At 49.3% G+C, this 57,671-nt stretch carries 46 protein-coding genes (2 of these 46 only partly in view); 20 read left to right on the plus strand and 26 right to left on the minus strand.

Translation table 11 applies throughout. The features are described from left to right. The 6 genes from ACFQ1T_RS13315 to ACFQ1T_RS13340 all read right to left on the minus strand — a co-directional run. Window positions 1-458: the start of an alpha-amylase family protein gene (locus tag ACFQ1T_RS13315; protein ID WP_194747115.1), read on the minus strand. Its footprint begins 1,492 nt before the window's first position; only the first 458 of its 1,950 coding nucleotides appear in the window; it begins with the start codon at window positions 456-458; its stop codon lies off the left edge, out of view. A gap of 29 nt (window positions 459-487) precedes the next feature. Beyond that, window positions 488-2,650 (minus strand): HAD-IIB family hydrolase, encoded by a 2,163-nt coding sequence (locus ACFQ1T_RS13320; protein ID WP_379077589.1) that lies wholly within the window; start codon window positions 2,648-2,650, stop codon window positions 488-490. A gap of 301 nt (window positions 2,651-2,951) precedes the next feature. Continuing rightward, entirely contained in the window at window positions 2,952-3,500 is a 549-nt protein-coding gene (locus tag ACFQ1T_RS13325; protein ID WP_379077592.1) for a flavin reductase family protein, read from the minus strand. Between the two features lies 1 nt (window position 3,501). After that, window positions 3,502-4,110, minus strand: a complete 609-nt coding sequence (locus ACFQ1T_RS13330) for an alpha-ketoglutarate-dependent dioxygenase AlkB family protein (protein WP_379077595.1) — start codon at window positions 4,108-4,110, stop codon at window positions 3,502-3,504. A gap of 5 nt (window positions 4,111-4,115) precedes the next feature. Then, the gene (locus ACFQ1T_RS13335; protein WP_379077598.1) at window positions 4,116-5,009 is read right to left on the minus strand and encodes a hypothetical protein; all 894 of its coding nucleotides are present in this window, start codon (window positions 5,007-5,009) and stop codon (window positions 4,116-4,118) included. 50 nt (window positions 5,010-5,059) lie between these two features. Continuing rightward, complete coding sequence (locus ACFQ1T_RS13340; RefSeq protein WP_379077601.1) at window positions 5,060-6,841, minus strand: glutamine--tRNA ligase/YqeY domain fusion protein; 1,782 nt, start codon at window positions 6,839-6,841, stop codon at window positions 5,060-5,062. A 167-nt stretch (window positions 6,842-7,008) separates the two neighbouring features. Between ACFQ1T_RS13340 and ACFQ1T_RS13345 the strand changes: the two genes are divergently transcribed. From ACFQ1T_RS13345 to ACFQ1T_RS13355, 3 genes are read left to right on the plus strand one after another with little or no spacing between them, the layout of a single operon-like run. Next, window positions 7,009-7,998: a biotin--[acetyl-CoA-carboxylase] ligase gene (locus ACFQ1T_RS13345; protein ID WP_338657166.1), complete on the plus strand. Its 990-nt coding sequence runs from the start codon at window positions 7,009-7,011 to the stop codon at window positions 7,996-7,998. Continuing rightward, window positions 7,995-8,795, plus strand: a complete 801-nt coding sequence (locus ACFQ1T_RS13350; RefSeq protein ID WP_379077605.1) for a type III pantothenate kinase — start codon at window positions 7,995-7,997, stop codon at window positions 8,793-8,795. The genes ACFQ1T_RS13345 and ACFQ1T_RS13350 overlap by 4 nt, the downstream gene beginning before the upstream one ends. Before the next feature lie 13 nt (window positions 8,796-8,808). Continuing rightward, entirely contained in the window at window positions 8,809-9,690 is an 882-nt protein-coding gene (locus ACFQ1T_RS13355; protein WP_379077607.1) for an SPOR domain-containing protein, read from the plus strand. A gap of 67 nt (window positions 9,691-9,757) precedes the next feature. Here ACFQ1T_RS13355 and ACFQ1T_RS13360 read toward each other — a convergent pair whose 3' ends face one another. The 3 genes from ACFQ1T_RS13360 to ACFQ1T_RS13370 form a co-directional block, all read right to left on the minus strand. After that, complete coding sequence (locus ACFQ1T_RS13360; RefSeq protein WP_194747106.1) at window positions 9,758-10,306, minus strand: hypothetical protein; 549 nt, start codon at window positions 10,304-10,306, stop codon at window positions 9,758-9,760. Window positions 10,307-10,408: 102 nt separating this feature from the next. After that, window positions 10,409-12,196, minus strand: a complete 1,788-nt coding sequence (lpdA, locus tag ACFQ1T_RS13365) for a dihydrolipoyl dehydrogenase (RefSeq protein WP_379077611.1) — start codon at window positions 12,194-12,196, stop codon at window positions 10,409-10,411. A 110-nt stretch (window positions 12,197-12,306) separates the two neighbouring features. After that, window positions 12,307-12,780: a hypothetical protein gene (locus ACFQ1T_RS13370; protein ID WP_379077614.1), complete on the minus strand. Its 474-nt coding sequence runs from the start codon at window positions 12,778-12,780 to the stop codon at window positions 12,307-12,309. A gap of 207 nt (window positions 12,781-12,987) precedes the next feature. Between ACFQ1T_RS13370 and ACFQ1T_RS13375 the strand changes: the two genes are divergently transcribed. The 6 genes from ACFQ1T_RS13375 to ACFQ1T_RS13400 all read left to right on the plus strand — a co-directional run bounded on the left by ACFQ1T_RS13375 (window position 12,988) and on the right by ACFQ1T_RS13400 (window position 21,831). After that, window positions 12,988-14,601, plus strand: coding sequence for a glycoside hydrolase family 17 protein (locus ACFQ1T_RS13375; protein ID WP_379077617.1), 1,614 nt, complete (start codon window positions 12,988-12,990; stop codon window positions 14,599-14,601). Between the two features lie 34 nt (window positions 14,602-14,635). Then, window positions 14,636-17,197 (plus strand): glycosyltransferase, encoded by a 2,562-nt coding sequence (locus ACFQ1T_RS13380; RefSeq protein WP_313983962.1) that lies wholly within the window; start codon window positions 14,636-14,638, stop codon window positions 17,195-17,197. Beyond that, window positions 17,176-18,330, plus strand: coding sequence for a PA0069 family radical SAM protein (locus tag ACFQ1T_RS13385; RefSeq protein ID WP_379077700.1), 1,155 nt, complete (start codon window positions 17,176-17,178; stop codon window positions 18,328-18,330). Before ACFQ1T_RS13380 ends, ACFQ1T_RS13385 begins: the two co-directional genes overlap by 22 nt. A 142-nt stretch (window positions 18,331-18,472) precedes the next feature. After that, window positions 18,473-19,132 carry a PepSY-associated TM helix domain-containing protein gene (locus ACFQ1T_RS13390; RefSeq protein WP_379077620.1) on the plus strand — a complete coding sequence of 220 codons (660 nt, stop codon included), beginning with the start codon at window positions 18,473-18,475 and terminating at the stop codon, window positions 19,130-19,132. 103 nt (window positions 19,133-19,235) lie between these two features. Next, window positions 19,236-21,356 (plus strand): TonB-dependent siderophore receptor, encoded by a 2,121-nt coding sequence (locus tag ACFQ1T_RS13395; RefSeq protein WP_379077623.1) that lies wholly within the window; start codon window positions 19,236-19,238, stop codon window positions 21,354-21,356. Window positions 21,357-21,420: 64 nt separating this feature from the next. Further along, entirely contained in the window at window positions 21,421-21,831 is a 411-nt protein-coding gene (locus ACFQ1T_RS13400) for a gamma-glutamylcyclotransferase family protein (protein WP_379077626.1), read from the plus strand. Between the two features lie 49 nt (window positions 21,832-21,880). Here the strand turns inward: ACFQ1T_RS13400 and aceF are convergent, their stop codons facing one another. After that, on the minus strand, window positions 21,881-23,224 hold the full coding sequence (gene aceF / locus ACFQ1T_RS13405) for a dihydrolipoyllysine-residue acetyltransferase (protein ID WP_313983974.1): 1,344 nt from the start codon (window positions 23,222-23,224) through the stop codon (window positions 21,881-21,883). A 27-nt stretch (window positions 23,225-23,251) separates the two neighbouring features. Beyond that, complete coding sequence (gene aceE, locus ACFQ1T_RS13410; RefSeq protein ID WP_379077629.1) at window positions 23,252-25,921, minus strand: pyruvate dehydrogenase (acetyl-transferring), homodimeric type; 2,670 nt, start codon at window positions 25,919-25,921, stop codon at window positions 23,252-23,254. A 285-nt stretch (window positions 25,922-26,206) separates the two neighbouring features. On the opposite strand from aceE, the gene ACFQ1T_RS13415 reads away from it, so the two are divergent. Further along, complete coding sequence (locus ACFQ1T_RS13415; RefSeq protein WP_379077703.1) at window positions 26,207-27,673, plus strand: M17 family metallopeptidase; 1,467 nt, start codon at window positions 26,207-26,209, stop codon at window positions 27,671-27,673. Between the two features lie 14 nt (window positions 27,674-27,687). On the opposite strand, the gene ACFQ1T_RS13420 is transcribed toward ACFQ1T_RS13415, so the two are convergent. Genes ACFQ1T_RS13420 through ACFQ1T_RS13430 form a run of 3 tightly spaced genes read right to left on the minus strand, consistent with a single transcriptional unit; the run spans window position 27,688 to window position 29,730 of the window. After that, window positions 27,688-28,914 (minus strand): NAD(P)/FAD-dependent oxidoreductase, encoded by a 1,227-nt coding sequence (locus ACFQ1T_RS13420; protein ID WP_379077632.1) that lies wholly within the window; start codon window positions 28,912-28,914, stop codon window positions 27,688-27,690. A gap of 28 nt (window positions 28,915-28,942) precedes the next feature. After that, window positions 28,943-29,374 (minus strand): beta-lactamase hydrolase domain-containing protein, encoded by a 432-nt coding sequence (locus ACFQ1T_RS13425; RefSeq protein WP_379077635.1) that lies wholly within the window; start codon window positions 29,372-29,374, stop codon window positions 28,943-28,945. A gap of 38 nt (window positions 29,375-29,412) precedes the next feature. Next, window positions 29,413-29,730, minus strand: coding sequence for an ArsR/SmtB family transcription factor (locus ACFQ1T_RS13430; protein WP_194747095.1), 318 nt, complete (start codon window positions 29,728-29,730; stop codon window positions 29,413-29,415). A 362-nt stretch (window positions 29,731-30,092) separates the two neighbouring features. Here ACFQ1T_RS13430 and ACFQ1T_RS13435 point away from each other — a divergent pair, with 362 nt between their 5' ends. Beyond that, window positions 30,093-30,758 (plus strand): Crp/Fnr family transcriptional regulator, encoded by a 666-nt coding sequence (locus ACFQ1T_RS13435; protein ID WP_194747094.1) that lies wholly within the window; start codon window positions 30,093-30,095, stop codon window positions 30,756-30,758. Window positions 30,759-30,887: 129 nt separating this feature from the next. Further along, on the plus strand, window positions 30,888-31,490 hold the full coding sequence (locus ACFQ1T_RS13440; protein WP_379077639.1) for a glycine zipper 2TM domain-containing protein: 603 nt from the start codon (window positions 30,888-30,890) through the stop codon (window positions 31,488-31,490). Window positions 31,491-31,536: 46 nt separating this feature from the next. On the opposite strand, the gene ACFQ1T_RS13445 is transcribed toward ACFQ1T_RS13440, so the two are convergent. The 3 genes from ACFQ1T_RS13445 to ACFQ1T_RS13455 form a co-directional block, all read right to left on the minus strand. Then, complete coding sequence (locus tag ACFQ1T_RS13445; protein WP_194747092.1) at window positions 31,537-32,082, minus strand: Smr/MutS family protein; 546 nt, start codon at window positions 32,080-32,082, stop codon at window positions 31,537-31,539. A gap of 60 nt (window positions 32,083-32,142) precedes the next feature. After that, window positions 32,143-33,093 (minus strand): thioredoxin-disulfide reductase, encoded by a 951-nt coding sequence (gene trxB, locus ACFQ1T_RS13450; protein ID WP_338657209.1) that lies wholly within the window; start codon window positions 33,091-33,093, stop codon window positions 32,143-32,145. 294 nt (window positions 33,094-33,387) lie between these two features. Further along, window positions 33,388-33,852: a Dps family protein gene (locus ACFQ1T_RS13455; RefSeq protein WP_194747090.1), complete on the minus strand. Its 465-nt coding sequence runs from the start codon at window positions 33,850-33,852 to the stop codon at window positions 33,388-33,390. Window positions 33,853-33,961: 109 nt separating this feature from the next. Here ACFQ1T_RS13455 and ACFQ1T_RS13460 point away from each other — a divergent pair, with 109 nt between their 5' ends. From ACFQ1T_RS13460 to ACFQ1T_RS13485, 6 genes are all read left to right on the plus strand, one after another. Then, window positions 33,962-36,277, plus strand: a complete 2,316-nt coding sequence (locus ACFQ1T_RS13460) for a DNA translocase FtsK (protein ID WP_313983998.1) — start codon at window positions 33,962-33,964, stop codon at window positions 36,275-36,277. Next, window positions 36,270-36,893, plus strand: coding sequence for an outer membrane lipoprotein chaperone LolA (lolA, locus tag ACFQ1T_RS13465; protein WP_275356893.1), 624 nt, complete (start codon window positions 36,270-36,272; stop codon window positions 36,891-36,893). The genes ACFQ1T_RS13460 and lolA overlap by 8 nt, the downstream gene beginning before the upstream one ends. A gap of 24 nt (window positions 36,894-36,917) precedes the next feature. Further along, entirely contained in the window at window positions 36,918-38,228 is a 1,311-nt protein-coding gene (locus tag ACFQ1T_RS13470; protein ID WP_379077644.1) for a replication-associated recombination protein A, read from the plus strand. Between the two features lie 77 nt (window positions 38,229-38,305). Further along, entirely contained in the window at window positions 38,306-40,486 is a 2,181-nt protein-coding gene (locus ACFQ1T_RS13475; protein WP_379077647.1) for a tetratricopeptide repeat protein, read from the plus strand. A 136-nt stretch (window positions 40,487-40,622) separates the two neighbouring features. Beyond that, window positions 40,623-41,894 carry a serine--tRNA ligase gene (gene serS, locus ACFQ1T_RS13480; protein WP_379077650.1) on the plus strand — a complete coding sequence of 424 codons (1,272 nt, stop codon included), beginning with the start codon at window positions 40,623-40,625 and terminating at the stop codon, window positions 41,892-41,894. 251 nt (window positions 41,895-42,145) lie between these two features. Continuing rightward, complete coding sequence (locus ACFQ1T_RS13485; protein ID WP_338657219.1) at window positions 42,146-42,421, plus strand: hypothetical protein; 276 nt, start codon at window positions 42,146-42,148, stop codon at window positions 42,419-42,421. Window positions 42,422-42,434: 13 nt separating this feature from the next. On the opposite strand, the gene mltF is transcribed toward ACFQ1T_RS13485, so the two are convergent. After that, complete coding sequence (gene mltF, locus ACFQ1T_RS13490; RefSeq protein WP_379077653.1) at window positions 42,435-43,895, minus strand: membrane-bound lytic murein transglycosylase MltF; 1,461 nt, start codon at window positions 43,893-43,895, stop codon at window positions 42,435-42,437. Between the two features lie 32 nt (window positions 43,896-43,927). Then, a complete protein-coding gene (gene rpiA / locus ACFQ1T_RS13495) occupies window positions 43,928-44,599 on the minus strand; it encodes a ribose-5-phosphate isomerase RpiA (RefSeq protein ID WP_194747083.1) in 672 nt (223 codons plus the stop codon). Between the two features lie 157 nt (window positions 44,600-44,756). On the opposite strand from rpiA, the gene mfd reads away from it, so the two are divergent. Next, window positions 44,757-48,164 carry a transcription-repair coupling factor gene (mfd, locus tag ACFQ1T_RS13500; protein WP_379077656.1) on the plus strand — a complete coding sequence of 1,136 codons (3,408 nt, stop codon included), beginning with the start codon at window positions 44,757-44,759 and terminating at the stop codon, window positions 48,162-48,164. Further along, the gene (locus ACFQ1T_RS13505) at window positions 48,164-48,781 is read left to right on the plus strand and encodes a DedA family protein (RefSeq protein WP_379077659.1); all 618 of its coding nucleotides are present in this window, start codon (window positions 48,164-48,166) and stop codon (window positions 48,779-48,781) included. Before mfd ends, ACFQ1T_RS13505 begins: the two co-directional genes overlap by 1 nt. 41 nt (window positions 48,782-48,822) lie before the next feature. Here ACFQ1T_RS13505 and ACFQ1T_RS13510 read toward each other — a convergent pair whose 3' ends face one another. The 7 genes from ACFQ1T_RS13510 to ACFQ1T_RS13540 all read right to left on the minus strand — a co-directional run. Further along, on the minus strand, window positions 48,823-51,027 hold the full coding sequence (locus tag ACFQ1T_RS13510) for a TonB-dependent receptor (protein WP_379077662.1): 2,205 nt from the start codon (window positions 51,025-51,027) through the stop codon (window positions 48,823-48,825). Window positions 51,028-51,194: 167 nt separating this feature from the next. Then, on the minus strand, window positions 51,195-52,463 hold the full coding sequence (locus ACFQ1T_RS13515; protein ID WP_379077665.1) for a type II toxin-antitoxin system HipA family toxin: 1,269 nt from the start codon (window positions 52,461-52,463) through the stop codon (window positions 51,195-51,197). Continuing rightward, window positions 52,460-52,834: a helix-turn-helix domain-containing protein gene (locus tag ACFQ1T_RS13520; RefSeq protein WP_379077668.1), complete on the minus strand. Its 375-nt coding sequence runs from the start codon at window positions 52,832-52,834 to the stop codon at window positions 52,460-52,462. Before ACFQ1T_RS13520 ends, ACFQ1T_RS13515 begins: the two co-directional genes overlap by 4 nt. Before the next feature lie 160 nt (window positions 52,835-52,994). Continuing rightward, complete coding sequence (locus ACFQ1T_RS13525; protein WP_379077671.1) at window positions 52,995-54,008, minus strand: hypothetical protein; 1,014 nt, start codon at window positions 54,006-54,008, stop codon at window positions 52,995-52,997. Window positions 54,009-54,024: 16 nt separating this feature from the next. Further along, entirely contained in the window at window positions 54,025-55,827 is a 1,803-nt protein-coding gene (locus tag ACFQ1T_RS13530) for a hypothetical protein (protein ID WP_379077674.1), read from the minus strand. A gap of 120 nt (window positions 55,828-55,947) precedes the next feature. Next, a complete protein-coding gene (locus ACFQ1T_RS13535) occupies window positions 55,948-56,838 on the minus strand; it encodes a VPLPA-CTERM sorting domain-containing protein (protein ID WP_379077677.1) in 891 nt (296 codons plus the stop codon). A gap of 164 nt (window positions 56,839-57,002) precedes the next feature. Further along, window positions 57,003-57,671, minus strand: the 3' portion of a protein-coding gene (locus ACFQ1T_RS13540; protein ID WP_379077680.1) for a helix-turn-helix transcriptional regulator. It continues 525 nt past the right edge of the window; only the last 669 of its 1,194 coding nucleotides appear in the window; its start codon lies beyond the right edge, outside the window — the gene reads right to left on this strand; the stop codon is at window positions 57,003-57,005.

The following is a 57,671-nucleotide window of genomic DNA, read 5'->3' on the forward strand; positions in this document are numbered from 1 at the left end:
GCATCCACTTTCCTGAAGTCGCGTACTGCATAGCCGCCATCATTCTCATGTGGGGGGCAGTCACAAATCGGCATGATATGGACGAGGTTGATGCCGAGATCTTGCATATAGGGCAGCTTGTCACGCATATTGGCCAGGCTGCCCGCAAAGCCCTGGCTGTAGAGCGCCATACCCACCCACTTTTGCTGCATAAACCAGTCATGGTTTTTTTCGCGCTCCAGGTCTTTTGCACGCAAATGTGGCGCGCGCTGTGCATATTGTGTCGCCAGCACTTCCACCAGCCGCCCCAGTTGTGGCTTAAAGTCTTCGCGCTGACCATACAGATGCTGAAACAGCGAATAAATGGCGTAAAAGTTAGCGCCCAGCCGGGTATAAAAATAGTGCCAGTCTTTGCCAGCCGGTTGTTTGAACGAAGACAGAATCTCGTTCAACACCGCGTGGGAAATTTGTTCGTACATGTATCAAGGTCCTTGTTGATCTGATTATTTCAGGCTGTTGCGCTGCCGAATTTATAATGGCGCATGCCCTCCAGAATGCCGTGCGCATGCGTGGCCTCGGCAAAAAAGATCCGTGGCATGCCTTTTAAATGTGCCAGTTCTTCGCTATGGTTACCCACTACGACGGCCATGGTGTCGCCCATCAGCATCTCAATATCATTGCCAGAGTCGCCTGCCACCAAGAAGTTGGCCAGTGGCAAATCCCATTTGTAAGACAAATAGCGAATGGCATGGCCTTTGGAAGCGCGAACCGGCAAGATATCCAGAAACTCACCGTGTGAATAAATGATTTGCGCGTGCAGCCCCTGCTTGCGCAGATGCTGGCGGATTTTTTTCACAGGCGGCATCTTGCTGGCATCCACCACATAAGAAATTTTGAATTCACGCTGGTTTTCAGCAGATTGCAGACGTAGCCCAGGCAACTCCGCTAACGCTTTTAGCAAGTCATCACGTCGCCATAAATGGCGGATATGGTTAGCCCAGCCGATATCTGGCGTGCGGTTGAGCCCATAGTGAATTTCCGAGCCGACGGAGGTAATGAGCACATCCGGGATAGGAATATTGTTTTTACGCAATATCTCAATCGCACTCTCCAGCGGGCGCCCGGTGGCGATGCCAAAAATGTTATAGCCGACATTGGCCACCAGCCATTCCACCAGGTCCAGCTGCCCCTGTTGGTTGCCAAGCAAGGTGTTGTCTATGTCTGTGATAAACGCATATTTTGCCAGCGGGATCGGTGACTTGCCTTGATGCAGCGCGGCCTGCTGCTTGCGCAGGTTTTTGCGTTGTTTTCTTAGCAGTTGGTGTACCTCTCTGACATATTTGTTCACATGGCCCGCCCAGGTGTAATGGCGTTTGACATTTAAAACACCACTCTTGGACCATTTGTGCCAGCGTGCTTTATCCGTGAGAGCTGAGAGCAGGGCGGCAGCAATCGCATCGCTATCGAGCGTGTCTACCAGCAAGCCATGATGACAATTGGCCAGAATATCGCGCGGGCCGCCATCATCTGGCGCAATCACCGGCAGGCCGCAAGCCGCGGCTTCGAGCAAGGTCAACCCAAAAGGCTCAGTAAAGGCGGCGTTGATAAATACGCCACGGCTTTTGGCCGCCATGCGGTACAGCTCTGGGATATCTTCTTGCGCATGACTTTTGGGAATCGCTACTTTGCCCCATAAGTCATAGGCATCAATATCCAGCAGCAATTCATTCAACACCTGTGCCTGCGATTTTTCCAGGTCTCGAATGCGCTCTCGGCTACCGGCGACCAGCACCAGGTTAGCCTTCTTTTGCAGCGCCGGGTGGCTGCCATAAGCTGCTAGCAAGCCCTTGATGTTTTTGCGCACCTCGGGCCGGCAAATACACAAAATCATCGGCTTTTTCGGGTCATGCAAAAAGCGATGGATACTTTGCTCCAGCGTTGCTGGCATTGCCCGGCGGCCTGGCGGCGAAAAGCGCGATGTGTCTGTGCCGGGCGAGATGACGCGGAAGCGCTGATGATCGGCTTGCGCATACATGCCATATTGCAGCTCAACCTCCTGGCGTGTGCTGGTCACGATCATCGAGGCATGCTGAATTAGCGCATCCTCCTCGGCAATGCGGCGCTCAAAATTAAACTGCTTTTCAATCTTGTCTGCCTTGCGGCCACTGGAAAGCAGCCGCGCCTGCTTGGGTTTGCCCAGTGAATGGCCAGTATGAATGAGCGGAATGCCCAGCAGCATAGACAACTGGCGGCCCACATAGCCGGCGTCGGCATAGTGGGAATGGATCACATCTGGCAAGCGTCCTTGTTGACGTAAATAGTGTAGGCAACGGTCCACCATCTGATCCAGATGTGGCCATAACAACTCTTTGCGGATGTAGCGCTTGGGCCCGCATGGAAAGCGGATAATGCGCGCCTTATCGCTAAGTTTCTCTTCAGGCTGCGCATAATCGCTCGCCACCTGCGGGTCGTCGATCAACCGCGTCATCAGGTCGACCTTGCCGACTTGCGGATGCTCCGCCAACGCATTTGCCAAATCCAGTACATAAGTGCATTGCCCGCCGGTATCGGCATCCACGCCCAGCTCAAGTTGCTGGCCACGAATCAAACCATGTACGCTGATTAGCAGCACGTACAAGGATTCTGAGGGTTCTTTTTTATTCACACGCATGGCTACCTCCACTGGCTCACCACAAAGCAAGGCAATTGCACCTCAGGCCTGGCAACTGCAATTGATCATGATGAAAAATGCTGCAGGACTTCACGTCCATTAGATTGAAAGATGCTGCTTGCATCCATGTTTTCCGCAAAGGAAATAAGCGGGATATCAGGCCTGTAATACCCCTATTTCAACTACAGGCTATTAAATTGACATCAATTTAAAATAAAAAGTTTCAACTTTTAACAAGATTGCAGGCAATAAAAAAGCCCTGACCAACAGGGCAGGGCTGATTTTTTGCATGAGTTAGAGGCTAGTAGGCTTGACCGGTAGCAAAGAATACGCCACCCGCAATATGGTGGATGGTGCGTAACTCGTCATGCCCCTCAAAATGCCATTGGCCATCACTAAATACACGCGCATCGGCATGCGCCGCGATCACTTCAGCAATAAACAAGTCGTAAGTGTTCTGGTTATGCGGCTCGGGGATGATTTTGCACTCCAGCCACGCCACGCAATCTTTCACCAGCGGCGCGCTGATTTCCTGTGCAGCCAAGGTCTCAATGCCGTATTCGGCAAACTTGTCGCTGCCTGGCAAATCACGGCCGCTGATACTCCCCACCTTTTTCACCATCTCGATTTGCTGCACGCAAGGCAGGTTAATCGCAAACGTGCCTTCCGCTTCCATCAGTTCACGCGTGTAGGTTTTGCTGTCTATCACGACGGTGACTTTGGGTGGATTAAAGTCTAAAGCGCAGACCCAAGCGGCGGCCATGATATTACTTTTACCATCATGCGCAGAAGTAATAATAACTGTTGGGCCGTGATTGAGGAGGCGAGTTACGTGTTTAATATCTAACAATCTACAATATGTACCTAAAAGTTAAATTCACACGAGCCCCCAGTTTAAGGGGCTCTTTGGGGATTCCGTGGATCCAATTTTTTTGTATATCTCCATCCATCACAATTAGGCTTTCATCGGTAAGATAAATTTTCATTGGAGCAATAGATTTATTTTTTTTATGTTTAAAAATAAAGGTTCTTGTTTCGCCTAAACTTAGAGATGCAATAGAGGGATTTTCACCTAGTTCGGGTTCATCATCACTGTGAAAACCTAAGCTATCTAATCCACTTCTGTAATAATTTAATAAGACGCTATTGAAATTCTTTTTACACACTTCTTCTATTTTTTTCTTGATACTTAATAAAAGAGGCGTCCATGCAAGAGGTTCGAATTTGTTGCCAGAGTATGTATAGTTTTTACCTTTGTCTCCATACCAGGCGATTAATCTAGGTTGTATAAATGTTTTCCCCCATACTGTTATTTTTTCTTCGCGCCATGGGGTTTCTAGAATTAACCTGGATAATAAGTCTTCGTTAGAGCAGTCGAATTTTAAAGACTGCAACGAGTAGAGATCACCATCTGACATAGGTATTTTGATTAGTTCAGATGGTGATTCAAATAAGTCCATAAACGTTATTGTTCTTTAATGAGAAGTCTAAAAGAAATCTGACTTCTTAATTTTGGTTTATTGGGGAATTTTGTTAAATACTCTCCAAAAACACTTAATTGTTCATTTGAACTAGGGGTGACAGTTGCATCGGCGCTTGAGATAACCTTCATACCTTTCTCAGACCACTTATTATCAAAGTAAGTTGTGAAATCTGTATGTGCATTATCAATAAAGATAAAGGCTGAGCCTGTTTTGGATTTTGTGAAAATGGTATCCCAGAAATTTTCTAAATCTTCTTTATCCAATCTGGATACTTCGGAAACGAAATAGCTCAACGTAAAGATGTCAGAATCAAGGAACTTTTTTTGATATTGCCAAGATGTTGAGTCAGTAACGTCCAATGGTTGGAAGTTCGTATTTAAAATGATTTCTTTTAGAGAAGTTTTGTTATCTATTTCAGTCCATGAGTCAGCCCATGCTTGCTCTTTATCACAAAGGTAACATGTTACGCGGCTTACCTTTTGTTTATCTAAGCTGAGAAGGTATTTTAATAAACCAACAATATCACTCCCTGGCCCTCCACCGATGCAAGAAATTTTCAATATATCTTTAAGAAAAATACTTTTTATCGGCTCAAATTTGTCAGGATTTTTTAATTCAAGATTTTCTAGCAATTGGAAAATATAGTCAGCATGAGATGCGACGTATTTATAAACGTAAGCAAACCGTGTTGCAGGCTTTTTGTAATTTATGCCAGGAGAGTTTTTGTCAGTAAGTTTCTTATAATTATCAGCTAAATATTCAATCTGTTCTTTAATTTCCTTGTCAGTCGCTGACTCATCACCAGAATGTTCATTTTTTGTTTCTTTGTATAGATCATCCAAAACTAGTTTTACTAATTCAAAGATTGTTTTCATTTGGATACCCCTTTATTGTTTTTAATTTTTTGATTTCGAATCAATCAAGACTACTTCTGCCAGTTATCCTTCAATGTCACCGTCCTATTAAACACCGGCTTACCAGCCACACTGTCTTTTCTGTCGGCGACAAAATACCCGTGACGCTCAAACTGGTAACTATCACCTGGTTGTGCCTCTTGTGCGCTTTGTTCCAGTTGGGCAGTGATCACTTTGACAGAATTCGGGTTAATGTCTTCTAAAAAGTCTTTATCGCCGCTACCTGGATGTGGGTCTTTAAACAGTCTATCGTACAGGCGGATTTCAGTAGTGTAAGCGTGATTGGCGCTGACCCAGTGGATATTGCCTTTGACCTTGACGCTATCCGCACCTGGCGTGCCTGACTTGGTGTCTGGCAGGTATTCGCAATGCACGGTGGTGACGTTGCCAGCCGCATCTTTTTCGCAGCTGAGGCATTTGACCACGTAGCCATAGCGCAAGCGCACCATATTGCCGGGGAACAGGCGGAAGTAGCCTTTGGAAGGTTCTTCCATAAAGTCTTCGCGCTCAATCCATAACTCTTTGGAGAGTTTGACCACGCGTTTGCCTAAGTCTGGTTTTTGCGGGTGGTTAGGGGCGTAGCAGTCTTCGTCTTGGCCTTCTGGGTAGTTATCAATCACCAGTTTGATCGGGTCGAGCACGCCAATTTTGCGTGGGGCAGATTCGTTGAGAACTTCGCGCATGCAGTCTTCGAGGATGCTGTACTCTATCCATGAGTCGGCTTTAGACACGCCGATGCGGTCAGTGAACAGTTTGAAGCCTTCAGGGGCATAGCCACGGCGACGCGCGCCTGCCAGTGTCGGCAAGCGAGGGTCGTCCCAGCCAGTGACGTGTTTTTCTTCGACCAGTTGAATCAGCTTGCGTTTAGAGAGCACCACATAGGTCAGGTTGAGGCGTGCAAATTCATACTGGTAAGGTACCGGTTTGTTAATCATCCCGGCATCAGCCAGATTGTCCATCAGCCAATCGTAGAAAGGGCGCTGGTCTTCAAATTCTAGCGTACAGATGGAGTGGGTGATGGTTTCCAGTGCATCTTCAATCGGATGCGCGAAGGTGTACATAGGATAGATGCACCATTTGTCACCGGTGTTGTGGTGGTGGGCGCGGCGGATACGGTAAATCGCGGGGTCACGCATATTGATGTTGGGCGAGGCCATGTCAATTTTGGCGCGCAATACCATGCTGCCATCGGCGTGTTTACCATCGCGCATTTCTCTGAAGATGCGCAGATTTTCTTCTATGCTGCGGTCGCGGAATGGCGAGTTTTTACCTGGTTCGGTCAGCGTGCCGCGGTTGATGCGCATTTCATCGGCGCTTTGCGCATCGACATAGGCTTGTCCGCGTTGAATCAAGGCTTCGGCAGCGGCATACATAAAGTCAAAATAATCGCTGGCAAAGTAGAGATTGTCTTCTTTGCTGCCATCCGGGCGCGTATTGTCCCAGTCAAAGCCCAGCCACCGCACCATCTCAGTGATGCTATCTACATATTCCTGGCTTTCTTTTTCTGGGTTGGTGTCATCAAAACGCATATGACAGATGCCGCCATAATCACGCGCTAACCCAAAGTTGAGAAACACCGACTTGGCATGACCGATGTGCAAATAGCCATTCGGCTCGGGCGGAAAACGGGTGCGAATTTTAGCAAAATCGGTTTGTCCGCTGGCGTGATGCATGGCATCGCCTGGCGTACCAGCCCATTTCTTTTCGGCATATTTTTCTTCGGTAAGGTCTCTATCAACAATAGCACGGATAAAATTGGAGGCGGCGGGGATGGGTTCTTTTTCTGTCGACATGGCGGTTCTTGAAGTTGCTAAAGTGTGCTTATTTTACACGGTTAGCGACCTGACCCAAAACGCTTAATACAGGGCGTTTCGGGCTTTTATCGCCCGGCCTGACAGGGCGGGTATGCTACACTGCGGGCTATGAATATACGCATGATTATCGCCACTCACCAGTTGTTATGAACAAGCTGGCATTTCCTATTCTGGCCGTGCTGGCGGATGGCAAATTTCACTCTGGTGAAGACTTGGCCCAGCGTTTTGGCGTCACGCGCGCCACGGTATATAACGCGATTCAATCTGCTGAGCAGCTAGGCATCAAGGTGTTTTCAGTCCGTGGACGCGGATATCGCTTGCCCAAGCCGCTGACCTTGCTCGATGCAGATCAAATTACCCAGGCCTGTGGCGAGTATGCGCCCTGGTTTCATGTGCAAGTGCTGGCGCAGGTTGATTCCACTAACCGCTATTTAATGCAGGAGAGTGCGCGCGGTATTGCCCATGCGACCTGTGTGGCGGCGCATATGCAGACAGCCGGGCGCGGTCGACGCGGCCGTTCCTGGCATTCTCAATTGGGTGGTAGCCTGACTTTTTCATTGCTCTGGCGCTTTCAATGTGGTGCGGCTGGCTTGTCTGGCTTGAGTCTGGTGGTCGGTTTGGCATTAGTGCGGGCCTTGCACACGATGGGCTTAACCAGCGTGCGCTTAAAATGGCCGAATGACTTGCTGGTGTTGCAAGCGGGCAGTTGGCACAAGCTGGGCGGGATTCTGATTGAGCTGCAGGGGGATATGGAAGGCCCAAGTGCAGCGGTGATCGGCATAGGCCTCAATTTGGAATTGGAGGCTGACTTACAACAGCAGATTGACCAGGCGGCGATGGGCCTAAATCAGTTGTCGGGTGCGCCTGTAGACCCTAACCACTTGCTCGGCCACTGCTTGAACCAGTTGGCGCAACACTTAAGCCTGTTTGCCGAGCATGGTTTTGTCTATTTTCAGCCCGAGTGGACGGCGTATCATGCTTTTGAGCAGCAAGCTGTGAATCTGCTGTTAGCCAATGGCCAGTCGGTTCCCGGTCGCGTGGTTGGCGTAGCTGAAGAGGGCAGTTTGCTGGTGGAAACCGCTGCCGGTATTCAGCGCTTTAACGCAGGCGAAATCAGCGTTCGGAGTGCGTCATGAAACTGCTGATTGATGCCGGCAATAGCCGCACCAAATGGGCCTGGTGTCCTGAGCAATCGAGCCAGCCGACAGCGCTGCAGATCAATACCCTGGATAATCAAGACTGGTTTGAGGGCACCGCACAGGCGCAAGCCTTGCACGCCGCAATTGCTAAGGCGAGCCGGATCTATTTAAGCAATGTGGCGGGCGAGCGCTGGCTGCAAGCCTTGCCCGAGCGGGATCAACGTTTGCAAGCTATTGTCGCCACCTCTTTATCCTTGGGCTTGCAAAACAGCTACAGTCAACCCGCGCAACTGGGTAGCGACCGCTGGTGCAGCCTGTTAGCGGTATGGCGTAGCGAGGGAAAATCAGCATTGGTCGTCAGCGCGGGTACCGCAATGACGATGGATGCGCTGCTAGTCAAGCAAGAAGTTAAGCAAGAGCTCAAACAAGCACAGGCGATGTTTGCTGGCGGCAGTATCCAGCCTGGCTTGCGACTAATGTGGCAAAGTTTGCAACAAGGGGCGGCGCAACTCGATTATGCCTATCCCGACCTTGACGCTGGCACGGATGGCTTTGCGCAAAATAGCCAGCATGCCATGTGGGTAGGCTGCGTGCAGGCGCTGGCTGCTTCGGTGGCTGCCCAATATGCGCGCTTGTGCCAGCAACTGGATCATGTGCCATTATTGTTCATGAGTGGCGGCGATGCAGATTTAATCGCCAGATATTTGCCGCATGCATTGTCAGCACAGGCGATTATTGTGGATAATCTGGTATTAAAGGGATTGGCCTGCCTGGCTAAGTGTTCAGACGAATGAAAAGTATAAGTGAATGAAAAAAATATTCTGGATATTGGTATTGCTGAATGTGGTGGTGTTTGCTTATTTTGAGCGCGATGCCCTGTCACCTGCCGTCAGTAGCCTCAAACCAGAGCTCCAGCCACAGCAAATTAAAATCCTCACCGAGCAGTCATTGCTGTCTTACCCCACACGCCATCCAGAGGCGGCGGTAAACGAGCCTTCCGATTCGGTAGTGCAGCCTGCTGATAGCCATGTGCCTGCCAGTGAGCCAGTGTCAAAACCAGATGCCCAGGGTGCTGAAGCTAAACTGCCTGAAACCAAGCCATCTGAGCAAAAATCTCCTGAGCCTAACAAGCCCGTGAGCTCCAACGTGGTGGAAGCGAGACCCGCTGAAGCAAAGCAGGCAGAAAAAGCCCCGTCGGCTAAGCCCGCAGAACAACATGCCGCGACGGCTGGCGCATGCTATGAGTGGAGCAGCTTCAACACCGCGCGCTTGAATGAAGCCTTGAGCCTGGCACAGCAACTCAATATCAAGACTCATACCAATCTGATCGGCAGTCCGCAGGATAATGTGCGCTACTGGATTTATAAACCGCCGCTACCAACTGCCGAGGCTGCGCAAATCAAAGCCGATGAATTACGTAAACTCGGTGTGGAGGATTTCTTTGTTGTGCAAGACGACCCCAAATGGCGCAACGCAATCTCGTTCGGAGTTTTTCGTGATGAAAAACTGGCCGATAAGCTCATGCTAGACCTCAAAAATAAGGGGGTAAAATTGTTGATTAAAGCGACCCGTAATGGCGGTCAGGCGGTCATCAAAATGCAACAGGTCTCGCCACAACAACTTGTTGGTTTGCAAAAGGCGCGTTCGCAGTTTCCAGATGCCGTGCTTAAAGAAATACCTTGTAATTAAAATTCACAAGGCGTTAAAACGATAGACATCAAAAAACCCGCATTCGCGGGTTTTTTGATAATCAATCTTACTGTTGTGCTGCTTTTTGAGCTTCTGCTGCTTTTTTGGCCGCTTCTTCTTCCTTGGCTTTATCTTCTTGAATTTTCTTCAGCAAATCCCCATTGGCTTTCAGGCCTGTCATGATTTGATTATCTACATTGTTTTTACGATCAAACACAAGACTATCGCCTAAAATCACTTTTACCCAGTCTGGATAGCTGTAAGCCGTCCCCTTGTTGTGATCAACAATCGCGCCTATGCCACCGCCAAACAGAATGTTACCCCACATCCCGCCATTGGCTCTGGAGACCAGAACAGCAAAACCAGACTCTGCATTATCCTTTTGACATTTAATTTCGAGGTTTTGACCAGAGCGATGCACAACCAGGCTACCCGGTGTTTTGGTGGACCACTCACCGCGCTCATTTTTTGCCGTACATTTGGCATCTTCAACGAGTTGATCTTGTTTGTTGTATGTTTCAACGCGAATCGGTTGATTTGAATCTTTGGTAATCGACGCACAACCCGAAAACAGAAGGCTGCTTGCCATCACAAAAGCGACGTGATGATATTTCATATACTCCCTTATGTTGTTATTAGTTAACTCCCGTGAGCAGGAGTTAACTAATATTATAGAGGGCAGGTATATTTTTAGTAAGAGATGTTAATAAATTTATGTTTACCGCTTTTTCGGTGGCAGCATATCGGTGATGGTGCCTTCCTTGAGTTCAGCGGCAAAGCATACTGTTTCAGACAAGGTGGGGTGAGCATGAATGGTCAGACCCAGGTCATGCGCATCGGCGCCCATTTCAATCGCCAGCACAGCTTCAGCCAGCAACTCGCCAGCATTGACGCCAACGATTCCGGCACCAATCACACGGTGAGTGTCTTTGTCGAAAATCAGTTTGGTTGCGCCTTCGGTACGCGCGATAGACAAGGCGCGGCCACTGGCAGCCCACGGGAAGCTGGCTTTTTCGATCTCAATGCCTTTGGCTTTGGCTTCGGTTTCGGTGAGGCCCACCCAGGCCACTTCTGGGTCTGTATAGGCGACGGAAGGGATAACACTGGCGACAAATTCGACCTTGTGACCGGCAATCACTTCTGCGGCTACTTTCGCTTCATGCGTGGCTTTATGGGCCAGCATGGGTTGGCCAACAATATCACCAATCGCAAAAATGTGTGGGACATTGGTACGCATTTGTTTGTCGACGCTAATGAAGCCACGGTCATCGACGGCCACGCCAGCATTTTCGGCACCAATATTTTTACCATTCGGGCGGCGACCAATAGAAACGAGCACGCGGTCATATTTTTGCGTCTCTTGCGGCGCATTTGCACCTTCAAAGTCTACATAAATCCCATCCGCCTTGGCTTCGATCTTGGTGACTTTGGTCGACAACATAATGCTTTCAAAACGTTTTTCCATGCGTTTTTGCAGTGGACGCACCAGGTCGCGGTCACAACCGGTAATCAGGCCGTCCATAAATTCCACCACGCTCACTTTAGAGCCCAGCGCGTCGTAGACCGTCCCCATTTCGAGGCCGATAATGCCGCCGCCAATCACCAGCATACGGCCTGGGATATCGGCCAAAGCGAGTGCGCCAGTGGAGTCCATGATGCGTTCATCTTCAGGCGCCCCCGGAAATTTAGTGGCTTGTGAACCTGCGGCAATAATCGCATTCTCAAAACCGACCAGGGTGACTTTGCCATCGGCGCCGGTGACGGCAATCTGGTGTGGGCTAGTAAATTTACCGACGCCATTGACCACAGTGACACCGCGCGCCTTAGCCATCTGGCCCAAGCCACCAGTCAGCTTGCCGACGACATCGTTAGCTTTCCAGTTGCGCAGTTTGTCGAGATCAATGTCCGGTTTGCCAAAGCGCAAGCCATGGTGTTCGGTTTCTTGCGCTTCAGTAATGACTTTAGCCGTGTGTAACAAGGCTTTGGAAGGGATGCAGCCAACATTGAGGCAGACGCCACCAAGTGTTGGATAGCGTTCTACCAGAACCACTTTCAGGCCAAGGTCGGCTGCACGGAAGGCGGCAGTATAGCCGCCAGGCCCGGAGCCCAATACCATGACCTGGCAGGTGACATCATGATTACCTGTCGGTACCGCTGGGGCAGGGGCTGCCGAAACTGGGGCAGCGGGCGCCGCTGTGGCGGTGGTTTGTGTGGCGGGTGTAGCAGCAGGTGCTACGGCAGGTTGTGCTGCTGTCGTGGTTGATTCAGCACTTTCCAGCAGCAAGATCAGGCTGCCTTTGGCGACTTTGTCACCCACCTTGATTTTTAACTCCTTGACCACGCCAGCATGTGAGGAAGGAATGTCCATGGAAGCTTTGTCAGACTCCACAGTAATGAGGGAATCTTCTTTGGCCACGGTATCGCCGACGGCGACCAGCACTTCAATCACATCGACACTGTCAAAATTGCCGATATCCGGCACCACTATTTCAACCATTTGACTCATGAAAACCTTATATATGCGTTAGTTTTGCTATTTTATCACCAAAAGAACAACCGCACTTTTGGCTTGTCACTGCTTGATTGTCCCGATAGATGTTTCAATCGCATCGAGCATCAGTGTTTACCGGGGGCGGTTGTGACTGGCTTAACCGCTGTGGCTGGCTTCATGGTGCAGGTTTCATGGCCGTAATTGCCGCCCGTATCATCTGGTTCGTAATAATCGTTTTTAAAGGTCCAGCCGGCCTTGCCCACTTTGCTGAATTGACCCATGCCGGTGGAGAATTCTGCATATTTGGCATCAGACAGTTTAAAGGTCATTGCCAACTGTTTGCCACGGGTAATGGCCTGGCCAGTGTAGCTTTGCTTGTTTTCCGTGTGTGTTGCCAGCTCGTAGACGGAAACTTGTGCTGTGCTGTTGCGGCGGTTCTTTTTGAGATAAATGGTCACTTCATAATCGCCGACAGCAATATTGTTGCCTTTGCACAAATATTCACCACTGTAATCCGGTGACGCGGCAGGGGCTGAAAACGCAGTGGATGAAAAGATTGCGAACAGACTAAAGGTGATTAAACAGGATTTAACGTTCATATGACTTCTGAAATAAATTTTTGGCGTGAGAAAGTTTAAAAGCCTGAGTTTTTTGCGAGACTTTTGAATACATTTCATCATAATTGCAATTACATAATTTACCAAGTCTCTTTTAGTGTTTTTGTCGCTTGCAGCTTGTAAAAGCAGGGCGCAAGCCTAGGTGATTTATGAGAGAATAGCCGCTATTTTTAGCAACCTCGTGACAAGGTGACCATATTGCAGCGTTTGTTATCAAGAATTTCACCCATCGTCTGGCTGACCTTGTTTTTACTTGGCTCCGTTTACTACGTCTGGCGATTGCAGCAACCACAAGTGTTGCTTGAGGTGGATGCGGATGCGTTGCCCCTGCAATGCATCTCTTATTCGCCTTATTACAAGCCTGGCATGAGTCCGCTGGTCAAGGATATGCATGTCGATCCGCTGCAGATTGAGCAGGATTTACAAGCCTTGTCCAAAGTCACGCGCTGTGTGCGCACTTATTCGGTCGGCCAGGGGATGGATTATGTGCCCAAGGCTGCGCAAAAACTGGGCATGAAAGTCATTCTTGGCGTCTGGATCGGCTGGCTGGAAGATCTCAACCAGGCAGAGCTCAAGCTAGCGGTGCAGCAAGCGAACCAGTATCCGGAGACCGTGCGTGGCATTGTGGTAGGGAACGAGGTCTTGTTGCGCGGCGAGCAGTCCGAGCCCAAGATGCATGGCTACCTGCAATGGGTGAAAGCCAATACCAAGGTGCCAGTCACCTATGCCGATGTGTGGGAGTTTTGGCTCAAGCATCCTACTTTAGAGCAGGACGTGGACTTCGTCACCGTGCATATTCTGCCCTATTGGGAAGATAAGCCGGTTGCCATTGATCAGGCGGTTGCCCATACCGCCTCGGTGATGGGACATTTGGGTACAGTCTTTAAAAAACCTATTTTGATTGGTGAAACCGGCTGGCCATCGCAAGGTCGCCAACGCTTCTGGGCCAAGCCGAGCGCGATCAATCAAGCCAAATATATGCGTGGTTTTTTGCAGGCCGCCAAGCAGAGTCAATGGCAATATAACGTGATTGAAGCCGTGGATCAGCCTTGGAAGCGTGAGCTGGAGGGCACGGTCGGGGGGTATTGGGGCGTGCTTGATACGGACCTAAAACCCAAATTCAGCTTGCAGGGAGCGATGGCTGAGCGTGCAGATGGCTTGAAACCCTATCTGGCCGCGCTCGGGCTGGGGCTGCTACTCGTTGCCTATGGATTTTATCGCCATCGCCCAGCGAATCAATTGGCGGTACTCGCATTAAGCGGCATGCTGCTAGGCTTACATGCCTATCTGCAACTGGAATATGTACACTTGGCGGCCCGTAATTCTCTAGAGCTGAGCATGCTGGCTGGGCTTGCCGTGCTGGGTTGGGGGCTGCTTGGCTTGCAGCTCAGGCACTGGCTGGGGTTGAACGCAAAAGCTTGCCTGGAACAAGCCGCGCTCCGACTGCTGGCGGTCGGATTCTTGCTGACCAGTGGCGCGCTTGCAGTTAATGGGCGCTATCTGGATTTCCCCATCATCTTGGTCTGCCTGCCATTGGTCGCGATCATGATTTCTTTATTAATGCCACGCGCTCAGACTGGTCAAACAGGGGCCGTCAATGCTGGATTCTGGCTCGTGGCTGCACTGCTGGTCATGGCTGCCAATTGCGCCGTGGCCGTGGCGATCATGGAGCCAGGGAATACCATGGCCTGGTGGTGGACTGCTGTCTGCGGTGTTGCCTTGCTGATATTACCTCTCAGAAGCCTACAAGTAGGTATTCCGCTGACAGCCAACGCTGCTGATTCAGCGTATCATTCAGTTTAAAACAATAACTCATCAATAACGGGAAGTGTGAGAAGTGATCGTTTCATGGTTTAAAAAATTGCTGCCAAGTCTGGCGTTTGCGATAGTCTTTTCAGCATTGCATTTTGGCCTCTGGACGCTGGCCAACCGGGCGCTGCCACTGATCAGTGTCAAGCCGGAAGTCAATGGATTTGCCTATACCGGTTACCGGGCCAACCAAAGCCCGCTCGAAGGGCAGCATCCGAACACCGCCGAACTGGCGCAAGATCTCGACCTCATGCATAAACATACGCGCCACATTCGTATGTATTCATCACTGGATTTGAACGAGGTGATCCCGCTGGCCGCCAAGCGCAATATGAATGTGATTGCGGGGGCCTGGATAGATGCAGACAAGCAGAAAAATACGCGGGAAGTGTCTGCCTTGCTCGAAAAGCTGGAAAATTACAGCAATATTGACCGTGTGATTGTTGGCAACGAATCGCTGTTGCGTAACGATTTGCCAGTTCCGTCCTTGATTGAATACCTGGATTTTGTCCGCGAACATAGCAATGTGCCAGTGTCTACCGCCGAGCCTTGGCATGTCTGGCTCAAACACCCGGAGTTGGTGAAGCATGTGGATTATATTGCGGTACACCTGTTGCCTTACCATGAAGGCGTGCCCGTTGAAAAAGCCGTGCAATACACCATTGAACGCTATAACCAGCTCATGGAAGCTTATCCTCGTAAAAAAATCGTGATCACCGAGGTAGGCTGGCCCAGTCGTGGTCCAGCGATTGGCGCTTCTGTCGCCAGCGAAGTCAACCAGGCGCGTTTTATCCGCGAGTTCCTGGCCCGTAACTCCATTGAGGATCTGGATTTTTACCTGATGGAAGCGTTTGACCAGCCCTGGAAAGTTGCGCTGGAGGGCTGGGCGGGTGCCTATTGGGGCATGTATAACGCTGATCGTCACCAGAAATACTCCCTGCAAGACGCGGTACCACCGAATACGCGCTGGATTGCCAAAGCCACTTGGTCTACGGTGCTGGCATTTATCCCGATGATGTTTATTGCCTGGCGCTTTAAGCACTGGGGCATAGGTGGCGTATTGTCGATGGCAGTGTTGTTTCAGGCCTGTATCACGACCTTGACCATTGCCTGGAATCTGCCAGGGGACTACTACTACACCTTGCGCGATTTTGTGGTGCTGATCGGGCTGATATTGGGTATTGCACTGACCTCGATGGTGTTGATGATCTACGCCGCCGAATTTAGTGAGGTCATGTTTAAACCTTACTGGCGACGGTTCTTTAAACGCGCCCAGCCATTACCTGCCGATCAGGAGTTATTTGTCTCTATCCACCTGGCCTGTTACAACGAGCCGCCAGAAATGGTCATTGCCACGATTGATAGCCTGCGTAATCTGAACTACACGCATTATGAGGTGATCGTGGTGGATAACAACACCAAGGATGAGGCGAAATGGAAGCCGCTTGAGGCTTATATGGCGAATATGCCAGATAACTTCCATTTTTATCACTTGCCTTCCTGGCCAGGCTTTAAAGCGGGCGCGCTGAATTTTGCACTGGATAAAACCCACCCGGATGCGCAAGTGGTGGGGGTAGTCGATGCAGACTATGTGGTGACACCAGACTGGTTGTCCGACCTCGTCCCTCATTTTCAGGAATCGCAAGTGGCGGTCGTACAAGCACCACAAGCCCACCGTGAATGGGAAAATCATTTCTTCCACCGCATGTGTAACTGGGAGTTTGAAGGTTTCTTCCGCATTGGCATGCATCACCGCCATGAGCGTAATGCGCTGATCCAGCATGGCACCATGACACTGATCCGCCGTGAGTCGTTGCAAACGCTGGGCGGCTGGTCTGAGTGGTGTATTTGTGAGGATACCGAACTTGGGTTGCGATTGCTCGAGAGAAACATGGAGTTGCGTTATATTGATGAAACCTTTGGGCGTGGCTTAACACCGGCCAACTTCAAAGCCTTGAAATCACAACGTAATCGCTGGGCATTTGGGGCGATGCAAATACTTAAACATCACATGCCAAAGTTGTTGGGTAAATCATCACTCAACTTTAGTCAGCGCTACCATTTTTTGACTGGCTGGTTTGGCTGGTTTGGGGAGGCCTTGCAACTGATCTTCACCATCGGTTCTATCGGCTGGACGATTGCCATGTTGGCATTCCCTAAATACTTCAGTTTGCCAGTGGTGGTCATGATTGTTCCCATACTGTGTTTCCTGGCGATCAAGGCCATTCTGGGACCAGTCTTGTACCGCAAAACCATGCATTGCAGCTGGATGGATATCTTTGGCGCTTCACTGGCCAGCTTGGGTTTATCACATGCCATTGCTCGGGGTATCATCAGTGGCCTGACACACAAGGCAGGCGTCTTTGTCGTGACGAATAAAACCAAAGCCAAACTTAGTAATTGGCAGCTGATCGCGCCAATCAAGGAGGAGTTGACGATTCTGATCTCTCTGTTGCTCAGCGCAGCAGCCATGTTGTATTCGCGCGGTTTTAGCAACCTGGATGCGCAATTGTGGGTTTCCATGCTGGCGCTGCAATCCCTGCCGTACTGGAGTGCGTTGGCATGCCAGTGGATATCGGAACGCAAGTAGACCAATTAGCGCAAGACCATCTTGATGCTTTTCCACCCGAGCGGGTGGAAAAGCCACTTATATACAAAGGACGTGCGGCCAGCAGCAATCAGGTCAGCCGCTTTGATCCACATCGCCGCGAAATCATAGATGACGGCTGGGGCAGTCTGGATGAAGAGGCGCCGGCCCTACGCACAGAAGTCATGCTGGATGCGGCTAAAAGCATCATCAATTACATTCAATCTCCCGATCTGCCGTTTGATCGTACCCTGAATCATTACCGTGGCTGTGAGCATGGCTGTATTTATTGCTATGCCAGACCCACGCATGCCTATCTGGGGCTTTCTCCCGGCCTCGATTTTGAGTCACGCTTGCTTATGAAGGCGGAGGCTGCCGAGCTCCTGAAAAAGGAATTGGCACACCCCAAATACCGCTGTGCGCCGATTGCCATCGGTATGAATACGGACAGCTACCAACCCATAGAGCGTGAATATCAACTGACGCGCCAAGTGATTCAGGTGCTGAGCGACGCCAATCATCCCTTTAGCCTTGTCACCAAGTCCTCACTGGTTGAGCGTGATATTGACCTGATTGCGCCTATGGCTGCCAAGGGGTTGGCCAGTATTTATCTGAGTATTACCACGTTAGATCGTCAGATTGCCAGACGACTGGAACCGCGGGCAGCCGCGCCTGAGCGTCGTTTTGAAACACTGCGTAAACTGAGTACAGCAGGTATTCCAACCGGCGTGATGGTGGCGCCGGTGATTCCGGCCTTAACAGACTGTGATATGGAAAAGATTCTTGAACAGGCGTATCAGGCAGGCGCGCGCAAGGCGGGCTATGTGTTTTTGCGCTTGCCGCATGAATTAAGTGATTTATTCCAGGCGTGGTTGCAACAATATTTTCCACTCAAGGCCGACCATGTCATGAGCTTAATCAAGCAAAGCCGCGGCGGTAAAACCTATCAAAGTGGTTTTGGTCAGCGCATGCGTGGTGAGGGCATATTTGCCGACCTGCTGGCGCATCGTTTTAAACTTAGTTGCCAGAAATTGGGCATGTCAGGCGAGCGGCTTGATTTGCGCACGGATTTGTTCTCTGCTGATCCTAGCTGGGGGCGTGCTATTAAGCCTCAACAACAATTCTCATTGTTCTAAAAAATATTGATCACTATCGTCGGTATGCATTGATTGAGATATAATTGCGTCTTATTCTCAATTAATAGCAACCCGAAATGTTTTATCGAAAGACACGATTGTCGCTGGTTGAGATTTTCACATCATTCTCAGAAAGCGCTTAGTGCAACATCCACGCCAACTCTCAGCCAATGCCCAACGTGCAAAAACCATCCGCTGGTTACGACAGGTGCATGGATGGTTAGGTTTATGGGGAGCATTACTGGGGTTGCTGTTTGGCGTCACCGGGATTCTGCTGGATCACCGCAATACCCTTAAAATCCCTGCAGTTCAAATCGAGCAAAAAGAAATTCAGCTGACAGTCCCCGCTGCTTATACCGCGACAAAGCAGGACTTTGTTCGATACCTGCAACAGACATTTGAGATTGACCATGCGCCTTTTCAAAAGAAGGCCAAGCCTGCATTCAAGACCAAATCTTCCGCACGGTTTATGGGTAAAACCTTAGCGCAGCCAGAAAAATGGGAAGTCGAATTCCGTATGCCGCAACTAAAACTTACCGCAGAGTACGTGGTGGGTAATGAATATGCGCTGGTACGCAAGGAAGAGGTAAATGCCTGGGGATTTTTGACCAACCTGCACAAAGGGACGGGCGCAAGTGTGGGTTGGGTACTTATGGCTGATACGTTGGCGGGTGGGCTGATTGTGTTGTCTATCACGGGTGTATTGCTCTGGACCAAAATGCGTCAGTCAAGATTGATATTGGCGGGATTGATGGGGAGCTCTTTGATAATGGGCGTGTGGTTGACACTGGCGATGTTGTAACCATTGCTTGGAAAGTATTTAAGTAGCGCTTACGCTGTGGTTAGTTGGATTTATGTTAATATATTGAATGATAATGATTATTATTTAATATAGAGAGTGATCCATGAAGTTCCAGACCGCGGCCCTGGTCGCAGCCACCTTGTCTACATCCATGGCAAGTGCAGAAGCGTTGCAGCCCGACCATCAAACCTTGCCAGAAGTGGCCGTCAAAACAAACAAAATCGCAGAGTCAACCACTGCCCCGATTAAAAAATATCGGGCCAGTCAGGCACGTACCGCAACAAAAACTGATCTGCCAATTAACGAAACCAGCCAATCCATCTCGGTGGTCAGCAGTGAGCAAATGCGCGATCAAGCGGTGCAAACGCTGGCGGAATCGCTACGTTTTGTGGCGGGGGTGGATGCCGGGCAACGAGGCCGGCGCGGGCTGGATGACTTTTCGATTCGTGGCTTTGTGCAAAGTGATTATGTGCTCAGAGATGGGATGCGGATGGCGTATGACCTCTCCTGGATACAAGCTGAGCCTTTCGGTCTGGAGCGGGTAGAAGTGCTTAAAGGGCCTTCTTCTGTGCTTTATGGCCAGACCGGTCCGGGCGGCTTTGTCAATTTAGTCAGCAAGCGTCCAACCGATACCCCTATGGCCCGTTTTGGCATGGCTTTTGGCAATTATCAGCAACAGCAATACACCGCAGATATTTCTGATGCGCTGAATCAGGATAAAACCCTGCGTTACCGCTTGGTGGCCTTGACTGCCAGCAGTGATGACCAGGTCGATTTTGTCGATAGAAAGCGCCAGTATGTGGCACCTTCACTGACTTGGGATATCAGTGACAATACCAGTTTGACGGTATTGACCAGCTATCAAAAGAGCAGTTATGTGCCGATACGCGGATTACCTGCCGATGGCACCATCTTGCCTAACATAAATGGCGATATTTCCTTCAAACGTTTTGTCGGTGTGCCCGGCCTGGACCATTACGATACAGAACAAACTTTGCTCGGTTATGAGTTCTCGCATGCTTTTAATGCGCATTTGAGTTTTAGGCAAAACGTACGCTATAACACCCTCAATTTGAACGGCACCTTTACCGAACCACGGACGCTTTCAGCCAATCAGCTCAACTATAATCGCAGTGCGTCTATTCGTGATTTGTCTGCCCAAATGTGGACCTTGGATCATCAATTGTCTGCCAACTTCACGACTGCAGCTTTTAGTCATCAAATGCTTTTTGGGTTAGACCACATCCGTTATTATTTAAACCGCTTTTATGCGACTCGAAGCGTCTCGGCTTTAAATCTGTTCAATCCCAATTACAGTAATGTCAGTTTGGGCAATGTGACTGTGACCGGGAATAGCACAGGTAGTGACGAGTTATTGCAACAAGGGGTTTATTGGCAAGATCTGGTTAAATTTGGAGAGGGCTGGAATCTGCAACTGGGCTTGCGTCATGACCGCTCCGAAATTAATCAGAACCGGATTACAGGCAACAATAGCCAAAGCAATGCACACAAAACCACTGGCAAGCTGGGCCTGCTATATGCGTTTGAAAATGGCTGGTCGCCTTATGTCAGTTACAGTGAATCGTTTGTGCCTTTGGTTGGGAGTACCTTTGCGGGAACACCTTTTGTGCCAGAAACCGGACAGCAAAAAGAAGCCGGTCTTAAGTACGCCTCTCCTGATCAGCGCTTTTCCACAACCTTCTCTGTGTATGAGTTAAAGCGGCAGAATGTGACCACCAATGATCCGGTTAATGGCGCCAGCTTTAGTGTGCAAACAGGCGAACAGCGCCACCGCGGTTTTGAGTGGGAGGCGACGGGACAAGTGACTGATGATCTCAACCTGGTCGCCAGCTATACCTACATTGATGCGGAAGTGACCAAAAGCAACTCGACTAATCTGGGTAAGCGGCCCATTCTGGTCGCAAATCATATGGCGAATGCCTGGCTTAATTACAATCTGAGTGCAATTTTGCCAGGCTTAAGCGCCGGAGCAGGGGTGCGTCATATCGGTAAACAAGCGGGCAATGAGACCAACACATTTGATGTTCCCGACTACACCTTGTTTGATGCGGGCATTTATTACACACGAGACGCATGGCGATTTGCACTCAACGGCAAAAACCTGGCCAATAAACGCTATATGGCTGGCTGCTCCAGCCAATCCGTTTGTTTTACCGGCGACCCGCAAATGTTGTTACTGACTGCAAATTACGCATTTAAATAATTTAGGCAAGACATGATGCAGGCTGACCATGGATCAGCGCATTAAACGCAGTTAATATCGCAGCATGAATGATTTATTGTTTGTCTATGGCACCCTGCGTCAGGGTAATACCCATGCGATGTCGCTGTATCTGGCTCAGCAGGCTGATTTTGTCGCCTATGGCTGGTTTCAGGGGCTAATGTATCAGATCAGCTTCTATCCTGGCGTTGTGGCTTCTAACGACCACTCTCATCGTGTATATGGAGAGGTATATCGCCTCCGCGATGCGCAAAGTGTGTTGGCCATGCTGGATGAGTATGAAGAATGCAGTGTCCGGCATCCACAACCCGCCGAATATCAACGGGTTCAAACACAGATTATCACGATAGATGATCAGCTGCTTGAGCCAGTATGGATTTACCTCTACCAATGGCCTGTAGCAGATAAGGCGAGGATAGTGACCGGGGACTTTATGCACCCGATACAGATGGCTTAAAACACAAAGGGCGCTTTCAGCGCCCTTTGCGTATTTACTCGTCTAAAAATCAGAGTAACAAGCGTCTTACATCACTCAGCATCACACGCAGATGGCTGGTGAAACGTGCGCCGTCCGCGCCGTCGATGACGCGGTGATCGTATGACAATGACAACGGCATGATCAGGCGTGGGTCAAAGCCGCCCGTGTCTTTGTTGTACACCGGCTGCATGGCCGCGCGGGAAACTCCCAGAATTGCGACTTCAGGGCAGTTGATAATCGGCGTAAACATGGTGCCGCCAATGCCACCGAGGCTAGAGATGGTAAAGCAGCCACCCTGCATTTCCTCAACTTTCAGCTTGCGCTCACGGGCCTTGGCAGACAGGTCCGCCAGGTCACGTGCAATGTCCATCACGTCTTTCTGATTCACGTCACGTACCACAGGCACGACCAGGCCGTCCGGTGTATCACAGGCGAAGCCAATATTGTAATACTGCTTGAGGATCAAGCTATCGCCTTCAGGGGACAAGGAGGCGTTAAAGTTAGGGTAAGTACGCAGGGCGTTGACCACTGCTTTCATCAGAAAAGCCAGCAAAGTCAATTTCACGCCACGCTTCTCGGCTTCGGCCAGCATGGACTTACGGAAGTCTTCGAGGTCGGTAATGTCAGCTTCATCAAACTGTGTGACATGCGGCGCGGTGACCCAGTTGCGGTGCAAGTTGGCACCAGACAGCTTCTTGATGCGGGAAAGTGGTTTGGTCTCGATATTGCCGAACTGGCTGAAATCAATGACCGGCATGGGCAAGGTGCTTAAACCACCGCTAGTACTCATGCTTTCAGACCGTGGTTTAGACAGTTCGCCTTTGACGTAGGCTTGTACATCACTTTGCAAAATACGGTTTTTAGGGCCGCTGGCTTTCACCAGTGACAGGCTCACCCCCAGTTCACGCGCAAACTTGCGGACAGACGGGCTGGCATGTGCCAGTTTGCCGCTGCTGGCTACGGTGCTGGCAGCCACCGGGTTAGGCGTGGCTTGCGGCTGGATGACTTGGGGAACTTCAGCCACCGGGCGGGTAGGCTCAGGAATCGCAACCTTGGCTTCATCCACCGTTACAGTAGCCACCACGGGTGTGGCGGTCGGCTGCGGGGCCACTTTTTCTGCCGGTGCCGCTTCGCCAGCGGTGTCCAGTGTCAGAATCAGGGCGCCTTGCTTTGTTTTGTCGCCCACTTTGATGTGAATTTCCTTGACCACGCCAGACAGCGAGGAGGGGATATCCATAGAGGCTTTGTCAGACTCTACGGTGATTAATGAATCTTCCTTGGCGACGGTGTCACCGACGCTGACCAGGACTTCAATGACGTCGACGCTGTCAAAGTTGCCGATATCCGGCACCAGTACTTCTTTGATAGACATATTGTGTATGTTCCTTATGTCGTGACCTTAGATCGTAGCCGGGTTGGCACGACTAATGTCGATATTGTATTTTTTAATGGCTTCGGCGGCCTTGCTGGCTGGCAGTTTGCCGTCGTCCACCAGGGCTTTCAGTGCGGCCAGCGTCACATAGTAACGGTCAACTTCAAAGAAGCTGCGCAGGGCTTCACGGGAGTCAGAGCGGCCGTAACCGTCTGTACCCAGGGTCACAAATCTGTTGGGTACAAATGGACGAATCTGGTCGGCAAAGCTGCGCATGTAATCCGTAGAGGCAATCACAGGGCCTTCGGCTTTTTGCAGCGAGGCTTCAACATAGCTCAGTTTAGGTTTCGCTTCTGGATGCAGCAGGTTGTGACGCTCGGCGTCAATACCGTCGCGACGCAGCTCGGTAAAGCTAGTCACACTCCAAACATCCGCAGACACGCCCCAGTCTTGTTCCAGCAACTCGGCGGCAGCAATCACTTCACGCAGAATCACACCGGAACCCATCAATTGTACTTTCGGGCCTTTGGCTTTCGACTTGCTGAAGCTGTACATGCCTTTGAGGATGCCCTCGGCACTGCCTTCCGGCATAGCCGGATGGCTATAGTTTTCGTTCATCAGGGTGATGTAGTAATACACATCTTCCTGATTTTGTACCATGCGGCGCATGCCTTCCTGGATGATCACAGCCAGCTCGTAAGCAAAGGTAGGATCGTAGGAGATACAGTTAGGAATGGTCGCGGACATCAAGTGGCTATGGCCGTCTTCATGTTGCAAGCCTTCACCGTTGAGGGTGGTACGGCCAGCAGTCGCGCCCAGCAAGAAACCACGGGCACGGCTGTCGCCCGCGGCCCAGGCAAAGTCGCCAATACGCTGGAAGCCAAACATGGAGTAATAGATGTAGAACGGAATCATCTGGGTGCCGGTAACGCTGTAAGACGTCGCCGCGGCTAGCCAGCTGGCAAAAGAGCCAGCTTCGTTAATGCCTTCTTCTAAAATCTGGCCGCTTTGTGATTCCTTGTAGAACATCACCTGATCAGAATCTTGTGGCTCATACAACTGGCCCACCGAAGAGTAAATGCCCAGTTGGCGGAACATGCCTTCCATGCCAAATGTACGCGCTTCATCCGGCACGATAGGCACCACATATTTGCCGACTTGTTTGTCACGTACCAGCGTAGACAGGATACGCACAAAGGCCATAGTGGTGGAGATTTCACGGTCACCGGTGGCGCCCAGCATGTTTTCAAACGCGGACAGTTCAGGCACAGTCAGCTCGTTGCCTTTACGGCGGCGGCTAGGTACAAAGCCACCTAAAGCTGCGCGGCGTTCCATCATGTACTTGATTTCCGGGCTGTCTTCAGCCGGACGGTAGTAAGACAGGTTTTCTACCTGCTCGTCAGTCAATGGCAGGTCAAAACGGTCACGGAACGCCTTCAGTGAGGCAATATCCATGCTCTTTTGCTGGTGGGTGGTATTCTGGCCTTCGCCGGCTTCGCCCATGCCATAACCCTTAACAGTTTTGGCGAGGATGACAGTAGGTTGACCTTTATGAGTCACTGCGGCCTGGTAAGCTGCGAACACTTTGTGCGGATCGTGACCACCACGGTTCAGGCGCCAGATATCGGCATCAGACATCGCAGCCACCATTTCACGCAGTTCTGGATATTTGCCAAAGAAATGCTCGCGGGTATAGGCGCCGCCTTTTTGTTTAAAGTTCTGGTATTCACCGTCCACGCACTCTTCCATGCGTTTGCGCAGAAGGCCGTCTTTATCCATGGCCAGCAGCGGATCCCAGTAAGAACCCCAAATGACCTTGATCGCGTTCCAGCCCGCGCCGCGGAAGTTGGATTCCAATTCCTGAATAATCTTGCCGTTGCCACGTACCGGGCCATCCAAGCGCTGCAAGTTACAGTTAATGACAAAAATCAGGTTATCCAGGCCTTCACGTGCGGCCAGCGAGATCGCGCCTTGTGATTCCGGCTCGTCCATTTCGCCGTCACCACAGAATACCCAGACTTTGCGGTCAGAGGTGTCGGCAATGCCGCGGTTGTGCAGATACTTGAGGAAGCGGGCCTGGTAAATCCCTGCCAATGGGCCTAAGCCCATAGACACGGTCGGGAACTGCCAGAAATCTGGCATCAACCAAGGGTGAGGGTAGCTGGAAAGGCCATTGCCGCCCGTTTCCTGGCGGAAGTTATCCATTTGTTCTTCGCTGATTCGGCCTTCAAGGAACGCACGTGCGTACACACCTGGAGAGGAGTGACCTTGGAAGTAGACGCAGTCGCCGCCAAAATTCTCGTTGGCTGCGCGGAAAAAGTGGTTAAAGCCCACGTCATATAGAGTGGCTGCCGACTGGAAGCTGGCGATGTGACCGCCAATGCCGGGCGATTTTTCATTGGCACGCAACACGGTCATGATCGCATTCCAGCGGATCAGGGCACGGATACGGCGCTCCATCTCAGGGTCGCCTTGCAGTTTTGCCTGCAAATGGGTGGGGATGGTGTTCACATAAGCGGTGGTCGCTTTGTAAGGCAAATGGCCGCCAGAGCGGCGGGCCTGATCAATCATTGCTTCCAGCAGGAAGTGGGCACGTTCTGGCCCTTCATTCTCAATGACAGCGCTGAGGGCTTCTAACCACTCTTGGGTTTCTTGTGCGTCGGTTTCATTGAGGTGTGCTTGCGAATGCGTTGCCATGCGTGAGGATTCTCCGAGTTTTAAGTCGCTATGCGTATAATCTAGCTTCGAGCAATGCCTAGAGCTGAGAAAGTGTTGATTACCAAGAAGGGATTCCGAAATTGGACACTGCTTTTATGGTATCACGTTGCTGCACTCAAGTGATGAGTCTCAGCAAGCTATCAATTAGCTGTAAGTGTCTCTTTTTTGACGCTTTTGGTCAAGTTTTGCATATGCTAGACACGCTTGTCTACTGGCTTTTGCTACGTTTATTTAATGATTTATATAAGAGTGTTTTTTAACTGTATGCGCATCGAGTGGTCCCAAAATTCTGAAGTCAATTCAACCGTGTTGTCCGCATTTGCGCAGCATATTTTGCTGGTATTTGAAGAAAAATACTTTTCCACCCTGCCATTTGGCGAAGCATTAGCCGCAAAACTGGCGCGGGCTGGCCTCACTGCCGCCGATTTGGCACAAAAGCCGGTCACGCTTGAATGGCCAGATGGCCGTCTGGTGAGTCTGGTACAAGTCGAGGCCAGTAGTCCTCGTTTTGCGTTGAATAGCCTGTTACGCAGCGCGGTGAAGCCGTTGCTGGAGGAGCATCCTGCGCGCATCGCCATTGGTGTGTATGCAAAAAAACAGGCCAGCGCGTTCGCCCGGCAGGCGGCGTATGTCACGCTGGTGAACGCACAAGCTTTGCCAGTGCTCAAGAAAAAGCACAAGGGGCAGTCCTTACGTGAAATCGGTCTTTTTGGTGTCGATGCCCTGGACTGGACGGAAGAAGTCATCGCCTTGGTCGCTGGCAATACCGTATGCCGTGCCTTGACCATGACGCCGCCAAATATGTTGACGCCATCGCTGTATCAACAGTGCTTGCAAACCATGGCGAGCGAAAAAGGGTGGCAATATGAGGCGTTTGATATTGATAGGCTAAGGGCGTTGGGCGCAGGTGCTTTTGTGGCCGTGGCGCAAGGCTCTGAGCCGCAGGATGCCGCGATTGTGAAGTTGAGCTATCGCCATCCGCAGGCGAAGAAAACCCTGGCGCTGGTGGGCAAGGGCATTTGCTTTGATACCGGCGGCCATAATTTGAAATCGGCCAAATATATGCAAGGCATGCATCAGGACATGAACGGCAGCGCCGTGGCGGTTGGCGTGTTGCAGGCAATTAGCGCACAACAGTTGGATGTTAATGTGGACTGCTGGCTGGCGCTGGCGCAAAACCATATTGGCCCCAATGCTTACAAGCAAAATGATGTGGTCACGGCGCTCAATGGCATGACCATCGAAATCGTGCATACCGATGCCGAAGGCCGCATGGTGCTGGCTGACACCCTGACCCTGGCCAGCCGCAGCAAACCGGATGTCATCCTTGATTACGCCACACTCACCGGTAGCATGCAAACCGCGCTGGGGTCGCGCATGAGCGGCATTATTGCCAATCAGCCCAGCCTGGCGCAGCAGATGGTCGAGGCCGGTACTGAGAGTGGCGAGCGAGTGGTGGCGTTTCCATATGCAGAAGATTACGACAGCGAGTTGGACAGCGATATTGCCGACATCAAGCAGTGCACCATGGACAGTGATGCGGACCATATGCTTGCCGCGCGGTTTTTAGGCAAGTTTATCGAGCATGAGGTCGATTGGTGCCACATAGACTTATCGTCTTATACACACAAGGACGGTTTGGGTGCGGTCGCCAGTGAGGTGAATGGCTTTGGTGTGGCCCTCACCTTGCAATGGCTTAAGCAGTTTCTCGCCAGCAAAGCTAAACGTTAATTTGGGCGTGCGTGCTAGCCACACGCCCCGCATCTGGCCAGCCATTCGCGACCTTTCAGCATCAGGTGCCAATAGACCTTTGGTAACAGGTATTTCTTGAGCCACCAGGCAGAACGGCGGGCTTTGGTTGAATCCCAAGGGAAGGTAGGGACAATTTTGCCACCATAGCCAAATTCGGCCAGGATGATTTTGCCTTTTTCAACCGTCAGCGGGCAGGAACCATAACCGTCATAACGCGAGGGCAGTGCCAGGCCCGCCCGCGCCGCCAACAGGTTTTCTGCGGCAATGACCACTTGTTTGCGAGCTGCCGCTGCGGTTTTGGCATTGGGGGTGTTGGTGCAGTCACCCACGCCGAAAATATCTGGATAGCGCACATGTTGCAAACTGTGCTGATCGACTTCCACCCAGCCATCCGCATTCGCTAACGGGCTTTGCTTGATAAAGTCGGGCGCCGTTTGTGGCGGCACCACATGCAGCATGTCAAACGTTTCGCTGATGTGCTGCACGTTGCCGTCGGCATCCTTGATATTAAACCAGGCGGTTTTATTGGGGCCGTCCACTTCTATCAGCGTGCTATTCAAATGCAAATCCACCTGATAGCGGCGGATATACTGCATCAGCGGCTCCACATACTCTTTCACGCCAAACAAAGCGGGGGCGGCACTGTAAAACGAGGCCTTGATCTGGCCTAGCCGACCCTGCGCCAACCATTCTGCACAAGAAAGATAGAGCGCTTTTTGCGGTGCGCCTGCACATTTGATTGGCATGGGGGGCTGGGTAAACAGGGCTTTGCCCGACTGTAATTGTTGCACCAGTTGCCAGGTGTAAGGAGCCAGGTCAAAGCGGTAGTTTGAGGTCACCCCATGTTTGCCCAGCGTTTCTGGCAAACCTTTAATGCCCTCCCAATGCAGTTTAAGGCCTGCGGCAACCACCAGTTGTTGATATTGAATCTTGTCCAGGCGGTCAGTGACAACGTGTTTTTCTTCAGGCATAAAGCCGGTCGCTGCCGCGTGTAGCCAGGTGACACCGTGCGGGATGCATTCAGCCATGGGGCGTACCGTATTCGCTGCGTCAAACTCGCCCGCGCCGACTAAGGTCCAGGCTGGCTGGTAATAATGCTGCGCTGCCGGCTCAATAATGGCAATCGCAAGTGTGTTATCGCGTTTTTTCAGACTGGCAGCCATAGCGCAACCCGCCGCGCCACCACCGACAATCACAATATCAAAGTTATTTTTTTGCATGGTGTGAAACCGTCTTCTCTTATTGATCTTATTCTTTGAACCAGCCTTTGACTTTATCCAGTAAGCCCTCTTTGGTCTCCGCTGATCCACCGCAACAAGCAGGTTTGCTTTGGGCAGCCACAGCGGGCGACTGTAAGGCCAGTTGGTAGACTTGATTGGCCCGGTTGCCAGTACGGCAAAAGCCGACGACGGGTCCCGGGTGGCTGGTCAGCAAGGTTTGCAGTTGAGCCACATGCTCGGTTGAGATCTGGTTGGGGACTACCGGGATGTACGCATAGGCCATGCCTAGCGCCGCCGCTTGCGAGGCCAAGGCTTCGCTGGTCGGCTGCGACCCTCCGCCCTCGCCATCAGGCCTGAAGTTGACCACCAAGGTCGTGCCTTGCGCAGCTAGCGCATTTAAATCTTCAGGCGTGAGTTGGTCGCTGATACTGTAATGTTGGTCGATTTGTTTGAGATTCATCGTGACGTCCTAGGCAATGATGCATTGTCCCCGCCGGATTATTTGCAAAACTCGTGGTGTAACACCTGGATCACCGCAAGCGCGGCGGGGCTGCCTATGCGGTAAAACACGTTTTTACCTTCGCGGCGGGTGGTTACCAACTGCGCTTCGCGCAACACGGTTAACTGTTGTGACAAGCTGGGTTGCCTGAGATTCAGGCAGGCCTCTAATTCACTGACGGATTTTTCGCCTTGTGACAGTTGGCACAACAGCATCAAGCGGTCTGTATTGGCCATGGCCTTCATTAACTGACTGGCTTGATCGGCCGAGGCCCTTAGCTGATCAAACAGATCCACCGCAATTTCTGAAGTTTGCATATTACCCCTTGCATAATCATTTATATTTTTATTTTCTTTGTACGTTGAAATTCAATCATAAACCTGTTGTCACAGATTGTGTACGCTTTAACACTTATCTGGGCATGACTTTTTGTGTGTTACGGGTGATGGACTGACGGGGTGCGTTATCAACTTAATCCAATTTGCATATTTTTGGGGCAAGCTTGCGGTCAATCCTATGACGATGACCCTCGACCTCTACCAAGTTGCCATCGCACGTCCACATGCCAAATCCATCTGAAACAGGGATGCAAATCAAACTGTGATAAAGTGCAGTACATAAAAAAGTGGCTGTCATGCAGGTATGACAAGCAAAAAAATGAACGAATGGGGATATTGGGATGATGCAATCATTAGGATGGATCAGTCTGTTTCCAGAACTGGAAGCATTGGAAGACTCTGCAAAAAAACTGGTTTCGCAGTATGCGCGCATTGTAGAGGCGCCGGTTGGTGCGATTGGCTATCGCGAAGGTGACCATTGCGGCGGCTATGTGCTGCGTTTAAAAGGGCGCTCGCGCGTTTATAAAATGTCAGCCAGCGGGCGTGAAATCGTGCTTTATCGCGTGGGTGCCGGTGAAACCTGTGTGATCACGACGACTTGCCTGTTAGGCAACAGCCAATATCCGGCCTCTACCGTGGTTGAAGATGACATTCAGGATGTGATTATCCCGGAAGCCATTTTTCATAAACTCATGATTGATTCGCCGGTGTTCAGGCAGTATGTCATGCAGAACTACGGCGCACTGATCAGCGACCTCATTGTGTTGCTGGATGAAGTCGCTTTTCAGACGCTGGATGCACGCCTGGCCAAGTGGCTGTTGGACATGGGCAATAACACCATACAGCGCACCCATCAGCAGATCGCTGACGAATTGGGCACCGCGCGTGAAGTCATCAGCCGCCAGCTTAAGCGCCTGGAACAAAAGGGCTGGTTGACTATGGGCCGCGGTGTGATTGAAATCCAGCAACGCGGCGAGTTGCTCAAGCTGGCCAATAGCAATCAATAACCTGCTTGTATCCACGCTGATACAAAATTTTGCTCACGGCGTCCTGTCTGTGCGTCATCGCACAGAACAGCCTGCACGTTATCAATCTCAACTGCCACATGCAGTGTGAATGTTGAGAGGAGAAACAACGTGCGTAAAACTATCGCAATCAGTGCCTGGATGTTGCTGGCTAGCCAGGCTGCATTTGCCGATGCCGAATATATAGACCGGGCGCGGGTGCTGTCTGTGGCGCCCCAGGTGCAACAAGTAAATCAGCCACGTCAGGAGTGCCGGACTGAATACATCAATGAGAGTGTTTATCAGGCGCCGGCGCGATCTAACACCGGCGCCATTATTGGTGGCGTGGCAGGTGGTTTGCTGGGCAGCACCATAGGCCGGGGTGGAGGCCGTGTGGCAGCGGCCGCTGTTGGTGCCGGGGTAGGCGCCATTGTTGGTGACCGTGTGGACAACCAGAATCCCTATGGCAATGAACGTGTTGTCACCCGCCCAGTGCAGCAATGTGTGATGGTGGACCAGTGGCAAACCGTGACCACGGGCTATCTGGTGAATTATGAATATCAGGGCCGCCAATACGCTACCATGATGGACCGCGATCCCGGTCCAACGCTGGAAGTGGCGGTGATGGTAAGGCCAAATGTCGCACAGGTGCAGCCGATGCCTGCGCCAGTCTACCGTCCTGCCGCCATGAGAGGACATGGTCCGCGCCACCATCCATATCCACAATATTGGTAAGTTTCTGATTGAGGCTCATGACGCGTTGCCAGAGATGGCAGCGCGTTTATGCTTTGAGCAAGACGATCACGGCCCCGCTGCCGCCATCATTGGCCCGTGCCTGGGCATAGGCAATCACTTCATCCTTTTGCATGAGCCAGTTGCGTAATTTGTGTTTAAGCACAGGCTCTTTATTGCGCGAGCCCAGGCCTTTGCCATGCACGATGCGTACACAACGCAGCCCACGTTTTTTACAGCCGGCAATAAATTCGGAGACTGTGACCCTGGCCTCATCACTGATCAGGCCATGCAAGTCGATATGCGCTTGCACCACCCAATGACCACGGCGCAGTTTGCTTAACACCATCGGCGATTGGCCTTCGCGTAAATACAATAACTCTTCGCCGCTTTCGAGTTCGTAGGCAGGGATGTAGTGATCGCTGAGCGAATCGATCAGTGCCTGTTTTTCATCGCGGATCAGTTGGCGCGGAATCGGTTTGGGTTTTTTTGGCGCATGGGAAACTCGGTTGGTTTTGACCGGACGTGCGCCTTTGACTGCTTCGTAAAACAGTGACACATCATTTTCATCGTTGTCCGGGTGTTCTTGTGACATAACCCGATTTTAAAATAAAAAAGCGCACCGGGGTGCGCTTCTTCACGATTGCTGCTGGATTTATTCCAGACTGGTCAGATAGCGCTCGGCATCTAGCGCAGCCATACAACCGGTGCCGGCACTGGTGACTGCCTGGCGGTAAATATGGTCTTGCACATCGCCCGCAGCAAATACACCGGGGATGCTGGTGGCTGTGAAATTGCCTTGTCGGCCTGCCTGGGTGACGATATAACCGCCCTCCATCTCTAACTGCCCTTCAAAGATTTGCGTATTCGGCTGGTGACCAATGGCAATAAACACGCCTTTGAGGGTAATGTCCTTGGTGGTGCCAGAATTGACGTCTTTCAGACGCATGCCCGTCACGCCCGTGTTGTCACCGAGCACTTCGTCCAGCGTCTGGAAGGTTTCCAGCACCACTTTGCCTTCTTTCACGCGCTCCATCAGCTTATCCACCAGAATGGCTTCGGCCTTGAATTTGTCACGGCGGTGGACCAGGGTAACCTTGCTGGCAATGTTTGCCAGATAAAGCGTTTCTTCCACAGCGGTGTTGCCGCCACCCACTACGGCGACCTCCTGGTTGCGGTAGAAGAAGCCGTCACAGGTGGCACAGGCAGACACGCCCTTGCCAGCAAACGCTTCTTCGCTGGGCAGGCCCAGGTATTTGGCAGAAGCGCCTGTAGCAATAATTAGCGCATCGCAGGTGTACTCGCCACTGTCGCCCACCAAACGAATCGGTTTTTCTGTGAGATGGGTGGTATGAATGTGGTCAAAAATCATCTCGGTGTTAAAGCGCTCGGCATGTTGCTGAAAGCGCGCCATCAGTTCCGGACCCATGACGCCGTTGGCATCTGCAGGCCAGTTATCGACTTCGGTGGTGGTCATGAGCTGGCCGCCTTGGGCGAGACCAGTGATTAAAACCGGGTTAAGGTTGGCGCGAGCCGCATAGACGGCTGCCGTATACCCGGCAGGGCCGGAGCCAAGAATCATTAAACGGGCGTGTTTAGTTGCCATGGTGAAAATTCCATTCAGGAAGGTTATTTTTATTCAGATGGGGATGACCATGGGTTTTTAAATGGTCATCTTCCAGTCAAGTGATCAATATATAAAGGTTTTTTCAGCAAGCTTCTTAGCATCCAAGCAGTTTTTTGGCTTAGGCCGCTTTGCTTAACATCTGCTACGCCGAGTGAGCCTACAACGAAAGACTGCATCCGTAGCTTATTTTTCTAATAAGCTACGTAACATCCATTCAGTTTTTTAGTTCCGACATCACCAGCAGGTTAGCCTACACTGAAAGACTGCTCGGAATTATTTTTCCAACAAGCTTCTTAGCATCCAAGCAGTCTTTTCATGAACCTGCAGGCGTTGAGTCAGCAAGTCAGCCGTGGCTTCATCAGAGGCTTTCTCGGCTGCCGGGAACACGCTACGTGCTGTGCGGCAAACCGCTTCGTGACCAGCCACCAGTTCGCTGATCATATCGTTGGCTTTAGGCACGTCCACGGTTTCTTCAATGGAAGTCAACTTGGAGAATTGTGCGTAAGTGCCTGGCGCATACACGCCCAGTGAACGGATACGCTCAGCCACCAGGTCTACGGCCAATGCGAGCTCGGTGTATTGTGTTTCAAACATCAAATGCAAGGTATTGAACATCGGGCCAGTGACGTTCCAATGAAAATAGTGCGTTTTGAGATATAACGTGTAAGTGTCTGCCAGCAGCTTGGACAAGCCTTGCGCAATTTCCTGGCGGTTTTCATTGTTAATTCCGATATCCATGAGCTCTCCTTGTGAGTGATTAGGGTATTTTAGAACCTCGTTCCCCTGTCTGCAATTTGATTTTGCTATAATCATTTAAGTTCACTCTTGCAGAGAAAGAGACAACATATTGTTTTTTAATAAGAAAAAAGCCGCTAATGTCCGTCTGGAAAAAGTCTCGACGGAAAAACAGCTGCGCGACGCCAAGCTTATCCGTGAAGTTGCCTGGATTGCGCTGGCGGCACTCGGTGTTTTTTTGGCGGTGATTTTACTGACTTACTCGCATGAAGATCCAGGCTGGACGCACGCGGTGGGGGAGAGTGACCGCATTCACAATGCAGGCGGCACGGTAGGTGCCTGGATGGCTGATATTTTTCTGTCTCTGTTTGGATTTTCTTCCTGGTGGTTTGTGGTGTTGGCTTTTTTTGTGGTGTGGCTCATGTATCAGCGGTTGCACCAGAATGCGGCTGAAAAGCAGGATTGGTGGTTGAATGCCGTCGGCTTTGCCTTGATGCTGCTTGCCTCTGCAGCCCTGGAGTCTGGGCATCTGGTGAGTTTACCTGCTGATTTTCCACTCAAGCAGGGTGGGGTGATTGGTAGCGGCATCGACCATCTCCTGCGCAATATGTTTGGTTTTGCCGGATCGACCATGTTGTTGCTGGTGTTATTTGCCACGGCCTTTAGCCTGTTTACCGGCTGGTCGCTGATCACCATGAGCGAACGGCTCGGTGAGTGGGTCATTCAGTTTTACCAATGGAGCGTATTGAAATATCAGGACTGGCAAGACCGTCAAGTCGGCCGCCAGGTGTTGCAGGCGCGTGAAGAGTTTGTCGAGGCGGAACGCAAGCGCATTGAAGACCGCAAGCCGGTGGAGATTACTGTGCCCGAGGTTGCCATCGCGCCAAGCGAGCGCGTGGTCAAAGAGAAACAGGCGGTGTTGTTTGAGGCCATAGAGCAGGAAGGCCTGCCACCGTTGCATTTGCTGGATGCGCCTAACCAGTCGGTGGAGTTGCAATCGGCAGAAACTCTGGACTTCACCTCGCGCCTGATTGAGCGCAAGCTGATGGATTTTGGCATCGAGGTTAAGGTGGTCACTGCGCAGCCTGGTCCGGTGATTACGCGCTATGAGCTGGATCCGGCACCTGGTGTGAAAGGCAGCCAGATCACTAACCTGTCTAAAGATTTGGCGCGGGCCTTGTCTGTGATCAGCGTGCGGGTGGTCGAGACGATTCCTGGCAAAAGCTATATGGGGCTGGAAATTCCTAACCCCAAACGCCAGATCGTGTCACTCACCGAGATTATGGGTAGCCAGGCTTATGCCGATTTAAATTCGCCGCTCGCGATTGCCATGGGTAAAGACATTGCCGGCAAGCCGATTGTGGCCGACCTGGCGAAAATGCCGCATGTGCTGGTAGCGGGGACCACCGGTTCTGGTAAGTCGGTGGCGATTAATGCGCTGATTTTGAGCTTGTTGTACAAAGCGGAAGCCAGCCGCGTTCGCATGATCCTGATTGACCCGAAAATGCTGGAATTGTCTGTATATGAAGGCATTCCGCATTTGTTGGCGCCAGTGGTGACCGATATGCGCCAGGCCGCCAATGCTCTCAACTGGTGTGTGGCCGAGATGGAGCGTCGCTATAAACTGATGTCTACGCTGGGTGTGCGTAACCTGGCTGGCTATAACCAGAAAATTGTCGATGCGAAAAAACAGGGTACTTCGATCCCGCATCCATTTAGTTTGACACCGGACGAGCCGGAGCCACTCGATGAAATGCCGTTGATCGTCGTTGTGATTGATGAGCTGGCTGACTTGATGATGGTGGTGGGCAAAAAGGTAGAAGAACTGATTGCACGCTTGGCGCAAAAAGCCCGTGCCTCAGGCATTCATCTGGTGTTGGCCACGCAACGCCCGTCGGTAGATGTGATTACCGGCCTGATTAAAGCCAACGTGCCCACACGCGTGGCATTCCAGGTCTCGAGCAAGATAGACTCGCGTACCATTCTCGACCAAATGGGCGCCGAAACTTTGCTCGGCCAGGGGGATATGCTGTATCTGCCGCCCGGTAGCGGCTACCCGCAACGGATTCACGGTGCATTCGTCAGTGATGGCGAAGTACATAACGTGGTTAACTTCCTCAAGGCGCAAGGCGAACCAAACTACATTGAAGGCATTCTCACCAATGAGACCGAAGGCGGCGACCTAGATAGCCTGGGTGGTGGCGAGGCCAGTGCGGGCGGCGAAAAAGACCCGCTGTATGATGAAGCAGTGGCGATTGTGCTCAAAACACGCCGCGCCTCGATCTCATCGGTGCAGCGTCAATTGCGCATAGGCTACAACCGCGCTGCCCGCCTGATCGAAGATATGGAACGTGCCGGACTGGTCTCTGCCATGCAAAGCAATGGCAACCGTGAGGTATTAGTGAAAGCCGGAGGAGACCATGAATAAAGTATTTACCCGAGTGCTGCTGGCGTTATGTAGTGTATGTCTCATTTCAACGGCATTTGCCGATGGCATCGATGATTTAAAGCAGTTCTACCAGAGCACGCATGCCATGCGCGCCAACTTCAAGCAGACCGTGTTTGACCAAAAAGGCCGCAAGCTGCAAGAGGTCAACGGCACCATGCTATTGCAGCGGCCCAACAAATTCCGCTGGGATTATCAAAAGCCTTACGAGCAGCAAATCATCAGCGATGGCCGTCAGGTATTTTTGTTTGATGTCGACTTGCAGCAAGTCACCCTGCGTACGGTAGATAAAGTATTAGGCACCAGTCCCGCGGCTTTGCTGGCAGGTGGTCCTAATGTCGAAGAGAGCTTCCGTCTCACGCGTTTGCTCGATTTTGAGGGCTTGCAACGGGTACAGGCCAAGCCAATTCAAAAAGACAGTGGTTTTCAGGTGGTGATCATTTCCTTCAGCCAAGGCAAGCTGGCTGAAATGCGTCTGGTGGATGCGTTTGGTCAAAGCACGCATATCGTGTTTTCAAACGTGGAAGTGAACCCCAACCTCAACGCCAACCAGTTTTTGTTTACTGTGCCCAAAGGGGTGGATGTCGTTGGCGAGTAGCCAGTAGACCGCGCCAGAATCATCATGTCATCCCTGTTTGAACCGCAAACTCCCTCCAGTATTCCACTTGCTGAGCAGCTACGACCAAAAACATTGTCTGAAGTGGTCGGGCAAACCCACCTGCTCGGTGAGGGCAAGCCGTTGCGACGCGCATTTGAATCCGGCAAGTTGCCCTCGATGATTTTATGGGGCCCACCAGGGGTGGGTAAAACCACATTGGCGCGCCTGATTGCGCAAACTGCGGATACCGAATTTGTGCCGCTCTCTGCCGTGCTATCCGGCATTAAAGATATCCGCGAAGCCGTTGAGCGTGCAGAACTCACCTTGCAACAAACGGGTCGCAATACTATCCTGTTTGTCGATGAGGTTCACCGCTTTAACAAAGGGCAGCAGGATGCGTTTTTGCCTTATGTCGAAAGTGGGCTGATCACCTTTATTGGCGCCACCACCGAAAACCCCTCATTTGAAGTCAATAGCGCGTTGCTGAGCCGGGCGCAGGTGTTTGTACTCAATGCACTTAATGAAGACGAGCTGGCGCAATTGCTTGAGCGTGCGCGCTTAAAAGTCGCACCTGCTGTTGCCCTAGATGAGGCGGTGCAAGAACAGGTGCTCGCCTATGCCGATGGTGACGCCAGACGCCTGCTTAATTTTGCTGAAGGCCTGTTTAACGGCGCCATTGCAGCCAAAGTCGATCGCATAGATGAATCCTTTTTGCAGTCCACCATGGCCAGCAAGCTGCGCCGCTTTGATAAAGGTGGCGAGGCGTTCTATGACCAGATTTCTGCCCTGCACAAATCCGTGCGCGGCTCCAATCCGGATGCCGCCTTGTACTGGCTCATGCGCATGCTTGATGGCGGCGCTGAGCCACTGTATCTGGCCCGTCGCATTATCCGCATGGCTTGGGAAGACATTGGATTGGCTGATCCACGCGCCATGCAGATTGCGAATGATGCCGCTTTGACGTTTGAGCGCCTGGGTAGCCCCGAAGGCGAACTCGCCCTGGCCCAGGCTGTGATTTATCTGGCCGTGGCGGCTAAAAGTAATGCCGGGTATATGGCTTATAACCAGGCCAAAGCCTTTGTTGCACAGGATAAATCCCGCGCCGTGCCGCTGCATTTGCGTAATGCCCCCACCAAGCTAATGAAAGCACTGGATTACGGCAAAGAGTACCGCTATGCCCACAACGAGCCTGAGGCCTATGCGGCAGGTGAAAGTTATTTTCCCGATGATTTAGCACCGCAATCCTTTTACCAACCCACACCACGCGGTTTGGAAGGTAAAATAGGCGAAAAATTACAGCACTTAAGAGAGCTGGATAAAAAAGCGAGAAAATAATGCCTTAGTGTTTTATTCTTTTTCAACGGGATATCAAAAATAAGGTATTTAATAAAAATAGCTATGAAAGGTTCTTAGTGAGTCTAGCGATTGAAACTGTTTTTCAGCAGGCTGTTATGTTTGCGCAGTCAGGGAGATTGCCAGAGGCAAAACAGTTATTTCAGAAACTTCTCAAGGAACTACCAAATCATCCTCAACTTTTAACCAATCTAGGTAGGATTGATTTCCAGTTGGGGAATCTCTCTTCAGCAGTAAAATTTCTTCAAAAGTCAGTGCAAATAGATAGAAATCAACCACAAGCTTTTTTGGTATTAGGGAATGGCTTTTTTCAATTAAAGGACTATCAAAAAGCAATAATTGCTTTTAAAAATGCCATATCTTTATCGCCGAAGGATACTGATGCATATTTTGGATTGGGAATTGTTTTGCATCAAATCAAGAAAAATGAAGAGGCGTTGAGTGCTTATGATCAAGCTATCTCTTTGAGGCCTTTTTTTGCAAAAGCTTTTAATAATCGTGCAAATGTATTAAAGGATCTCCATCGTTACGATGAAGCAATTGAAAGTCTTAAACGAGCAATTCAGATTGATCCTGAGTTTGTAGATGCTTACTACAATCTTGGTAATACACAGCAGATCTTGAGGCGTTTTGAAAGTGCAGTCAGTAGTTATGACAGAGCAATAGCTTTAAAGGCAGATGATGCTGATTCTTATCACAATCGCGCAAATGCATTATCTGCATTGGGCTTATATGGAGATGCGATTGCAAGCCTGGAGCGTTCGTTACAAATTCAGCCTGATTTAATAAAGGCTTACTTTAGTAAGGCGAACATATATAGTACTGTTTTAGACTATGAAAATGCGATTAAAAATTATGAGCATGTCCTCGCATTTGACCCTGATTTTGATTACTTGCTGGGGAACTTGATACATACAAAAATGATGCTCTGCGATTGGAGCAATTTAGATCATTTAATATCGCTGCTAATCAAAAAAGCTAAAAAACTGGAAAAAGTGACCGCTCCTTTTCCAGTACTTGCTCTCACTAATAGCCTCACTTTGCATAAAAAAGTTTCTGAGGTTTATTCAAGAAAAATTTTAGTTCAAGAGACAAAATTTATATCTCAAAAAAAGGAAATAGATAACAAAATCCGTATTGGATATTTTTCTGCTGACTTTCATAATCATGCAACTATGCACTTAATGGCGGATATTTTTAAATATCATGACAAGAGTAAATTTGAGGTGATTGCATTCTCTTTTGGGCCTGATAAAAAAGATGAGTGGAGGGCACGAGTGCTTCCTCACTTTGATGAATTTATTGATCTCAGAAATATAAGCGACAATGAGATTGTCGAATGCGCAAGAAGCAAAAGTATTGATGTTGCGATAGATTTAAAAGGGTTTACCGAGGATGGTAGGCCAGAGATTTTTAGGCAACGCGTTGCCCCCATTCAGGTAAATTATCTAGGCTTTCCCGGTACAATGGGATCAGAGTTTATGGATTATATTATCGCTGACAATGTCTTGATCCCTGCAGAGTATCGAAAATATTATTCAGAAAGGGTTGCATATTTACCCAATTGCTATCAAGCGAATCTGGATCAACGCAAGATTTCAGAGAGACTATTTACACGAGAAGAACTAGGATTGCCTTCATCTGGCTTTGTATTCTGCTGTTTTAATAATAGTTATAAAATCACTCCAGCAATGTTTGAATGTTGGATGAGTATCTTAAGAAACACTGAAAATAGTGTCCTCTGGTTGCTTTGTAATAACGATTTAGCGAGCAATCATCTTAAAGCTGAAGCTGTTAATTATGGAGTAGACTCAGCGAGATTGATATTTGCTAACAGTATGTCAGTCGAAGAGCACTTGTCGAGAATTAGGCTGGCCGATCTGTTTTTAGATACGTTTCCGTATAACGCTCATACCACTGCCAGTGATGCGATTAGAGTTGGGATGCCAGTATTAACGCTTATGGGCGAGTCGTTTGCAAGCAGGGTAGCAGCGAGTTTATTAACTTATGCTGATCTACCAGAGCTTATAACCACTTCAATGCAGCCATACACCGAGCTTGCAATTGAATTAGCATCAAACACAGAACGATTCAAAAAAATTAAAGAAAAGCTAGAACTGTCCATTAGTAAAAACGTTTTATTTGATGCTAAGCGGTTCACTGCTGATCTGGAGAGGTTGTATATGCTAATGGTAAAACAGCATAAAAATGCTGTTGAAAGTGATCATATATGTTTTTAGCAATCCTCTTGACGCTCTGACTCATGAGTGTTGAGATTGGTTAGGATAATAAGTTTTTGAATTTCTTTTATATATTTTTATAAGGCCTTAATGCGTTATAAAAATAAAAGTTATTAAGAATGAGTTTAAGGAAAGTATGTTAGATATTCAGTTGTTACGTAATGATTTAGATCATGTCGTTCCCCGTTTGGCGGCACGCAAATTTGCTTTTCCGGCAGAAGAATTCAAAGCACTTGAAGCGCAGCGCAAAACCATTCAAACCAATACGGAAAATCTTCAAGCCAAACGCAATGCAGCCTCCAAGCAAATCGGCATCGCCAAATCCAAAGGCGAAGATACCAGTGCAATTCTGGCCGAGGTGGCAGGTTTGGGCGATGAGCTGAAAGCGGCCGAGGCACAACTCAATGAAGTGCAAGCGAGCATGCTGGCGCTTATGCAAAACGTGCCTAACCTGCCGCATGAGAGCGTGCCGGTCGGGCAGGATGAAAGCCAAAACGTCGAAGTGCGTCGCTGGGGTACGCCACGCCAGTTTGACTTTGCCGTCAAAGACCACGCTGATGTCGGTGCGCCATTAGGGCTGGATTTTGATACAGGAGCTAAACTTTCAGGCGCGCGTTTCACCTTTATGAAGGGCCAGATAGCCAAACTGCACCGCGCGATTGCCCAGTTTATGCTGGATACCCAAACCGAGAAACATGGCTATACCGAGTGCTATACGCCGTATATGGTCAACCGTGAAACCCTGATTGGTACCGGCCAATTACCCAAGTTTGAAGAGGATTTGTTCTCTACCGCCCACAATGACAGCAAGCTCTACCTGATCCCGACTTCAGAAGTCACGCTGACCAACACGGTGCGGGATGAAATTGTCGCCATGGACAGCCTGCCGATCAAGCTGACCGCGCATACCCCATGCTTCCGATCAGAGGCCGGGTCTTATGGTAAAGATACCAAAGGCATGATCCGCCAGCACCAGTTTGATAAAGTCGAGATGGTGCAGATTGTGCACCCTGACACCAGCTATCAGGCGCTGGAGGACATGGTCGGCCACGCCGAGGCGATTTTGCAGGCACTCGAACTGCCATACCGTGTTGTCTCACTTTGCACCGGCGATATGGGCTTTGGCGCTGCGAAAACCTACGACCTCGAAGTCTGGTTGCCCGCACAGAATACCTACCGTGAAATTTCATCTGTTTCCAACTGCGAAGCCTTCCAGGCGCGCCGTTTGCAGGCCCGTTTCCGTAATGCCAATGGCAAGCCTGAGTTGTTGCATACCTTGAATGGTTCTGGTCTGGCCGTCGGCCGTACGCTTGTAGCTGTGCTGGAGAATAACCAAAACGCTGATGGCACGGTGAATATTCCTAAAGCATTACAACCCTATATGGGCGGAAAGACCCTGCTTAGTTAATAGATTCAATCGCTGTTTTTAAAATGCCTTGGTTGATAGCCAAGGCATTTTTATTTCTAACTAGTATGTGTTACATGGCATCAATTGTTGCGATCAATGACTCAGAAAATTGTACTTATTATCAGAAACTGCATGTCACAAAAATTTCATGCAACTTTACTTAACTCCTAAGCACATACGTATATGTCATTCACAGAAAAATGACATTGGTATGACAAATCTATGAAATTTGTTAAACAGGAGCTGAGATCATGAAAACATCACTACGTTTTATCCCTTTATCATTGTTCATTTTTTGCGCCAGCGTGCAATCTACCCCGTTTGACGCAGGCAATGGTAAACAAGGTTTTAAATTGACTTGCAGTGAATTCAATAGCAGTTTAGAGGAGTGCAAAACCAAGGCCAAAGACCTATGCGCCAGTGATTTCAAGTTGGTGGAACATCATGTGCTCGATCACCCAGATGCGGGGGATGGTTTTTATATGCCAACAGAACACCATTTGGTGGTTGAATGCAACAAAACTTAATGGTTTGAATTTTTTATGATGCCCTGGCTAACAACCAGGGCATTTTTATGTCTGCGATTTTGTATGGGTCTACGCCAGGGTCGTAGGGCGGGAAGTATTTTTGCATGATCTGGTAATAGCTTCGGACCAGCTCGGTATAGATCACGGGCGCGCCGCAGCTACAGTAGCCATGTTTGGCGTTAACGTAGTGGGTGGGATCGTTGAGCAGTTGGTAGCCGCGTTTGACGTCTGCCCAGCTATCGGGATTGAGGCCCAGGCGCTGGGCAATGATGCGGGCATCTTCGAGGTGGCCGACGCCGTTGTTATAGGCAGCCAGGGTCATAAAAGTACGGTCAGGTTCGGGAATGCGTGCGGGAATGCGGTCTTTCATCCACAGAAAAAACTTGGCGCCAGCCATCACGCTTTGCTTGGGGTCGAGGCGGTCGGTGACGTTCATCATATTAGAGGTTTGTTCGGTGAGCATCATGAGCCCGCGCACATTGGTGGGCGAGGTGCTGTAATTATCCCAGTGAGATTCCTGGTAGCTGAGCGCGGCAAGCAGTCGCCAGTCGATGTCTGTGATTTCTTGTGCGTTTTTAAACAGGCGGATATACCTGGGTAGCAAGGTCTGCGATTTGGTGAGGAAGGTAACCACATCAACCGGTTTTAAACGTTTGGTATGGCCGTGATAGCGGTCAACCAGGTTGCGCAGTACGCCATTTTTTTCGATCTGCTTGAAAAAAGCCTGTACTTGTTTGAGCCGCGGTTCGCCATGCAGTTTGTTTAGCGCCCAGGCGATTTTGTCGGCCTGGCCCAGCATCATGCCAGCATCCAGCTGCGGATAGTTATATTGCAAGATCGCCAGCAGGTGATTGTCTGCCACGGTAAAGTCGATCTCATTGCGTGCCACCGCTTCAATCAGTTGCTCTGAGCTCATTTTGTCGGATTCTTTCCAGGTCAGGCCCGGATACTTGGCCTGCAACTCGCGCATGCGTTCAACAAAACTGGTGCTTTTGGGCAGCACAATGCGTTTATTCAAAAGCGCATTGGCATGACTCGGCTCACTGTTTTTGTCGCGGTTAAACACCACCATGGACTGCACCTGGTTAAACGCCGGTCCAAACAGCACTTGGCGTTTACGCGCAGGGGTGATGCTGATGTCGGCTGCTGCAATGTCGGCGTCGCCTTTGAGCAGGGTAGGGAACACTTTTGAAAAACTGTCTACCACCACGAATTCGAGTTTGTACGGCGGCCCCAAAAACTCGACAAAGCGTTTGGCCAGGTCATATTCCAGTCCGGCGTAATTGTTCTGGCTGTCGATAAAGTAGGTGCTGGGGCTATTGATCGTGACAAAGCGAATGGTGTAAGGATCCGGCTTGGGTTTGGCGCGTGTGGCTGGTTTTGTATCACTATTATCGCTACACGCACTGAGCCCCAGGCAGAGCAGGGCCGTTAACCATGCGGCGCGAACCAAATGGGCAGAGAGAAAACGCATGAGCCAGCAAAGCGGCAGTGAAATGCCGCCAGTTAAACCCGTGTTGCGATCTGGCCCTGATCTGCAATCAGGATGGTTGTAGCTAGTTTGGCAAAAATACCATGCTCAACCACGCCGGGGATATTGTTCAGTGCTGCGTTGAGGCTATGCGCATCCAGGCCAGCCTCAAAGCGCATATCCAGTACCAGACTGCCATGACTGGTCATGCACAAGCCGTCTTTGGCCACATTGGGTCGTAACTCTCCGGTGCCGCCGATGGCTTCAATGCTGCGCTTGGCCGCTTGCCAGGCAAAGGGCATCACTTCAATTGGGATAGGATAGTTCTGGCCAATATGAGGCACCAGCTTGCTTTTGTCGGCTACCACAATAAACTGTTTGGCCGCCTTGGCCAGCAGTTTTTCCATGACCAGATCATAGCCGCGGCCTTTGAGCAGCGTGTTGTCGGGCGTGATTTCATCCGCGCCGTCCACATAAAGGTCTATCTGGCTGAGCTGTTGCAGGCCCAGCACGGTCAAGCCAACGCTTTGCGCCTTGATCATGCTGATGGTGGAGCTGGCAACCGTGGTCACCCGCAGGCCTTGCTGCTGGCGTTGCGCCAGCGCTTCAATAAAGTAATTGGCGGTAGATCCTGTGCCCAGGCCTACGATCATCTCGTCTTTGACGTAGCTGGCAGCTTCCAGCGCGACGGCTTGTTTGTCATTCATCTTTATCATCTCCGTGCTGGGGTCATACATTTTATTCGCTCGGGCGTCTTAGGTGTCATTCCATGACAGCCGATCGACGCTTGCAGTTATAATAGCAAACTCGGCAGATTCGCCAACAAATACTCATCTAACCTGAGCAATAAGAGTCTAATTTTTTATGGCAGTTTCACTCCCCGTGATCGGGCATCCGCAGCGCTTTTCTTTTCAAAGTCAGGGCCTGGATAGCCAGGCATTAGCCGAGCTGGCTTGTGGTTTAAAAGCAACAAACACGCCCCTGGTCGTTTTAACGGCGAGTGCGTTTGAAGCACAACGGCTGATGGACGAAATCCCGTTTTTTGGCAAAGAGATTGCCGTGCACTTGCTGCCAGACTGGGAAACCCTGCCGTATGACGTATTTTCCCCGCATCCAGACTTGATTTCTGAGCGCCTGGCAACCTTGTATCAACTGAGCCAAAACCAGAGCAATGTGGTGATTGTGCCGATGGCGACCGCATTATTGCGCCTGCCGCCGGTGGCTTACCTGGCCGCGCACTCGTTTATGCTCAAAAAAGGCCAGCGGCTGGATGTGGAGGCCTTGCGCAATCAGTGTGCGCAGGCGGGTTACCACCACGTGAGCCAGGTGATGGCGCCGGGTGAGTTCAGCGTGCGCGGCGGGTTGGTGGATTTGTTCCCCATGGGCAGCGCCTTTCCCTACCGCATAGACCTGTTCGATGACGAAATCGAAACCATACGCACGTTTGATATCGACACCCAGCGTAGCGTCTATCCGGTGCCCGAAATTCGCATGCTGCCTGCGCGCGAGTTCCCTATGGATGAAGCGGCGATCACGCGCTTTCGAAGCCAGTTTCGCGAGTACTTTGAGGGCGACCCGCAACGCGCCAAAATCTATAAAGATGTGAGTAAAGGCACGCCCAGCGGCGGGGTCGAATGGTATTTGCCGCTGTTTTTTGAGCAGACAGCCACACTATTTGATTATTTGCCCGCGCAAACGGTCCTTTGCCTGCATGGGGACCTGGACAAGGCCGCACAAACATTCTGGGCCGATGCCAGTACGCGTTACCGCCTGATGGCGCATGATGCGGAAAAACCCATCTTGCGCCCGGAAACATTGTTGCAAAAAGCCGATGAATTTTTTAAGCGCACGCATGACTTCGCGCTGGTCACTCAGCAAATTGCCCAACAAACCGTTTTACCGCCTGTCGATGTAGATCGACGTGCCGAGCAGCCCTTGCACAAACTGCAAGCCTTTATCCAGCAATTTGACGGGCGGGTGCTGATTGCCGCAGAAAGCCTGGGCCGGCGCGAGACCATTGCGCAACTGTTCAGCGATCATGGCCTGAGTTTTTCACTGGCTGAAGACTGGGCCGCCTTTGCACAATCCAACTTCCCGGTTATGCTGGGCGTGGCGCCCTTGCATCAGGGCATGGTGGATAAGGATGCGCGCGAGGGCGCGTTGGCGGTGGTCACCGAGGCCGAGCTGTATGCCAGCACCGTGCGCCAGCAGCGCCGCCGCAATCAGGAGAAAGCGCGCAATGCAGAAGGCATGCTCAAAGACTTGTCCGAACTGCGGCTGGATGACCCGGTGGTGCATGAGCAGCACGGGGTGGGGCGCTACAAGGGCCTGGTTAATATCGACTTTGGCGAGGGCGAGACTGAGCTGTTGCTGATTGAGTATTTTGGCGAAGACAAACTGTATGTGCCGGTGTCGCAACTGTTTCTGATTTCACGGTATTCCGGTGGGCCGCCCGAGAGTGCACCATTGCACAGACTAGGTAGCGGCCAGTGGGAAAAAGCCAAGAAAAAAGCCCTCAAACAGATTCGCGATACCGCCGCCGAGTTGCTTAACCTATATGCGCAACGCGCTGCGCGCAAAGGCCATGCCTTTACCTTGGGCCTGCATGATTACGAGGCCTTTTGTGAAGGCTTTCCGTTTGAAGAGACGCCAGACCAGCTTGATGCCATCGAAGCCGTCATCAAAGACATGCAATCTGGCCGCCCCATGGACCGCCTGGTGTGCGGTGATGTTGGCTTTGGCAAAACAGAGGTCGCGCTGCGTGCCGCTTTTGTCGCGGTGATGGGTGGCCGTCAGGTGGCGGTGCTGGTGCCCACCACCTTGCTGGCCGAGCAGCATTACCAGAACTTTGTCGATCGCTTTGCCGAGTGGCCAATCAAGGTTGCCGAAATTTCCCGGTTCCGCACCGCCAAAGAGCAGGCCGAAGCCATCAAGGGGCTGGCCGATGGCAGCATAGACATCATCATCGGCACACACCGGCTGATTCAGAAAGACGTCAAATTCAAGAACCTGGGTTTAGCGATTCTTGATGAAGAGCACCGCTTTGGCGTGCGACAGAAAGAACAGATGAAAGCCCTGCGTGCCGAGGTCGATGTGTTGACCCTGACCGCCACGCCGATTCCGCGTACCTTGAGCATGGCGATGGAGGGCTTGCGTGAGTTCTCAGTGATTTCGACCCCGCCGCAAAAACGGTTGGCGATTAAAACCTTTCATACGCCTTATTCGGACGGCATTATCCGCGAGGCGGTCATGCGTGAATTCAAGCGCGGCGGCCAGGTGTATTTCCTGCATAACGAGGTGGATACCATCTATGTCATGAAGGAAAAGCTGGAGAAAATCGTGCCCGAAGCCCGTATCGTCATCGGTCATGGCCAGTTACGCGAGCGCGAGCTGGAACACGTGATGCGCGACTTTTACCAGCAACGCGCCAACCTGTTGCTGTGTACGACCATCGTCGAAACCGGCATCGACGTGCCCACTGCCAACACCATGATCATCAACAAGGCCGATATGTTTGGCCTGGCGCAATTGCACCAGTTACGTGGCCGCGTGGGTCGCAGTCACCACCAGGCTTACACCTATCTGCTGACCGATCCGCACCGTAATATCACGCCGCAAGCACAAAAACGGCTAGACGCGATTCAACTGCTCGAAGACCTGGGGGCAGGCTTTCACCTCGCCATGCACGACCTTGAAATCCGCGGTGCCGGTGAATTGCTGGGCGACAGCCAGAGCGGTGAAATGCAGGAAATCGGTTTTAACTTGTATTCCGATATGCTGAATCATGCTGTTAAACAGCTCAAGGCCGGCAAAGAGCCTGACCTTGATGCGCCACTGGGGGTGACCACCGAAATCAATCTGCATACCCCAGCCTTGTTGCCCAACAATTATTGTCCTGACGTGCACGAGCGGCTGGTGATTTATAAACGCCTGGCCAACTGCGACGACGACGACGCGCTGGATGCCATGCAGGAAGAACTGATCGACCGTTTTGGCCTGTTGCCTGAGCCCGGCGAGGCGCTGATTGCCTGCCACCGTTTGCGCATCGCCGCCAAAGCCTTGGGCATTATTAAAATCGACGCCTCTGACGCAGCCATTCAGTTGCAGTTTAATGTCAAAGCCGACCTCGATCCGCTCAAGCTGATCAATCTGCTGCAACGCGACAAGCGCTGCCGCATGAATGGGCCAGATAAATTACGTGTCACGGTGCAGCTAGGCAACCTCAATCACCGTGTAGAATTAGTGAAAACCCTTTTGAAGGAATTTATGTAATGTTAGAAAAATTAGTGGCTGCCGTGGCGGGCTGGATTATTGCCGTGATTGCCAGCATGGGCTATGGCGGCATTGTGTTGCTGATGGCGATTGAATCCGCCTGTATTCCTTTGCCTTCTGAAATCATCATGCCGTTTGCCGGATTCCTGGTCAGCAAAGGCGATTTAACGCTGTGGGGTATTGCGCTGGCAGGCGCTGTCGGTTGCGTCGTCGGCTCGATCCCTGCTTATTACCTCGGCATGTACGGCGGTCGTCCTCTGGTGGAGAAGTTCGGTAAATATGTGCTGATCAGCAAAAAAGACCTCGACATGGCGGACCGCTGGTTTGCAGATCATGGTGAAATCATTATTTTTATTGCCCGCCTGTTGCCTGCCGTGCGCACATTTATCGCTTTCCCGGCAGGGGTGGCGCGCATGAACATGACGCGGTTTGTGGCTTACACCTTTGTCGGCTCACTGATCTGGTGTTTTGTGCTGGGCTACGTGGGTATGAAGGCCGGCGAGCATTGGGAAGACCTGAAGGTGTACTTCCATGAGTCGCATTATGTGATTGCTGCCCTCGGATTGATCTTCTTTGCCTGGTATGTGCGCAGACATTTTAAAAACGAAGAGGCTTAATTTAAAAAGGGCGTCTTTAAATACAATCGTTTTTTGTTTTACTAGAAGTTATATTGTCCGGTGGCGCCAAAAAACCTTGGATCCCCGTAAAATGCAATACGGTTGCCAAAGAAGTCTCTGCCTTTGGTTTTGGCATAATGATTGTCAAAAAGGTTACGTGCCCAAAGACCGAGTTCCCAATGACGGTCATTAGTTATGAATTTAACTTGGGCGTTAATGAGATGTCGGCTTTCCAACTCGCTGGTCTCCTGATCGTTACTTAAACCACTATATGTTTTAGTCTGGTAGGCATCTTCAATAAAAAAATTAAACTTCCCATTCAGTGAAGGGGCGTTCAATGTGTAATCAACTGCTGCCCTTGCGCTAAATCTTGGGGCGTCAGGCAATCTTTGACCTGCTGCATTTCCTGCGTTTGATCCGCTTGGGAAATCAGTAAAACGAGCATCTAGAAAGCTAAATGTTCCTGATAGATGCCAGCTTGATCCAATTAATCCCCTAAAGCTTGACTCAAAACCGCGTGTTTCAGCTTGAGCTGCATTTCTCAATTGCAAAACAGTTTGGCCTGTGCCTAAGTCCGCAAATTGAAACACCTGAAAGTCATGATAACGCTGCTGAAAAAGAGTGGCATCATACTGCCAGCGGTGATCTTCAGATTGACCTTTCAGACCAACTTCAACACTATCAACGGTTTCTTTATCAAATCTAAAGCCATCATTCACTTGTGCCGTAGATAAAAAGTCAACATTCCAGCCACCGCTTTTAAAGCCTCTAGCATATTTTGTATAAGCTTTTAAATGATTGGATAGAGCAATGGTTGCACCAATCGTTGGCGAGAAAAAATCATCTCGCCTGTGGTCTTTGTAGTTATTTAAGGTAGCCAGATTTAGCGCTCCACTTTGCGTGCCATCGCTATTAAATCCTAATCGTTTATGTTCGCTGTTATAGCGTCCTCCCAGATTCAGTGTGACTGACTGGCTAATATCCGCATCAAGTGAGCCAAATAGTGCAATTGCGTCAGTTGTCACTTTGCCTACATGAGGTGCTCGGGCATTTGGTGCAATTCCAAAAGCCGCATCAAATGGCACAAGGCCTATGCCAGGTAGTTGAACGAGGGTGGAAGTGTCTTGCCCAAAAAATGCCGTTCTATGCGTTTTTGCAGCTTCATGTTCACCATAAATGCCAAACACATATCTAATGCTTTGATTTTGCGGCGAGTTAATACGTATTTCTTGAGATGTTTGAGTAAACTCATCTGCAAAGTCGGTATGAATCAAATCGGCTGTACTGTAATCGTTATCCAGTCGCTGAAGGTTCTTTGTATGGCGCATGGCACTGATAGAAGTCAGCGTATGGCCTCTATCCATTAAATATTCGGCCTTAAGTGCGCCACCGAATATTTCGTTTTTAGCGAATGGTTGATTGTTTACACTCACTTTATTTTTATCAACCCTTGATAAAGGCGCGTCAAACAACCCGGACGTCGCTTGAGGTAAAAAATCAGTGTGATGGATATTAGCGTAATCAGCACTTACATCTATGGTTAATTGCTCGGTCGCTAGGTATCTAAGCTGGCCTCTAGACGCAAAACGATTGATATTCTTTAATTCATCGCCCGTGGCTGTATTTTCAATAAAACCATCACGCGTTTCAGAACTTAAGGTGATTTTGCCTAACACATCCTGCCTGATTGGCCCTGTAACCATCATGGCATTTTCAAAATAATTCAGGTTGCCAATCCCAGACCTCACATATCCTTCAAAAAACTCGGAAGGTGGCTTGGTTGTAATGTTTACCGCACCTGCATCAGTGTTGCGCCCAAACAAAAAGCCCTGCGGGCCTCTTAAAATTTCGATCTGCTCAATCTCAAAAATGGGAGATTCTAACGCAGGTGCCTGGCCAGCATATACGCCATCGATATAAACGCCTGTGCGCGTATCGAATCCAATATTTCTACCTCCTCCGCCAATCCCACGAATAGAAATTGCTTTAGTGAGCCCATTTTGAATCACCGAAACGCCAGGTGCCAAACCTTGGGTTTCTGACAAGGTTTTTGCGTGCCGTTGATTTAATGCTTCCTGATTAATGACAGTAACCGCGATGGGCGCTTCATCTATGGGTTGAATGCGTTTTTGTGCGGTGATGCTAACGGGAGGGAGCTCAATGTTTTCTGATAAGGCAAAATCGGACTGTAAACACAATCCGCAACCAGTTAGCCAGTAAAGCTTATTTAAGGCAGTCTTACTCAAAACAATATCGCTTTTATATTTTTAGTTGATTATAGCGATAAGCACTTGTGAGATTCAATCCTTGAGCATCTCTATGACTTTAAATATGAAAAAACCCCCACATCAGATTCAGGAGAAAAATCTGTACCTATTGAATTCAAATGCAAACACTTCAAGTCACCTTTCAATTATATGATTCGAAAGTCATCCTGCAAATTTCGCCAATGGTTTGTCAGTGTTAGTTTATGTGCCTCATTCATTGGAAGGTTCTTGAGTTCACCTGGCCAAAGATTCCTTGCTTTATCCATGACATCATCCAGATGGGGTTTAATGGCTCTCCAAGGGATTCCGGCATGTTCTGCCCAATGCTGAAAGTTTGCCAGTGAAACGTCATACCAGTTTTTCGTTTTGCCCAAGTTGAGTGCAAAATGTTTTTCACCGTCAATGTAGACGCTGGTAGTCACAATATCGTAAGCCGGTGAAAGTTTTGGCGTAATTTTATCGGCATAAATTAAACTCCAATTCTTGAGGTGCGCATCGCCATTAGCTAGCAGGATATTGACCAACAATCGCCTGGCAAACTGCTGCACATCAGCTAAACCCTCACCAGAAAACGTGTAAATAATGTTGCCTATTTGCTCATAATTTGCCGAGTTGTATTTTTCATGCGGGTACTTCACCAACACCTGCGCAAAATCTTCCATATGGATACGCACATCATTATTGCGATCAAATCGCTTGATTGCAAAGGCTAGTTTTTCATCTGGAAAATTGATTTGGGGGAGCCGATCTAGCTTGTCTAATTCCACCAGTTTGATTTCAGGTATTTCTATGCCAGCCAATGCCGCAAGCTTCATGGCGGTATATTCGTTCACTGGTACATTTTTATGTTTGGTAGAAGGTGTTTTTACAATCCAATCACCCAACACCCCCCCGTTGGAGAGGTTGTAGCGACCGTCTTTTTCCTTCATGGAAAACTTCATCTGCACGCCAGCCAGAGAGAATTTATTTTCTGATGACACCTTGTCAAATTTGATGGCTCGCGCATTACCATGTGTGCGAAGAATATGCGCTGGTATATCCTCCGGTTCCATTGGTTCAGCCACCAAGGCCCCCGGCAGGTCGGCACCAAGATAAGCGAGAAGATGAAACTCGTTGTCGATATGCACTTTTAGCCCCTGTGCGATTAACGCTCTGAGCGCACCTTCTGGCAGTAAATTAGACAACAAAGGATGTAGCCTTTGGTTTTTGACCCAGGGTTCCGCCATTAATTTATCTGCACGAGGAAACGCTGGATGCGTAGTCAAACTCAATGTAGGGCGGTGGGCATCCAGCTTAAATTCCTCGCTAAAACTCAACACATTTCTGCCACTTTGATTGCCAGCCAAATAACCCACCAGCCTGTCATGCAAGCGGAGCATGAGAACATTGACTTCATCTCCATGGTCTATGCTCATGCTTCATCCCCAAGCAAACCCTGCCATGGATTGTCTGAAAGATTTTTATTGGCCTCTGTTTTTGTCGATGTGACTGCATGCGTCTGGTTTGAGGCTGAATCCTCCTGTTCTAGCACAGCCAACACAGCGTTAAGTTTTTCTTTGGGCACCAGCACCAGCTCGCTATGCAAGCCCTTTGCTATCAACGTCAGGGTATCTAGCCGAGGGTTGCCTTTAGATTCCAGTCTTTGATACTGCTGACGAGAAACGCCTACGCGCAACATCATGTCATTCTGTTTAAGGCACAGCGCTAAACGTCGTTGTTTTATCTGTTCGAGTAGCGAGCCAAAATTTGTCAACATATATGCTTCCTTTTTAAATTTAAGAAACATATTAGTTTCTATTTTAATTAAAAGCAACTTATTGATTTCTTTTTTTTGAGTTGTTTGAGTACTGTAAAATATAAAACAACAAAAAGGTTGCTTTACCCAGACTTTTGATTGGTGGATGCCCCAAGAGATTTGTTACTACCTTAAAACGACATTGGCCTTTTTATTTGCAATAATTCTCAATATCTTGGTAACCATCTTTTATTATTTTATTTACTTCTTTTACATCATTTTCGTAGTTACATTCCTCATATAACTTGATGGCCATCTCACTTCCTCTTACTGTGGCTTTTGCATTCTCACACATGTTTGTAATGTTGCTATTATTGTTTATCTCTTGATCATATATATGTTGAACCCGTTTATATACATCATCACATCCTTGAGAGATTGATGTTTTTTTGTTCATAGACTTTTTACTCGTAGGGTATTTTGTTTCTGCGAAACATTCTTGGTTTATTTTTGAATTCAGTTTCACAGAGTTTTGCTCGATATTATTCTTTAGAATTTGTAGTTCTTTAGATTTAGTTGAACATTTATCAATGAGCTCAAGTGTAGTTTGATTAACTCTTTTCATAGCCTCAGCTGATTGACAAACGTCTAGCTCGCTCTTTGTCTCTTGATCTGCAATTTTCTCTAATTGCTTTGCAATAGCTTTATCTGAACAGGCATCTAGATTGTTTTCAGCTGGCTTGTCAGAAGGGCTAAGCCAAAATGTGCCTACTTTAATATTAAAACCCCATGCATACTCTATTGAGTATTTTTTGAAAAATTTAACAAATTCTCCAGGCTTTAATGTAGGACTAGAATGTTTGAGCCCTTCAGGCAAGGTGTGCCACTTCAGTGGCAATCCATTTTTTATTGGATGCAAACCTACTGGCATAAAGGTGGATATCACGCAATTACCAACATTCTTAATTTCGCCATCCACGACAACAGCATTTTTCATTTTTTTTAAACTGAGTTCTATAGTGGCTTCTACCTTCCCTTTATCCGAAACCAATGAAATAGGAAAGATTTGTCCAGGTGATATCGTATTTCCGGATACAGATAGACCTTGTGTACTTAAAAGTTGTTTTTCGCATTCATCCTCAGGTTTAGCATTTGCGTTCGTTATTACCGAGATGCATAAAACAAGCAGATTTAACTTGATAAATTTGATTGTGGTGAGTTTCATATCGTCATTTCTTTAATTATTGGAAACGCTGTTTAATTTTTTTGTAAAGCTCTAGCGGACTATCAGTTTCTGCTGACCAAGGCTTGCCAGCAGCTGCAAGCTCTGTCAGCAGCTTTTCGTTAGTGTGGGTTTGATTTTTTTCAACTTGTTTAATCCATTGAGCAAGCTTTGTAGGTTTTGTTTTTTCAGTTGTTAAGTTAACAAGTTGTGATTGATTTAATGAATATTGCTTGAAATCCTTTTGTTGTAATTGCTCAGCTAGCATTTCCCACATTTTTGCTAGCAATAAACTAGGCGGTGGATCGCTATCTGATTGTTTTAGAGATTGCGGGTCAATATAACTAAACTCCCGCTCTTTCTTTATTTCGTCGTTGAATGCGTAGTAGTTTTTTGTTGCGGCATCGTATACAAGAATATCAACTGGCATTTCTGCAATATGTTTTCTGGTAATTTTTACTCTTTGATAATCACCATATACTTTCTTACTGATTGTTTTGGGGGCCGCATTTAAAGCTTTTCTGGCATCATTCACATCCGATTCGGCTTCAGATTCTGAGTATTTTGCGAGGCCATTGGTTAATGCTTGCAGTATTGCAATATCTTTATCGCCTGTATTGTTCATGCTGTTAAGCATGGCTGAATTCCTGTTACTTTGTCTGATATTCGATAATGAAGCTTGCTCGTCATCCAGTTTTTTTCTCAGGGAGTCTAGTTCAGGGTTTGCTATTTTTTCTTCTTTTACCAAATATTTGGCGGGTTGCTTTTCCTCTTTGACAATTTGGCTGCTACCAGTCGCGGGCGAGACGCTCACAAAACTAATAAGGTCATAGTCCTCTGGGCTGAATTTTTTAATCGTGTTATCAATCTCATTGATTTCAATTGTTGTTGAGTTTTGGGCGCCTATTGCCTTGGGTAAATGCTTATTGATTTCTTGATTTGAGCTCTTAATTGCTATTACTACTGAATTAATCCATTGTTCCGGGTTATTGCTGAATGCTTTAAGGGCGTTTATGCGCTGTTGTAGTGTTAGTGGCTGTTTAATTTTCTTTTCTTTTGCGTATTGCTTCAGCCAAGTTGCAGCAAGTTTTGATCGTGCTGGAGTAATTAAATAAGGCTCATATGCTTTTAAGAGTTTGCTCGCTTGTTCTGTGTTTTTTGATTTACTTAGTCGAGATTGAATTGACGGAAATATTTCTTTTGATACTTCATCTTTGTATTCATCAGAAATTGCTAATGGATAGGTATTAAAAAAATCATCGGTCTCAATATTGCTTTGTTCTAAACTCTTTTGTAACGCTGTAATGTAGCTTTTAGTAATTAAATCATGCGCAGCTTTAAGGCGAATAGCTGATGGCCAGGTCGAAAAAGGATTTCGCTTACCGACCAGAGAATGGTTGCTGATGTCCGACAAAGTTTCATTTGATTTTGATAGCTTGGTTTTGATGTAAGGCCATTGAGTGGTGTCATTGGTATTCAGATTTTTTGCAATGGCTTCAAGATCGTTGCTGAGTTTATCAATGACATCCTCAGCCCAAAACTTTTGTATTTGTAGAGTTAATTTTTCAGCTGTAGCCTTTCCCTCTGCTGAGTTATCCAGCACCGAGGCATTTTGGTTATAAAAGTCGAATGCTTTTTGCCATTCTTTTTTATCAACAAGTGATTGAAATGTTTTTATTTGCGCATTTTGCTGCGATGCCATATTCGATTGTTGTCCAACATATGGTGTTGAACCACAGGCTGTTAGCAGTGTACAAAGGAATGCAGTCGTGATTGCACTTGATATTGATTGGCGCGGGGCTTTAAAAAGTCTTGCAAGCATGATGTTATTTCTAATAAATTTTCTAGTAGTTTTATGCAGGTCATGACGAATGTCTATTCCATAAACATGGAATAGATCGGTTGAAAACAAAAAGCCAGAACAAGTCTGGCTTTAATTGAGTTAAACGCTTTGTTTTTTGCGACGAGCGGCGGCAGCTACGATAGGCAGGCCAGTGGCAAACAGCCATGCAGCAGCGGGGGCGGGTACAGCGGAGATTTGACCTTGTGTGTTTGCCCAAACATAAGAGAAATTTTGTTTTAACATAGCGAAAGAACCACCATCATCAGTAAATGCTTTAGCTAAGCAGTTATCGCCATTATTGCAATAGAATTCAGGTGCTGGTGATTCAGTACCACTCCAGAATGAGCTGCTTTGTTGGGCGAGAGTAAAAATATTATTTGAGTTGTTAAAACCTGCATTGGGGTTTGGAGGATCAAAACTTGGGGATTCACCTTTTGAGTATGCTGGTGTACTGTTTAACTCACTGTAGAAAAGCTCGATAAACTCATCTCCCTTTGCAGTCCCGTTCGATGGTTCATTATGAACGGGATAGTTTGGACCTTGTCCAGTCAACCATTTATTTGAAAATGTAGGTAGCTGCCAGTTATTTGTACCAGCATAGTTAATGGTGTTGAGATAGTTGATAAATAAATTGGCACCAAACCATGTTGCCTGACCATCCGCCTTAAAGTCACTTGTTGTGACTTTGTAGCCAAGTTTGGCAAAACCATCCAAAGGGTCATAATAAGAGGAGTTCCCATATTCAAAAATTAATTTGGGGCTGGCCGATAATATTTTATTCACCAGACTGCTATCTGACGCCATCATGGTTTTTAACAAGTTGGCATCTTTCATCCATGTCACGTCACTGACAGAGCTGTAAACTAAATCTACGCCGTTAGTAGTGTAGCTTTTTAGTGCTGCGTTTGAATTAGTGCTGAAAGCTGCGAGAGAAATCAGTAATCCTGAAAAAGAGAATTTGATAGATTTATACAAATAAAGACCAGGCATGTTGAGACCTTTCAATGGGTAGATGTAAGAAAATTAAATTTTGAATACTCAGTGTATTTAATTCTCTACTAGATAGATATTCCATAAACATGGAATGACCTGAGCTACCTTTTGCGGCAACCTCACAAAGGATGTATCTGAATAAAGCTTTGTATGGACAGTTTTCAGAGGAGGTGATTTAACGAATTGTCTGCAAGCTTGTTGGGATTGGTAGGCAAATGTAATAGCAGCTTGATTAGTTCCGGCTGCCGGTTAGTCGAGGTTTTCTGATAAATCGACTGCAACTGCTTGCGGATGGTGTCTTCTTTTTTATTAAGAGATTGCGCGATCTCAAGCACTGAGTAGCCTTCTGCTAGCAGCGTGGCAATTTTGCATTCGGCTGGGGATAAACCAAAAGCGGCGACAAGCAGGTTGCTGTCAATCGGTGTGGTGGATTCGGGGTGATAAAACATCAGCATGATGAGTGGCCGGAGGCCAAAGCTGCCCATGACTTTTTCTGGCAGCAAGGGCGTATAAAACGCATAGAGCTTTTCTGCGTTTTGGTTGTGCGTGGCTGAGTGAATTTGTAGTGGTTTGTATTGTTGCGAGGCGGCCTCTGCAATACCGTTTAGTTTGATTTGGCGCTCTATCTCGGCGCAGTCTTTTAGAAAACTGTTAAGGACTTGTTTGGGCATTTCAAGTTGACCATTACCATTTACCGCGATAAGCATGGTCGAATCTAGCAGATGCTTGGCTGCCTGATTGATGTGTATGATTTTGCCTGTGGTGTTGGTTAAAATAACTGGTTGGCTTAAGCGGTTGACGAGTGCATGCCCGACTAATGCGTGGGTAGA

Source organism: Methylophilus glucosoxydans (assembly GCF_042676145.1).
GTDB lineage: Bacteria > Pseudomonadota > Gammaproteobacteria > Burkholderiales > Methylophilaceae > Methylophilus > Methylophilus glucosoxydans.

Excerpts from the sequence above, each read along its gene's own strand:
- ACFQ1T_RS13455 (WP_194747090.1), bottom strand. The coding sequence starts at position 33,852 with ATGGATATCGGAATTAACAATGAAAACCGCCAGGAAATTGCGCAAGGC.
- mfd (WP_379077656.1), top strand. The coding sequence starts at position 44,757 with ATGGCAGTTTCACTCCCCGTGATCGGGCATCCGCAGCGCTTTTCTTTT.
- ACFQ1T_RS13355 (WP_379077607.1), top strand. The coding sequence starts at position 8,809 with ATGAAAAAAATATTCTGGATATTGGTATTGCTGAATGTGGTGGTGTTT.
- ACFQ1T_RS13470 (WP_379077644.1), top strand. The coding sequence starts at position 36,918 with ATGTCATCCCTGTTTGAACCGCAAACTCCCTCCAGTATTCCACTTGCT.
- ACFQ1T_RS13345 (WP_338657166.1), top strand. The coding sequence starts at position 7,009 with ATGAACAAGCTGGCATTTCCTATTCTGGCCGTGCTGGCGGATGGCAAA.
- ACFQ1T_RS13430 (WP_194747095.1), bottom strand. The coding sequence starts at position 29,730 with ATGCAAACTTCAGAAATTGCGGTGGATCTGTTTGATCAGCTAAGGGCC.
- ACFQ1T_RS13530 (WP_379077674.1), bottom strand. The coding sequence starts at position 55,827 with ATGCTTGCAAGACTTTTTAAAGCCCCGCGCCAATCAATATCAAGTGCA.
- ACFQ1T_RS13425 (WP_379077635.1), bottom strand. The coding sequence starts at position 29,374 with ATGAATCTCAAACAAATCGACCAACATTACAGTATCAGCGACCAACTC.
- trxB (WP_338657209.1), bottom strand. The coding sequence starts at position 33,093 with ATGGCAACTAAACACGCCCGTTTAATGATTCTTGGCTCCGGCCCTGCC.
- ACFQ1T_RS13505 (WP_379077659.1), top strand. The coding sequence starts at position 48,164 with ATGTTAGAAAAATTAGTGGCTGCCGTGGCGGGCTGGATTATTGCCGTG.
- ACFQ1T_RS13320 (WP_379077589.1), bottom strand. The coding sequence starts at position 2,650 with ATGCGTGTGAATAAAAAAGAACCCTCAGAATCCTTGTACGTGCTGCTA.
- ACFQ1T_RS13370 (WP_379077614.1), bottom strand. The coding sequence starts at position 12,780 with ATGAACGTTAAATCCTGTTTAATCACCTTTAGTCTGTTCGCAATCTTT.
- ACFQ1T_RS13515 (WP_379077665.1), bottom strand. The coding sequence starts at position 52,463 with ATGAGCATAGACCATGGAGATGAAGTCAATGTTCTCATGCTCCGCTTG.
- ACFQ1T_RS13525 (WP_379077671.1), bottom strand. The coding sequence starts at position 54,008 with ATGAAACTCACCACAATCAAATTTATCAAGTTAAATCTGCTTGTTTTA.
- ACFQ1T_RS13360 (WP_194747106.1), bottom strand. The coding sequence starts at position 10,306 with ATGAAATATCATCACGTCGCTTTTGTGATGGCAAGCAGCCTTCTGTTT.
- ACFQ1T_RS13400 (WP_379077626.1), top strand. The coding sequence starts at position 21,421 with ATGAATGATTTATTGTTTGTCTATGGCACCCTGCGTCAGGGTAATACC.
- lolA (WP_275356893.1), top strand. The coding sequence starts at position 36,270 with ATGAATAAAGTATTTACCCGAGTGCTGCTGGCGTTATGTAGTGTATGT.
- ACFQ1T_RS13485 (WP_338657219.1), top strand. The coding sequence starts at position 42,146 with ATGAAAACATCACTACGTTTTATCCCTTTATCATTGTTCATTTTTTGC.
- mltF (WP_379077653.1), bottom strand. The coding sequence starts at position 43,895 with ATGCGTTTTCTCTCTGCCCATTTGGTTCGCGCCGCATGGTTAACGGCC.
- lpdA (WP_379077611.1), bottom strand. The coding sequence starts at position 12,196 with ATGAGTCAAATGGTTGAAATAGTGGTGCCGGATATCGGCAATTTTGAC.
- ACFQ1T_RS13330 (WP_379077595.1), bottom strand. The coding sequence starts at position 4,110 with ATGGACTTATTTGAATCACCATCTGAACTAATCAAAATACCTATGTCA.
- ACFQ1T_RS13415 (WP_379077703.1), top strand. The coding sequence starts at position 26,207 with ATGCGCATCGAGTGGTCCCAAAATTCTGAAGTCAATTCAACCGTGTTG.
- aceE (WP_379077629.1), bottom strand. The coding sequence starts at position 25,921 with ATGGCAACGCATTCGCAAGCACACCTCAATGAAACCGACGCACAAGAA.
- ACFQ1T_RS13520 (WP_379077668.1), bottom strand. The coding sequence starts at position 52,834 with ATGTTTCTTAAATTTAAAAAGGAAGCATATATGTTGACAAATTTTGGC.
- ACFQ1T_RS13340 (WP_379077601.1), bottom strand. The coding sequence starts at position 6,841 with ATGTCGACAGAAAAAGAACCCATCCCCGCCGCCTCCAATTTTATCCGT.
- ACFQ1T_RS13350 (WP_379077605.1), top strand. The coding sequence starts at position 7,995 with ATGAAACTGCTGATTGATGCCGGCAATAGCCGCACCAAATGGGCCTGG.
- aceF (WP_313983974.1), bottom strand. The coding sequence starts at position 23,224 with ATGTCTATCAAAGAAGTACTGGTGCCGGATATCGGCAACTTTGACAGC.
- rpiA (WP_194747083.1), bottom strand. The coding sequence starts at position 44,599 with ATGAATGACAAACAAGCCGTCGCGCTGGAAGCTGCCAGCTACGTCAAA.
- ACFQ1T_RS13445 (WP_194747092.1), bottom strand. The coding sequence starts at position 32,082 with ATGTCACAAGAACACCCGGACAACGATGAAAATGATGTGTCACTGTTT.
- ACFQ1T_RS13435 (WP_194747094.1), top strand. The coding sequence starts at position 30,093 with ATGATGCAATCATTAGGATGGATCAGTCTGTTTCCAGAACTGGAAGCA.
- ACFQ1T_RS13335 (WP_379077598.1), bottom strand. The coding sequence starts at position 5,009 with ATGAAAACAATCTTTGAATTAGTAAAACTAGTTTTGGATGATCTATAC.
- ACFQ1T_RS13395 (WP_379077623.1), top strand. The coding sequence starts at position 19,236 with ATGAAGTTCCAGACCGCGGCCCTGGTCGCAGCCACCTTGTCTACATCC.
- ACFQ1T_RS13535 (WP_379077677.1), bottom strand. The coding sequence starts at position 56,838 with ATGCCTGGTCTTTATTTGTATAAATCTATCAAATTCTCTTTTTCAGGA.
- ACFQ1T_RS13420 (WP_379077632.1), bottom strand. The coding sequence starts at position 28,914 with ATGCAAAAAAATAACTTTGATATTGTGATTGTCGGTGGTGGCGCGGCG.
- serS (WP_379077650.1), top strand. The coding sequence starts at position 40,623 with ATGTTAGATATTCAGTTGTTACGTAATGATTTAGATCATGTCGTTCCC.